The organism is Streptomyces sp. NPDC007808, assembly GCF_042868655.1.
GTDB lineage: Bacteria > Actinomycetota > Actinomycetes > Streptomycetales > Streptomycetaceae > Streptomyces.
In genome coordinates, this window is sequence record NZ_JBIAEQ010000005.1 from 340,303 (window position 1) to 396,587 (window position 56,285).

A 56,285-nucleotide genomic window follows, 5' to 3' on the forward strand; every position below is an offset into this window, starting at 1 on the left:
GGCGGTGGCAAGCGCCTCCAGGGCGCCGGAGGTCGCGAAGATGACGATCAGCAGCGCCCCGTCCATCACCTGCCCGATCGAGGCGGCGCCGAGCGCGGCGACGACCATCAGCAGATCGACGTCGAGCGTCTTGTCCTTGAGCGCCTTGAGGCCCTCCCAGCCCGGTTCCCAGCCGCCCGTGGCGTACGACAGCGCGTACAGGGGCCCCCAGGTCCAGGCCGGCGCTCCGGCCAGTTGCAGGGGCAGCGCGAGCAGGAACAGCGCGGTGGCGGCCACGGCCCAGCGGACCTCCGGCAGTGCGAGGAGCCGAGTGCGCCCGCGGGGCGCGGTCCCGGAGCGCACGGACGTGGCTTGGCCGGCCGGTGGCCGGGTGAGCGTGGAAGTCATGCCCCGCACGATACAGGAATGGATGAAGACTCATTCATGTCTTCATGTCAGCGGGTCTCCTCCTGTCCTCGACCGCCCCGTCTCGCGGGGGCGGTGCGGGCCCTCCCTCAGCCGGCTGCGCGCGCGACCCCCCACCGCCGGTCCCGGCGCGTGCCCACCACCCTGCACACCAGGTAGATCGAGAAAGAGATCGTCGTGACGTACGGGCTGATGGGGATGCCGCCGCCCAGGGCCAACAGGATGCCGCCCTCGATGGCGGTGACCGCGAAGGCCACGCTCAGCACGGGCAGCAGCACCGGCGAGGCCATGACCCGGGCGGCGGCCGCCGCGGGCGTCACGACGAGGGTGAGGACCAGCAGTGCGCCGACGATCTGCACGGACAGCGCGACCGCGAGACCGAGCACGATCATGAAGGCGAACGACAGCGCGTGGACCGGCACGCCCCGCGCCTCGGCCACCTCGGGATCGGCGCCGGCGAAGGCGAGTGGCCGCCACATGACGGCGAGCGCGACGAGCACCACGGCGGACGTGCCGAGCAGCCAGGACATCTGGGGGGTGTCGACGGCGACGATCTGCCCGGTGAGGATGCCGAACTTGTTGGCCGCCCGCCCCTTGTACAGGGCCAGGAAGAGCACGCCCAGGCCGAGGCCGAACGGCATGACGGCGCCGATCACCGAGTTGCGGTCCCGGGCACGCGAGCCGAGCAGGCCGATCGCGCCGGCGGCGATCAGCGAGCCGACGATCGAGCCCGCCACGAGGTTCACGTCCAGCAGCAGCGCAGCCGATGCGCCCGCGAACGACAGTTCGCTGATCCCGTGCACCGCGAACGGCAGGTCCCGCATGATCACGAAGACGCCCACCAGACCGCCCACCAGACCGAGCGCGCCCCCGGCGACGAGGGAGTTGCGGACGAGGGCGAGCAGTTCGCCGTAGTGGTCGAAGGTGAAGATCTGGCCCCAGATCCCCTCGGCGATGGTCATGGCCGTACTCCGTGCGGTGGTCGGGGGTGGTGGGGCGGCCGGGTCACTTCGTCGGGCACGCCGACGACGGTGATCCGGTCCCGGACGCGGACGACGTCGACTTCGGTGCCGTACAGCCGCGTCAGCGCCTCGGAGGTGAGCACCTCATCGGGGGTGCCGACCCGGAAGCCGCCGCGGGCGAGGTACAGCACGCGGTCCACCAGGCCCAGCACGGGGTTGATCTCGTGGGTCACGAAGACCACGGCGGTGCCGTGGGAGCGGCGGCGGGCGTCCACCAGCTCGGCTACGGCGCGCTGATGGTGCAGGTCGAGGGAGAGCAGCGGCTCGTCGCACAGCAGGATCCGCGGGTCGGTCGCGAGCGCCTGGCCGATGCGGACGCGCTGGCGTTCACCGCCGGAGAGCAGCCCGACGGGCACATCCGCGTACGCGGCGGCCCCGACCGAGTCGAGGATCCGCTCCACGCGGCGGCGTACGGCGCCCGTGCGCAGCCGCGGACCGAAGCCGTGCCCGTCGATGCCGAAGCGGACCAGGTCCCGGGCGCGCAGCATGGCGTGCGTGGACGGCGTTCCCTGCTGCGGGACATAGCCGATGTACCGACCGCCTTCGGCGGCCGGGCCGCCCAGGACCGTCAACGTACCGGCCGACAGCGGGCGTTGGCCGAGCAGGGCACGGACGAAGCTGGTCTTGCCCGATCCGTTGGGGCCGAGCACGGCCAGGAACTCCCCCGGCCGCACGTCGAGATCGAGGTCCTGCCAGAGCACGCGTTCGCCGTGGGCGAGGGCTGCCGCACGCAGGCTGATCACCGCGGTGTCCCCGCCGCGGTCGGGCGCGACGGAGGGCCTCACTGGGCGAGCGCGCCCGCGAGCGCGTCGACGTTGGCGGTCATCCAGCCGAGGTAGTCCTTGCCCGCGGGCAGGGTCTCGGTCACGGGGACCACGGGGATCGCCGCGGCCTTGGCGGCCCGCTCGGCCTTCTCGGTCTGCGGGCCGGAGGTCTGCGCGTTGGAGACCAGCGCCTTGACCTTCTCGCCGGTGAACAGCGCCAGGGTCTCCCGCAGGGTCCGCGGGGAGACGTCGTCGCCTTCCTCGACGGCCTCGCTGAAGGCCTCGGGGGTGGCGTTCCGCAGCCCGCAGGCGTCGATCATGTAGAGCGGGACGGGCTCGGTGACGGCCACCGCCTGGCCGCCGTGGTCGGCCCTGATCCGGGCCTCCTTCTGTTCCAGCGGCTTCAGCTTCGCCTTGAAGCCCTGGGCGTTCCGGGTGAAGGTGGCGGCGTCGGCCGGGTCGGCCGCGGCGAGGGCGGCGGCGATGCGGTCGGCGAGCCTGGCCATCGCCGGGAAGTCGTACCAGACATGCTCGTTGAGTTCCCCGCCCGCCGGGGCGGTCTTCCCCGAGACCTCGACCGCGTCGATCACCTCGGGGGACGCGCCGCCGCTCTTCAGCATCCGGTCGACGAAGTCGTCGTAGCCGCCGCCGTTCTCGATGACGACCCGCGCCTTGGACAGGGCCAACTGGTTCTGTGCGTTCGCCTCGTAGGAGTGGGGGTCCTGGTCGGGGTCGCTGATGATCGAGGTGACCCGCACCTCGGGGCCGCCTATGTGCTCGGCGATGTCCCCGTACACGTCCGTGGAGGCCACGATCGGTACCACGGCGGCCGCGGCGGGCTCGTGCGCGGTGCCGGAGCCGCCGCTCGTGTCCGACGAACTGCCGCAGGCGGCGAGGGAGACAAGGCAGGCACCGGCCATCAGCGGCGCGAGACTTCGGGACGGGTACGCGAGCATGGATCCCCTCCGGAACGGGCGAACGGTCCGCCGAGCTCCATCCGTCCCGGCGTCGGGGATCCACGCTAGATGAAAACGGATGTCAGAAGCGTCTTCCTGTCGTCCGGCAGGGCAGCCCTTACCGAGAACTCACCTTGAGCCTTCAGGCGCGGGCACCTCGTCCAGGAGCTGCGGGCCGTTGTTGCGCACGCTGTTGACGGCGGGCGAGACGGGCCGGGCGGCCAGGTGCCCGCCGGCCGGCGGGGAGAGCAGCGCACGCAGATCGCCGGTGTCCCGGTGGTGGGGGTCGAGCCAGGCGTCGTAGTGGTCCGGGGTGAGCGCGAGCGGCATCCGGGGGTGGATGCGGCCGGCCGCGTCGGTGGCCTCGGTGGTGATGATCGTGCAGGTCAGCAGCCAGGCGGCGGGGTCGTCCGCGTCCTTGACGCGCGGGTCGCGCCAGTACTCGTACAGACCGGCGAGGGCCATCACCTGCCCGTCCTGCGGGTGGATGAAGTACGGCTGCTTGCGTACCTTGCCCGACGTGCCGTCCTTGATCTCGTCCCACTCGTAGAACCCGTCGGCCGGGAGCAGGCAGCGGCGTCCGGCGAAGGCACGGCGGAAGGCGGGCTTCTCGTGCACGGTCTCCACGCGCGCGTTGATCAGCCTCGCACCGATCTTCGTGTCCTTCGCCCAGGAGGGCACCAGGCCCCACCGCAGCGGTCGCAGCCCGCGCCGCGCCGGCTCGCCCTCGCCCGCGTCGCGCGGCGTGCGCTCCAGGACCGCGTACACCTCGTCGGTGGGCGCCACGTTCCAGCTGGGCGCCAGGGTCTCCTCCGGACGCCAGTCGGAGACCCGGAACAGCCTGGCCAGGTCCTCGGGGCTGCGGGTGGAGGCATAGCGGCCGCACATACCGCCACTGTGCCACGGTCCGCCCGGCCGGTCCTCACAGGCTGGTCAGCACCTGCGGCGACGGGCAGCGCCTTTGCGGCGACAGGCTCCTGATCAACAGGTCGAGGTCCGCGAGGGGGGCGCGTCCCCTCAGCCCTCCACGCCGGTCGCGGTGTGCGCGGCGCCCACCGGCTTGGACTCGGGGGAGCCGCGCTGGCGCAGGTAGATCGACAGGACCACCATGGAGGCCACCGCGAGCAGCTCCGACTGCCAGTTCTGCAGGGTGCGGTTCCAGAAGTCGGCGGAGGCCACGTACTGGGCCCAGGTGACGGGGGCCTGGAGGTCGCGCAGCTGTTCCTCGTTGTAGGCGGCGGTGCCGGCGACGGACTGGGCCAGCCAGGAGAGCAGGAACAAGGCGCCCATCACCAGGCCGAGGGACCGGGAGTACAGCGCCTGGCGCCAGCCGCCGACCCGCGCCCAGCGCGGCGCGCTCCCCGGGGCGTACGCGCCCACGAGCTGGTCCCGGTCCGACTCCGGGCCCGCCCTGTCCAGCTCCTTGGACTCCGGTGAACCGCGCTGCAGCAGCCACACGGTGACGAAGACGTAGAGGAAGAACTGCAGATACTCCGACTGCCAGTTCTCCGTCACGTCCACGGCGAAGTCCGAGGAGGTCAGGTAGGCGCCGATGCCGATCGGCGCCATGCCGTCGCTGACGAGCCGGTTGTTGAAGTCGGCGTGGCCCGCGATCGCCTGGCCGAGCAGGGCCAGCAGGAAGCCGACGCCGAAGGCCAGGCTCAGGCCGTTCTCGCGCAGAAAGCGACGCATGTGGCTCACCCCGCCGTCATCGGTGCATCAGTCCCACCGCCGTGAAGTAGGCGAGGCCCCCGATCACCAGCAGCAGGCACAGGGTGAACATGGTCCGCATCGGTGCCCTCACCCGCCTTCGACCGTGCAGTCGTACGGCCGCTCGGGACGGGGTGTGCAGCCGGCGGCGACGACCTTCCAGCCGGACGGGAAGCGGGCCAGGAAGAGGGTGTCCCCGGACAGGAGCACCCGGGCCCGATCGCCGTAGACGTCGACGCCGCGCACGGTGGCTCCGGCCGGCAGCTGCTCCTGGAGCACCGCCCGGTCGCACGTCGTCCGCTCGGACTGCTCCAGTTCCTCCCGGGTGCGCGGAGCCAGCAGCGCGCATGCCCGTCCGCCGTCGGAGCGCCGCACCGCGTCGGTGAACCCCGTCGCGGCGGCGGACGCACCCGCGGTGCGCTCGCTCGGAGCGCCGCAGGCGGCCGCCGCGGCCAGGGCGGCCACCAGTACGCAGCGGCACCATCTGCTGATCGACATCGCGCATCGTTTCCGCTCACGTCGTTACCTCGGTGGTCGCGCACTCCGGGGTGGGGAGCACGTGATCTCCGGGCGTGGACGACCAGCATCGACGACGCGTCCACATGCCGCACGGTGACGGCGTGCGCGCGGGTGATCGGGGGGCGCGGGCCGGTGCCGCCTCAGCCGGGCGGCATGCGAAGGCCGTTGCCGGTGGGCCGGCGGCCGGTCACCGCCGCCGCGCCGAGGCACGCTGCTCGCGCGACGCGTCACCTGCCGCGTCGAAGTGACGGGCACCGCGGCCATGACACCGACGCCGGTGTCCCGGCTCCGTGGGCCGACCGTGGTATCGGCGCACTCCGACCCCCTCGCGGTTCCCCGCACCGTGACGAGTCTTGCCGGATACCCGTCGCCGAGGACGTGAAAGCCCCTGTCGTCCGCGGGTACTCGGCGGCTGCACGGCGGTGAGTGGCACCGCCCGAGTCCACGGAGGGACGTTCCCATGACTCAGCATGTCCGCGACGTCATGACGACCGACCCCGCGACCGTCGAACCGCAGACCTCGGTGCAGGCGGTGGCCCGGATGATGCGCGACGAGGACATCGGCGCCGTGCTGGTCACCGAGGGCGAGCGGCTGCGCGGGCTGGTCAGCGACCGTGACCTGGTGATACGCGCGATGGCCGAGGGCAGCGACCCGGACCGTACGACCGTGGCCGAGGCGTGCAGCGAGGACCTCGTCACGGTCGGGCCCGACGACGACCTGATCGTCGCGGTACGGGTGATGCGCGAGCACTCCGTGCGGCGGGTGCCGGTCGTCGACCGCGAGAGCCACCCGGTGGGCATCGTCTCCATCGGTGACCTCGCCATCGAGCGGGACCCCGACTCGGCCCTCGGCGACATCAGTTCCACGCCGCCCAACCGGTGAACCGCCCCCGGAACCGAGAGGAGGGTGGGCCATGACAAGCCCCGATCCCGAGCCGTCACGAACGCCGGGACTCGAACCTGGAAGCGGGGTGCCACCCGGTGAGACGCCACCGGCCGAGGCGGGCAGCACCTCCGGCATCTCCCATCCGCAGACCGAGCTGCGCAGGGGCTGGGGCCCCATGCCCCTCGTCCTGATCATGGTGGTGGTGGCGCTGGTCGCGATCGGCCTGATCGCCATGGCGGTGACGCTGATCGCCTAGATCGTGGCCGCAAAGCCCGTGGTCCGCCCGGAGGGCGGGTCCCCCGCCTCCGGTGCAGCCGGTGGCACGTCGAACACGAGGAGCCGGTCCGCTCGTCCTTGGCCCGACTCCTCGCTTTCGCGTGCCCGCGGGGGCGCCTGCGGCCGGGCCGGTGTTTCCCGCGGCGGAGCGCGGACACCCGGTGACGGTGTCCGAAGTGGGACCGCACGAACCGGACCGCGAGGTCCGGAGACAGAAAGCAGATGAACCGCCGTGACCGCGCAAGCCGAGAAGACGACCACCGTCCGCCGACCCGAGACGGGATGGGCCACCGCACGCCGCCTGCGCGGCCAGTGCCTGCGTACCTGGGTACGCGCGAGGCTCGACGGCGACGAGGGTCAGGAGCGACGCGGGGACGAATGGAACGTCGTGCGCGGCGAGGACTGACCCGAGCCCTTCCGGGGCTTTTGCCCCGCCGTCGAACCCGGCCTCGGACCGTCGGCCGCCCCGCCCTCGGTCGCCTTCACGGCCGGTCCGCGGTGTGGTGCAGGACGAGCAGCGCCACGTCGTCGGTGCGCTGCCAGTTGCTTCCCGCCCTTCCCACGAGGGTGTCGATGAGCCGGTCCAGGTCGTGGATGTCGGCTTCGGCGAGGTCTCGGGCGAGGTCGGTGATCGAGTCGTCGAGGTCCACTCCGGGTGTCTCGACGAGACCGTCGGTGTAGAAGACGAGCATGAGACCCGCCGTGAGCGGGATGTCGGTCACGGGATAGACCGCGCCGGGGTCGACGCCCAGAAGCGGCCCCGGCGGCACGTCGAGGGTGCGGGTCCCGTGGTCGGGCAGGCGCAGGAGGGGTGGGGGATGACCGGCGCTGGCCAGGGCCACCCGGCGGGCGGCGAAGTCGAGGCGGGCGTAGAGGCAGCTGGTGAACAGCTCGGTGCCGAGGTCGACGAGGAGTCGGTTGGTCGCGGCGAGTACCCGGTCCGGAGTCGCGCCGTGCGCCGCATGGGCGTGGACGGCGGTGCGGACCTGCCCCATCAGGGCGGCGGCGGCCGCGTCGTGGCCCTGGACGTCGCCGATGACGGCGGCCACCGCGGTGTCGCCGAGCCGGATGAGGTCGTAGAAGTCCCCGCCGATGTCCATGCCCCGGGTGGCCGGCAGGTAGCGGGCGGCCACCCGCAGGCCGGGGACCGGGGGGAGGGTGTGCGGGAGGAGCGCCTGCTGGAGGCTGTGGGCGAGGTCGTGTTTGGTGTCGTAGAGGCGGGCGCGGTCCAGGGCCTGGGCGATGAGGCCGGCGAGCGAGGTCAGGACCGCCCGTTCCTCGGCGGGGAAGTCATGGGGCCGGTCGTAGGAGAGGATGCAGCAGCCGACGGGCCGGCCGGAGACGATCAGCGGCAGAAAGGCCCAGGCGTGCTTGCCGCTGACCAGCAGGGCGTCCGGGTAGGCGCGCCCCATCTCCTCCTGGCTGGCGAAGAAGGCGGGGACGCCGCTGCTGAGAGCCTGCCCTGCCGGGGTGAAGGCGGTGTCGAGCGGGAGCCCGTCCAGGCGCTCGATGGCCTCCGGGGTGTATCCGCGGTATCCGGTGATCCGCAGCCGCCCGGCGTCGGCGCTGGACAGAACCAGGGAGCGGGCGCCGAAGGCGGGCATGATCTGGTCGGCGACCACGTCGACGACGTCCTGGACGCCGACGACCTCGGTCAGCGCGGCGGACAGGTGTGTGAGCTGGTAGAGCCGGGCCGCGCGGGCCTGCGCACCGGCGCTCTCGCGAGGGGCCGGTGACGGCGGGGCGTGGCGGCCACCGGTGGGCACGATACGGACGCTGATGCCGCTGTCGTCCGGATAGAGATGGAAGTCCAGCCAGTGGTCCGGCGGGCGGCACGCGGTGAAGGCGACGGGCTCACGGGTGATCACCGCGGCGCGGTAACGGTCCTCGTACGCGGGGTCGTCGAGCCAGCGCAGGGACTGCCAGGGCAGGGTGCCCAGCAGCTGTTCGGCCTCGCGGCCGAGCAACTCGCAGGCGCCGGAGTCGAGGTAGGCGAAGCGCCCCTCCAGGTCGAGGGAGCAGCTGCCGCCCGGCAGCCGCTCCACGAAGTCGTCGGCGGCCCTCGTCTGGCCCGTCGGCGCACGGCCCAGTCCGGCGGAGATCACGCGCGGTCCCTCGTGCGGGGCCCGGATCCGTCCGTCCGCGAGGACCTCCTCCAGGAGCCGGGCCAGGCGCCGGCAGCTGGAGGTGATGTTCCCCCGCTCCCGCTGGGTCATGTACGGGGGTCGGGTGGCCGGCCACATCAGCAGCAGCGCTCCCCACCTGCGCACGCCGACGACCGGTGCCGCGGCCAGTGCCAGCGGGTACGGCAGCGCCATGGCGGTCCTCGGATAGGTGCGGGCCAGCTCGTCCTGGCTGCCCGCCCACACCAGGCGGTCCTCGCGCACCGCCTCGGCCACCGGGGCCGGAGCGGTGAGCGAGATTCGCGCCCACGGCGCCGCGATCTCGGCCGGCGCCCCGCACAGCACGTCGAGGAAAAGGTGCTGCTCATCCGGTGCGAGCAGGTACAGGGCCCCGATGGACGCGCCCGTGCGGCGCACCGTCTCCGCGAACACGGCGTCCAGCGGTCCGGTGTCCGAGGCCGTATCGCCCTTGCTGGTCATGCCAGCCGCTCCCCTCGGGGCGCCGTACCCGGACGCCGCAAGCACCCGAACTCACCCATGTCAGGACGTTACGCCGATGCGGGGCGGCAGGCACGCGGTCGGGGTGGGGCCCGGGGCCGGTGCGCGGTCCCAGCGCGGGGGCTGTGCGCGGAGGATGTGCAGCCCGGTGCGCGGTCCCAGCGCAGGGGCTGTGCGCGGAGGACGTGCGCGGGGGGTCTATGCGCGGGGCGGCGGAACCCGCTCCCGGCGGGCGGCCAGGCGCGCAGCCCGGTGCGCGATCCCGGAGCGGGAGCCCCATGCGCGGGCCGGATGTGCGGTCCCAGTGCCCGGCCAGGCGCGCAGCCCCATGCGCGGCCCCGACGCGAGGGCGAGCGGCGGCACACGCTCGCTCCCGACGCGAGGGCCTGTACAGGCCGGGATGTGCGGTCCCAGCGCCCCGCCAGGCGCGCAGCCCCATGCGCAGCCCCGACGCGAGGGCGAGCGGCGGCACACGGATGTGCGGTCCCAGTGCCCGGCCAGGTACGCAGCCCCGACGCGAGGGCCTGTACGCGGGCCGGGATGTGCCGTCCCAGCGCTCAGTCAGGTGCGCGGTGTCGCGAAACGTGGCGCCCGCGGCGCGGCGGCGCGTCGCGGCGGCCTCAGTACAGGTGCCGTTCCAGCCAGTCGGCGGCGGCCCGGCGGAACAGGCGCCTGTTCTCGGCGCGCAGGAAGTCGTGGCCCTCGTCGCGCAGGGTGAGCAGTTCGGCCTCCACGCCCCGTTCACGTGCGGCGCGCACGAACTGCTGGGATTCCCCCGGCGGCACGTTGGTGTCGTGCTCCCCGTGGACGGCGAGCAGCGGGACGCGGAGCGCGTCGATGCGGCTCATCGGGGACAGGGAGCGCAGCAGGTCCCGGTCGCGTTCAGGGTGACCGTATTTGTGGGCCGCCGATTCGGCGATCCAGGGCTCGGTCCCGGCGAAGAAGGTGAGGAAGTCCGACATGCCGCAGACGGCGACTCCGGTGCGGAACAGATCCGGGTGCCACACGGCGGAGGCGAACGTCAGATAGCCGCCGTAGGAACGCCCCATGACCGCGAGCCGTGTGGGGTCGGCGGGCCCCGCGACGACCGCGTGGGCCGCGCAGTCGGCGACGTCGTCGAACGCCGCGAAGCGGCCCGCGCCGAGATCGGCGTCGACGAACGACCGGCCGTGCCCCAGGGAGCCCCGGACGTCGGGGGCGAAGATGTCCAGGCCGCGGCCGACCAGCTCGTGGTAGAGCGGGCTGAAGACGGGCCGTTCCTGTTCTTCGGGGCCGCCGTGCAGGTGGATGACACACGGAGCCGGCTCGTCCGGACCCCGCCCCGGGGCTCGGTAGTACCAGCCGCCCAGGGGCAGCCCGTCCCTCGCCGTGAGGCGCAGGGGGACGGGGCGTACGGGTGGGCGGCCCGGTGGGACGGCGTCCTCGTCCTGGGAGGACCAGGGGGTGCGCAGCAGGGAGACGCCTTCGTGGGCCCACCAGACGCCCGGCCGGCGTTGCGACCCGGACAGCGCGAGCAGCAGGCGGCCGGTGCCGGCGGGGGTGATGCGTGTGACGACCTCGTGGGGCAGCGGGACGGGCCGCAGCGGGCCGGTGCGGTCCGGGGCCCGGGCGGCCGGGAAGGTCTCGACGAGTTCGAGTTCGCTCGCTCCCTGCACGTTCCACGCCAGCGCGGCCGTACGGCCGTCGTGCGCCAGTGCCAGGAGTTCGAGGTCGCTTCCCGTGCGTTCCGCCACGACGGACACGTCGCGCGCCCCGCCGTCGGGGTCGAGGGCGACCGCGAGGAGCGCCGCGTACTCCCGGTCTGCGTTGCTGCGCAGCCACAGGGTCCGTCCGTCGGGAGAGAACCGGCCGATCCACGGGTCGCCGTCGGCGACCGGCATGGCGAAGGTGATCGCCGAGTCGGCGGTGCGCCGGACGACCGCCTCCCGCCGTCCGCGGGGTCCTCGGCGCAGCAGCGCAAGGCTGCCGTCATGGCTGATGTCGCACACGCGCAGGGAGGCGGCGTGGGTCTCCGTGGTGAGCAGGACGGGGGAGGCCAGACCGTCGGGATCGATCAGGTAGACCGACAGGCCGCCGTCGCGCCGGGTCGCCGGGGCCGCCGCGGACGAGTCACCGAGGGAGGCGACGACGACCGGTGATCCGCCCGGCTGCGTCACCGGGGCCGCGTCGTGGGTGGCTGGTCCGAGCAGGGTCGCGTGGCCGTCCCGCTCCGCCCAGTCGGAAGCGCGGCGGAGGCCGGTGGGATACCCGTCGGCCGGTTCCGGTGGTGTCGGGGCGGCCGCCGTGAAGCCGCCGTACACGGGGGCTGCCGGTGCCGCGACGGTGACGGCGACGGACGAGCCGTCGTGCGCCCAGCAGCCCAGATAGGCGGAACTGGCCGGGTCGGCGCCCGCCAGGATGCGCCGGCCGGTGCCGTCGGGCCGCACGCACAGCACCCGCGAGTGCTCACCGCCGCCCGGGGCGGTGGTGTACGCGATCCAGCGGCCGTCGGGTGACCAGGAGACCTCCTTGACGGGGTCGGGCGAGGAGTCGAGCAGCCGCACGTCGTCGCTGTGGACGGAACCCGCCCAGAGCTGGGGAACGCCGCCCCGGTCGCAGATGAAGGCCGTCTCGGTGCCGTCGGCGTCGCCCGACGGATACCAGCAGCCGTGCGCCCGCAGCCGTGTGACGGCGTCGCGCGGGCCGCCGGCCCCGGGCAGCGCCACCGGCTCCGGGGCCGCGGCGCGGGCGGCGTCGTACCGGTCCCCCGGCGGGCCGTCCTGGACCTGCGCGGAAGCCGGGTCGAACGCCCCGGAAGGAGCGAGCGGGGGCGAGGAGTCGTGCACGGTCCGCACGTTCCGGCCGTCGGTCACTTGATTCCGTGGGTCTGCAGCCATATCTCCAGCAAAGCTATCTGCCACAGGGCGTTCGCGCCCCGCCTGGTCCGGTGCTCGTCGGGTGCCGCGAGGAGTTCGGCCACGTACGACTCCTCGAACACGCCGCGTCGTGTCGCCTCGGGTGCCGCGAGCGCGGCGCGCACGCGTTCCAGGACGGGACCCGCCATGTGCCGGATGGCCGGCACCGGGAAGTAGCCCTTGGGCCGGTCGACGACTTCGCGCGGCAGGAGCTTGCGGCCCGCCTCCTTCAGCACACCCTTGCCCCCGTCGGCCAGTTTCAGCTCCGGCGGGCAGGCGGCCGCGAGTTCGACCAGTTCGTGGTCGAGGAAGGGCACCCGGGCTTCGAGCCCCCAGGACATGGTCATGTTGTCGACGCGCTTGACGGGGTCGTCCACGAGCATGACGTGCGTGTCCAGCCGCAGGGCCGCGTCCAGCGCGGTCTCGGCGCCCGGGACCGCCATGTGCTCGCGCACGAAGCGGCCGGAGACGTCGTCGGCGGGCAGCAGGTCCGGGTGCAGGATCCGGGCCAGGTCGGCGTGCGACCGGTCGAAGTACGTCTCGGCGTAGCGCTGCGGCTCGTCCTCGCGGGAGACCTCCGCGAGCTGCGGGTACCAGTGGTAGCCGGCGAAGACCTCGTCGGCTCCCTGCCCGCTCTGCACGACCTTCACCTCCTTGGACACCTGCTCGGACAGCAGGTAGAAGGCGACCACGTCGTGGCTGACCATCGGTTCGCTCATCGCGGCGACCGCGCCGTCCAGTGCCGTCGACACCCGGTCGGAGGGCACCAGCAGCTGCCGGTGGTCGGTCCCGAACTCGCGGGCCACCAGGTCCGAGTACCGGAACTCGTCGCCCTTCTCGCCGCCTTCGGTCTCGAACCCGACGCTGAACGTCATCAGGTCACGCTGGCCCTCGTCGGCCAGCAGCGCGACGATCAGGCTGGAGTCGAGGCCGCCGGAGAGCAGGACACCGACCTCCACGTCGGACACCATCCTGCGGCGCACGGCCGTGCGCAGGGCGTCCAGTACCGCGTCGCGCCATTCGTCGGCGCCCATGCCGGCGTACTCGGCCCGGCGGGTGTAGGAGGGCTGCCAGTAGCGGTGGTCCCGATGGGTGCCGTCGGGTTCGACGACCCGCACGGTGGCGGGCGGGAGCTTGCGCACCCCGTTGAGGACGGTGTGCGGTGCCGGGACCGTGGCGTGCCAGCTCAGGTAGTGGTGGAGGGCGACCGGATCGAGCGAGGTGTCCACGTCTCCGGCGGCGAGGAGCGCGGGGAGTGTCGAGGCGAACCGCAGCCGGCCCGGGGTGCGGGCCAGGTACAGGGGCTTGATGCCGAGCCGGTCCCGGGCGAGGACGACCCGGCCGGTGCGGTGCTCGACGAGGACGAAGGCGAACATGCCGCGGAAGTGCTCGACGCAGGCGGTGCCCCACTGCTGGTACGCCTTGAGCACCACCTCGGTGTCCGACGTCGACTCGAAGCGGTGCCCGAGGCCGCGCAGTTCCTCGCGCAGTTCGGGATGGTTGTAGACGCACCCGTTGAAGACGCCCGTGACCTCTCCCCGGGGGTCGGTCATCGGCTGGGCTCCGCGGTCCGTGAGGTCGATGATCTTCAGTCGCCGGTGTCCCAGCGCGACGGGGCCGTTCGTCCAGGTGCCCTCTCCGTCGGGTCCTCGGGCGGCGACCCGGTCGGTCATGCGCCCCACGGCCGCCAGGTCTGCTCGCCCGCCGTCGAAGCGGACCTCCCCGCTCAAGCCACACATGATGTCTCGCCTCCCTTCTGCGCACCGGCGACTACGTGCGAGGGCACGGGCGTAGGGGCGCGGCCCCCGGGAGGGACCTGGGGGGTGGTACGAGACATCACGAAACCCTTCCCTGTGACGAAACCTTTCTTCGGACAACCGTTCCACTCACGGGGGCGGCGACTGCCCGTGCCGGCGCGACGTGCCGATCGACGACCGGGGGTCGGCGAGCGAGGAGGAACACCCCGGGACTACGGCCGAGGTGAACCTGCGTCCCGGCGACACCGTCCTGCGGTGCCCGTGGCCGCCACGCTCGCCCCCGACGCGTTCTCCGCGCGTCTCGGCGATCAGCATGTCGACGCAGCGCAGCAGATCCTCGCGCTGGGCCGCGCGGCGCATGCGCTGGGCGGCGCTTCCGTCCGCGAGGGCCGCCTCGGTCAGCGCCCGGACGGTCTGCCAGTCCCCCTGGGCCTCCAGCGCGGGCCGCAGTCGCGTGAGCAGCTTCCGCACGACCCGGGGCGCCGGTGCCTCCTGGTGGGTCTCGGGGTCCACCAGCGCGCCCTCCAGACCCGACCGGGCCGCACGCCATGTGGCACCCCGCAGCCACTCGTGCCGGCCCCCGCACGCCCGGGCGGCACCCTGGTCCAGCCGTTCGAGGGCCGTGGCCACCAGAGCACGGTAGAGCCCGGCGATGAGCACGACCGTCTCCGGGCGCGGGCAGGCGTCGCACACGCGCAGTTCCAGCGTCGGCAGATGGGCCGAGGGGCGGACGTCGTAGTAGATCATCCCGGCGTCGCTGATGACCCCGGACCGCACGAACTCCTCCACCGCCGCGTCGTACTCGGCCGCACCGGCGTAGCAGCCGACCGGCCCCGCGGTGGGCCAGCGCTGCCACAGCAGGGTCCGCCAGCTCGCGTACCCCGTGTCCGCGCCCTGCCAGAAGGGCGAACTGGCGGAGACGGCCAGGAGGACCGGCAGCCAGGGCGATACCTCGCACATGACGCGGACGGCGGTGTCGCGGTCGGGCACGTCCACGTGGACCTGGGCGCCGCAGATGAGCTGCTCGTCGGCGACCTTGCGGTACTCCTCGGCCATGTGGCGGTAGCGGGCATCGGCGGTGAGGTGCGCCGGGTCCGCGGGGGCCAGCGGGGCCGTACCGGCGGCCACGACGGCCAGCCCCAGGGAGGAGGCGGCCGCGTCCAGTCGCCGTCTCATGCCGATGAGGTCGTCGTACAGCGCGTGCAGGGACGTGTGCACCGCGCTGTTGGACTCCACGGTGCACTGATGCAGTTCGGTCTGGAAGGTCCGGCCGGCGGCCCGGCGCAGGATCGCGTCGGCCCGCGGCACGAGCAGCCCGCTCTCGACCTCGACGATGTGGAACTCCTCCTCCACTCCGATGCGCATGGTCACGTTCACTCCTCGGAATCAGAGCGCCTGCCGCGGGGAGGTGGTGACCCGGCCCCGGGCGGAGGGGCGGCATGTGGTGTGCTCTGAGTTCCCCACTCTCGGCCAGGTAAGCCCGCGTCGCACGTCCGGGATGCGGTTTGCGCAGATGAGCGAGGTGTGCGCCGCCCCGACGGGCGCGCCCCGCCGCCGCGACCCGACCGCCCGGACCCTGGGACCGTGAGCCGGCGACCCCGTCACGACCGCGAGCCGGCGACCCCCTCACGGCATGGTGCTCTGGACGCCTATCAGGTCGGTCACGGCCCGCAGGCCCCCCTCGGCGAGGGCCGCGCGCTGACGGTCCGCTCCGGTGCCGTTCTGCAGCAGCCGGTGGATCAGGGACGTGACCTGACGTGTGTCCCCCGACGCCTCCAGGGCGTGACCGACGTGCCGCTGAAACTCGTACAGCACGTCCCCGGCCCGCTGCAGAGTGCCGGCGGGGTCGACGAGGGTGTCGCCGAGGCCGTGCCGGGCGGCGTGCCACAGGGCGGCGTGGAGCAGCTCCGGCGGGCGGTCCCGCACGGGCGCCCCGGCGTCCGCCTCGGTCAGGGCGGTCTCCACCAGGGCCCGGACGCTCCCGGCGAGCATGACCGCCTCGTCCACGCCGAGCTGTACGTCCATGCAGCGCACCTCGACGACGGGCTCCGCGGCCGACAGCCGGGCCTGCCAGTACAGCTGGCCGGTGTCGGCGATCAGACCGGCGTCCAGCAGTCCGCGCACCCGCCGCCCGTAGTCCTCGGCATCGCGGAAGGACGGGGGTATGCCGCTGACCGGCCAACGGCTGGAGATCACCGTGCGCCAGCTCGCGAAGCCGGTGTCGTGGCCGTCCCAGAGCGGGGAGTTCGCGGACATCGCGGTCAGCGTCGGCAGCCAGACCCGGATCCGGTTCAGGACCTGCACACCGGCCTCGCGGTCGGGGACGGCGACGTGCACGTGCATGCCGTTGACCAGCTGTTCCGCCACCAGCTGCGGGGCCTGGGCGACCATGGCCCGGTACCGGGCCTCGTCGGTGACGGCCACCGGCCGGCCGTGCCGCAGGGGCGAGGTGCCGCAGGCCGCCAGCCGGCAGCCGTGCTCCTCCGCGGCCACTCCCACGGCGTGCCGCAGACGCAGCAGGTGCCCTCCGACCTCCTCCAGCGTGTGGCACGGCGGGACGGCCACCTCGACCTGGGCCTGGAGCAGCTCGTGCTGCACCTCCTGGTCCGCCACCAGACGGGCCACGTCCGCCGAGGCGCACACCTTGTCCGCCTGGGGCACCGGCAGGCCCGTGACCGGGTCGAGCAGCAGGTACACCTCTTCCACGCCGACCGTCGTCATCGACCACCTTCTGTTCCGCCCGGCTGCCGGTCGGATCCCGACACGCCCGGTGGGCGCGCTTCCCGCAGCGATGGTCACCTCGGCACGGGGCACTCAGGGGATACCCGAGTGCCGCGACCACCGCCCGGTCAAACCAGGACATAACAGCCCATGCGGGCTGCAGACCGGTTCGGGAGGCGTCCCTGTGCGATCGCCACGACCCGTACCGGTGCGCGGGAGCGGTCCGGGCCGATGGTCCCGCGGGTACCTGCCGCCGGTCGCCGTCGAAGCGGACAGGGCCGTCGGCGAGCGCGGCGACCGCGGGTCGCCGCCGCGAGGGCGGCGCCGCGCGCCTCGAACTGCCGAGCCACTCGGCGCCTCCCACCGGTTACGGACGCCGCCACGGCATGCATGCCGCCGTTTCCCGCCCACGGCCTGCGAGGCCCCGTCGTGTTCTTCGCGGTCCCGCAAGAGGGCCGCCGACGGCCGCCGCCCGGGCCCGGCATGCTCCGCGAGAAGTTCGGCACCGCCTGGCCGTCGTGGACCAGTCGGCCTCGCTCGACGCCGCCCCGCAGACGGTGGCCCACGACACGGGACACCAGGTCGCCCACCTACCGGGCCCGGCGATGCGGCGGATCGGGACCTCCACCCGGGCGAGGCCGGGACCGAGGCTCGCGATGCGGCCGTCATCGCGGACATCGCCCGCACCATCTCCGGCCGGCAGTCTCTTTCCGGCTCGCGCGGATCATCACGATTTGACAGAGGTCTCGGCACACTCGGTGACCGACTGCTTAGCATGCGGCTTCCTGGAAGTGCGCTCCATCAGCACCCGCCGATCGCCGGCCGATGGAGCCATCCCTGCGAAACCTGCGCAGCGCAAGACATGGCGACCCGCCATGGTGTTCTCGCACGCCCTGTCCGTCTGGAGGGTCCATGCACACAGGTTCCATCCATGGCGCGGTCCGCCCCCGCGCCGCCACCGCCACCCCCGACGACCCCGCCGACCCCGCCGACCCCGCCGGTCCGCGACCTGGCGTCGCCGCCGGTCCCCCTCGTGGCGCCGCGGTCGTCGCATCGCCGCCGCCTCCGCCCGACTCCGCCGACGAGCTCTCGCCGCACCAGCTCTTCGACCACGCCTGCCGACATCTCCTCGGGCGCGGCCAGGCGTTCAGCGGCACCGTGGTGGACCGGATCCGCGCCGAGGTGCCGTACTACGCCGACCCGGTGCTCGCGCCGCCCGATCTGCCGCTGTCCGTGCACAAGGGCGTACGCATCACCCTGGAGGCCGCCCTCGACCCGGGCCGGATCGTGAACGTCGAGCGCTACACACGTGAGCTCGGCATCCGCCGGGCCGAGGAGAGCCGCCCCCTCGACGAGGTGCTGCACGCCTTCCGAGTGGCCGGATCGGAGGTCTGGAGCGGGATCGTCGGCGCCGCCGAGCGGGACGGCTTCGGCGAGCGGCGCCACCTCGTGCGGGTGGCCGAGCTGGTGTGGAAGATCAACGACCGCGACTGCGTCCTGCTGGCCGACGCCTACCGCCAGGTCGCCAAGGGTGCGGCCAGCCGCCACGACGAGCGCGTGCGCCTGATCCTCGCCGCCGTACTGGAGAGCCGCGACGACCCGGCCTTCATCCGGGACGCGGCGTCGATCCTCGACCTGCCGCCCGACGGACGCTTCGCGGTCGCGGAGATACGGGCCACGCCCCCCTTCGGCCGTGCGCCCGACGCCGTCCCCGAGGTCCGCGGCATGCGCATCCTGCGCCACACCGGGGGCCGGCGCGAGGTGCTCGTCGCCCATCTCGGCGACCGCCCGCTCGACGCGCTCGTCTCCGCCCTCGATCCCGGCCCCGGCCCCGGCACGCGCATCGGCGTCAGCCCCGTCGTTCAGGGTCTGGAGAACCTGCCCCGGGCGCGGGACATGGCCGGACTCGCGCTGCGCACCTGCCGGGGAGACGGCGAGATCGCCCGGCTCGATGCCCGTCTGCCCGACGGACTGCTCGTCGCACGTCCCGACCTGTCCGCCGAACTCGCCCTGCGGGTGCTCCGGCCGGTGTGCGAACTGGAGCCGGCCGACCGCGAAACTCTGATGGACACGCTCGGGGTGTGGATCGAGAAGGGTGGTTCGGCGGTCCAGGCGGCCCGGCACATGCTGTGCCACCGCAACACGGTGCTGAACCGCCTGCGCCGCTTCGAGCAGCTCACAGGGCTCGAACTGTCCCGTCCCCGCGACCTCGTACAGCTCACGCTCGCGTTCGACGCTCTCCAACTGCTCGGCCCCGCGGCCGTTCTCGGCTGCGCGGACACCTGGGATCGCGACGTGGACGGCTGAGGCCGCGGGCGCCGAGGGGTGCCCGCCGCGCGCATGCGTCAGCCGGGGGGTACCCGCCGCGCGCATGAGCCGAGGGGTACCCGCCGCGTGCATGCGTTCGGTGCGCCGGGGCGGCACTCCGACCGGCTGGATGGGCATCGGCACAGTCACCGCCGTCCGGCGTTGGGAGCGGACAACGGCGTGCCCTGAGCGCATGGACTGACTGGTCGGTATGTGCTCTGGTGAGCCCGCATCAGGGGCAATGCCGTCAGGGGCAATGCCCGCGCACGGCATCGCCCAGGCAGGCGATGCGCGCGTATCCCTGCCCGCCAGGAGAGCTCCATGGCCCACCAGCACACCCACCCGCACACCCCACGGCTCCACCAAAGACCCCGGCCCCACCCGCCCGGCAGATCCTTCCTGCTCGTCAACGGACTGAGCTTCGCCGTCCACCTCCTGCTCGCCTGCACCGCGCAGGACCTGCTGGGCACGCGCGTCGTCGGACAGATCACCTTCGGCGTCATCGCGCTCCTCGCCCAGGTGCTGCTCCTGCTGTGGACCGCGGCGCGCTACGACCGCGCCCTGCACGGCCGAGCCCACGACGAGACGCCGGACGGCGACACCTCGGACGACAGGACGCCGTACGGCGCCGCCCCGTACGGCGAGACCCGGTACGGCGGGGTTTCGTACGGCCCGCGGGAGGAGCGCTGATGCTTCCCCCGACGCTGCTCGCCGCGGGGACACCCGGCACCCTCGACCTGGACTCGGACACCCGCGCCTGGGTCCTCGTGGGCTTTCTGACGTTCATCGTCCCGATGCTGCTCATCTGTGTGCTCAACGGCCCCGAGCGCGACCGGGTCAACGACTTCTACACCGCGGGCCGCAGGCTGCGCCCCGTGCAGGGCGCCATCGTCCTGTCCGGCGTCTACCTCTCCGCGGCGACCGTTCTCGGTACGACGGGATCCGTGGCGGTCTTCGGCTTCGACGGCCTGTTCATCGCCCTGTGCACCGTGCTGTCGCTCGGCGTCCTGCTCCTGCTGTCCGGCCCGCTGCGCGAGCGCGGAAGCTACACCCTCGGTGACACCTTCGCCCTGCGCGCCCCGGGGCCCGCCGTGCGGATCGCGGCCGCCGTCGTCACACTGAGCGCCTGTATCCCGTATCTGATCGTCCAGCTCTCCGGCGCGGGCCGGACCACCGCGATGCTGCTCGGTCTCTCCGGGCCGGGCGCCGAACAGACCGCCATCGTCATGATCGGCACGCTCGTCGTCTGCGCCACGGCCTTCGCCGGGATGCGGGGCATGATCGCCCTGCAGATCTTCAAGACCGTGATCCTGCTCGCCATGGCGCTCGCCGTGGCGGCGGTGCTGCTCCACCGCTTCGACTGGAGCGCCGACTCCCTCCTCGACGCCGCCGCTCAGGGCAGCGGCCGACCCGAGGGCTATATGCGTCCGGGCCTGCGCTTCGCCGCCGGCGGCCCGGTCGAGAGCACGCTCGACTTCCTCGGCCTGATGATCACCGTGGTGCTCGGCGTGGCGTGCCTGCCCCATGTCGCCACCCAGCTCAACACCGCGCCCGACCCGGCCGCCGCCCGACGCACGGTCCGCCACACGATCGCCATCGTCGGCGTCGTCTGCCTCGTCACCACCGTGATCGGCTTCGGTGCCGCAGCGGTGATCGGCGCCCCGAAGATCCTCGCGGCCGATCCCGGCGGCACCAGCAGCCTGCTGATGCTCACCGGCGATCTGGCGGGAGGATCGGCGGCGCAGACGGGCGAGGCATGGCTCGTGGTGCTGGTCGTCTGCGCGGTGTTCCTCACGACGCTCGCGGTCGTCGCGAGCGTGACCCTGGCGGCGGCCGGCGCGGTGGCCCACGATCTCGTCACCAACGTCGTGCGCCGCGGGCGCACCACCGAGGGGCGGGAGGTGGCCGCGGCCCGTATCGCGTCCGCCCTGGTCGGGGTGCTGAGCATCTGCTGCGCGGTACGGGTCCAGGGCTGGAACATGGGCTTCCTGTCCACGCTCTCCCTGGCGGTGGCGGCCTCCTGCCTGCTCCCGGCGCTGGTCTACGCGCTGTTCTGGCGCGGTTTCACACGCCGGGGGCTGCTGTGGACGCTGTACGGCGGCCTGGGCTCCGCCATCGGACTGCAGGTGTGCAGCCCCGTCTTCTCGGGCAACCCGATGGCGCTGATGCCCGAGTGGCACATCGACTGGTTCCCGCTCCAGACGGTCGTCCTGGTGTCGCTGCCCTTCGCGTTCCTGCTCGGCTGGCTGGGCAGCATGACGGGACAGCGGCGTACGGCGCCGGTGGCACAGGCGCCGGCCAGGCATGACGCACTGACTCACTGACTCACTGACCCACTGCCCCTCTGACCCTCTGACTCTCTGACGCACTGACGCACTGACGCATGAAGGTGGCGGCCGGTGGAGCGCCCTTGCAACGCTCCACCGGCCCCCACCCACGACGTGTCCGTGTCACCGCCCCGACCTGCACTTACACTGAGCCCGTAAGGGACGTTCGTGACATACCGGAACCGTCGTGCGCTATCAGCGGATGCTCGTGCCGGCCCTCGCCCTGACCCTCGTGTCGGTGCCCGCGATCTCCGTTCGGGCACAGGGTGAGGAAGTCCCGCGCGGACCGACGTTCACCGCGCGCGCTCTGCAGGCGCTGATCGACGGTATCCAGTTCGGAGTGATCATCGCGATCACCTCGGTCGGACTCTCGCTGATCTTCGGCACCATCCACCTGATCAACTTCGCGCACGGTGAGTTCGTCACGATCGGCGCCGCCTTCGCGTTCTTCCTCAACGCCTCCGCGGCCGGCCCGGGCTGGCACCTGATCCCGGCCGCCCTCGCCGCGGTGGTCTTCGGCGCCCTGCTGGGCGGAGCGGTCGACCGCGGCATCTGGCGCCCGCTGCGGGCCCGGGGTACCGGGCTGATCAACATGTTCATCGTCACCATCGGGCTCTCGCTGGTGCTGCGCCACGTCGTCCTCGTGCTGTACGGGACCCGGCCCGCCTCCTACGCGCAGTACGACATCCAGAGCACGATCGACCTGGGCCCGGCCGGCATCACCCCACGGGACCTCACGGTCACCCTGCTCGCCGTGCTGGTGCTGCTCGGCGTCGCCGCACTGCTGCAGAAGACGCGGATCGGCACGGCCGTCCGGGCCGTCTCCGCCAACCGTGACCTCGCGGAGGCGTCGGGCATCGACGTGCAGCGGGTGGTGCTGTTCGTGTGGATGCTCGCCGGCGGACTGGCCGCCCTCGGTGGGGTCTTCTTCGGCCTGGTGGAGATCGTCACCTGGGACATGGGCTTCAAGCTCCTGCTGCTCATGTTCGCGGGGATCATCCTGGGCGGCCTCGGCTCCGCCTACGGTGCGATGGTCGGCAGCCTCGTCATCGGCGTCGTCGCTCAGATGTCCACCCTGTGGTTCCCGGTCGACCTGCAGTACGCCTGGGCGCTGCTCGTCCTCATCCTCGTCCTCCTCGTCCGGCCGCAGGGCATCCTCGGCCGGGCCGAACGCGTCGGGTGAGGGGGCGTGCCATGGACTTCTCGGCCATCGTCTCCGACGCGCTGCGCTCGGGAATCGGTCCCATCGCCGCCGTGTACGCCCTCGCCGCGATGGGGCTGAACCTGCACTTCGGTTACACGGGGCTGCTGAACTTCGGCCAGGTCGGATTCATGCTGGTCGGCGGCTACGGACTCGCCATCACGGTGTCGACCTACGACGGCCCGATGTGGCTCGGCGTCCTCGGCGGCATCGCCTGCGCGATCGTGCTGGCCCTGCTCCTCGGTCTGCCCACCCTGCGGCTGCGCGCCGACTACCTCGCGATCACCACGATCGCGGCAGGGGAGACGCTACGGCTGTTCTACCGCTCCAACTGGGCCGAGCCGGTCACCGGCGGCGTGTTCGGGCTGCAGAGGTTCGCCAACGACTTCTACGAACTCAGCCCCATCGAGCCCGGCACCTACGGCGTGTGGCTCGTGCGGTTCAGCTCCCGCGACCTCTGGGTGATGGTCGTCGGATGGGCGCTGGTGCTCGTGACCGGATGTCTGCTGGCCCTGCTGATCCACAGCCCGTGGGGCCGTGTCATCCGGTCGGTCCGTGAGGACGAGATCGCCGCGCGCAGCCTGGGCAAGAACGTCTACGCGTACAAGATGCAGAGCCTCGTGCTCGGCGGTGTCATCGGGGCGGTCGCGGGCATGATGCAGGCGATCCAGGTGCAGTCCGTGAACCCGGACAACTACGACCCGGGCGTCACGTTCTTCCTGTACACGCTGCTCGTCCTCGGAGGTGCCGGGCGCATCCTCGGGCCGGTCGTCGGCTCGATCCTGTTCTGGTTCGTCCTCAGCTTCCTCGACAGCGCGCTCCGCCAGGCCATCGACGCGGAGTACATCTCGCCGGACGTCATCAGTACGTCGGAGGTCGGCGCCGTGCGCTTCGCCCTGGTCGGGGTCGCCCTGATCCTGCTGGTCGCTTTCCGGCCGCAGGGCATCCTCGGCAGCCGGAAGGAGATGCTGCTCAGTGGCCGCTGACCCCGCCGTGTCCCGTACGGGCCGGCTCCCCGCGATCGCTCCGGAGCCGGGGGTGCGCAAGCCCGACCCGCTGCTCGTCCTGGACCAGGTGACCCGTACGTTCGGGGGTCTCGTCGCCGTACGGGTCGAGCACCTGGAGGTGCAGCGCGGAACCATCACGGCGCTCATCGGGCCCAACGGCGCCGGCAAGACCACGTTGTTCAACGTGGTGAGCGGGTTCGACCGGGCGGACGGCGGCCGGTGGTCGTTCGACGGGCAGCCGCTCGCCGGCTCCCCCGCGTACCGGGTGGCGCGGCGGGGACTGGTCCGTACGTTCCAGCTCTCCCGGGCGCTCGCCCGGCTCACGGTGCTGGAGAACCTGCTGCTCGCCGCGCCCGGGCAACGCGGCGAGCGGGTGCTGCCCGCCCTGCTGCGGCCGCTGTGGCGCGGGCAGGAGCGGGAGACGGTGCGCCGGGCCGACGAACTGCTGGACCGGTTCCGGCTCGGGCCCCTGCGCGACGATCACGCCGGCACGCTCTCCGGTGGCCAGCGCAAACTGCTGGAACTGGCCCGCGCGCTGATGGCCCGGCCCGTCATGCTCCTGCTCGACGAGCCGATGGCCGGGGTGAACCCCGCACTGACCCAGTCGCTGCTCGGGCACATCACGCGGCTGCGCGACGAGGGGCTGACGGTGTGCTTCGTCGAGCACGACATGGACGTGGTCATGGGCATCAGCGACTGGGTGGCCGTCATGGCCGACGGCCGCCTGGTGGCCGAGGGCCCACCGCACACCATCGGCCGGAACGCCGCCGTCGTGGACGCCTACCTCGGCAAGCGGCACGACGAGCCGGAGGCGACCGGAGACAAGGGCGAGGAGGGATAGCGATGTCCACCGACGAGCATGTACCGGTACTGGCGGCCGACGACATCGTCGCCGGTTACATCCCTGGGGTCGACGTGTTGCGCGGATGCAGCGTCGAAGTGCGGCCGGCCGAGGTGGTCGGCGTGATCGGCCCCAACGGCGCCGGCAAGTCGACGCTGGTCAAGGCCGTCTTCGGGTTGCTGCGGGTGCGCGGCGGGACCGTGCGGCTGCGCGGTGAGGACGTGACCGGCCGGCCCGCGCACGAGCTGGTCCGGCGGGGCGTGGGCTACGTGCCGCAGCTGCAGAACGTGTTCCCCACGCTCACCGTCGAGGAGAACCTGCGGATGGGCGTGTATCTGCGGCCCAAGAACCACGCGCGCCGGGTCGCGGCCGTCGAGGAGCTGTTCCCGGTGCTGGCCGACCGTCGCAAGCAGAAGGCCGGCGCGATGTCCGGTGGCGAACGCCAGATGCTCGCGATGGCCCGCGCCCTGATGATGGAGCCGCACCTGCTTCTGCTCGACGAGCCGTCGGCCGGCTTGTCACCGCTCCATCAGGACCATGTCTTCGAGCGGTGCCGAATGATCAACAGCGCGGGCGTCGCCGTGCTCATGGTGGAGCAGAACGCCCGCAGGTGCCTGCAGTTCTGCGATCGCGGGTACGTCCTGGACCAGGGCCGCAACGCGCACACCGGCACCGGGACGGCCCTGCTGCACGACGAGAAGGTGATCGAGCTCTACCTCGGCACGCTCGCCCGCGTCCGTTGACTCCCGTCGTCGTTCCTCCCTGTCACTCCTCGGCCGTGCTGGTCTCGGTACGCAGCGTCTCCAGCCGTCCCTCGTCGTTGTAGCCGTAGACCTCGATCGACGCCTGTCCCGGTTCGCCCTTGTCGGTGAAGTCGAGCGGGCCGCTCACACCGTCGTAGTCGATGTCCCTGCCGTCGGCGATCAGCTCCTTGCAGGCGGCGAACGAGTTGCACTTGTCGCCGTCCTCGGTGATCCCGTTCATCTCCTTCACATATTCGCCGGGGTCGTCGGACTCGGCCTTCTCCGCGGCCAGCGCGATCGTCGTCACGCAGTCGAACACCTGCGGTGCGAACTGCAGCTCCTTCAGGTCCGGCGCGAACTCCTTGAGTTCCTTCACGTACTGCTCGTTCGACGCCGAGGCCGGCGCGGTCCCCTTCATGCCGGAGAGCCTCTCCGGCTGGCCGGGGGCGACCAGCGAGGGCAGTTCCTCGCTGCGCAGTCCGTCGGCGCCGTAGACGCCGATCCGGTCGGGCCCGAGTCCGGACTCGATCATGCCCTGGAGGATTTGGGTGCCTTCCTCGAACGCGATCACCACGGCGGCGTCCGGCCTGGAGTTCTCCACCTGCTGGACGACCTGGTCGAAGTTGCTCGCCTTCGGGTCGTAGGTCTCGGCGAGCGCCACGGTCGCACCGCGTTCCTCCAGCGTCTTGCGGGTGGCCTCCATCAGGCCGCGCCCGTAGTCGTCCGCCCGCGCGACCATGGCCACCCGGTCGTGGCCGTCGTCACGGACGACATCCGCCAGGATGGGGCCCTGCAACGCGTCGCTCGGGACGGTACGGAAGTAGAAGCCGTCGTCCTCGTAGTCCGTGAAGGTGGGAGCGGTGTTCGACCCCGAGCACTGCACGACGCCCGCTCCGGTCACCCGGTCGATGAACGCAAGCGACATGCCGGACGCCGCGGCGCCGACGATCGCGTCCACGCCTGCCGCGAGGACCCGGTCCGCCGACTGGGCGGCGACGGCCTCCTGACCCGCCTCGTCACTGGCGACCGCGTTCGGCACCGACTTGCCCAGGACCCCGCCGGCGTCGTTGATCTTCTGTATCGCGAACTTCAGCGACTCGATCTGGGGTGGGCCGAGGTAGGCCAGTTGTCCCGTCTCCGGCAGGACATAGCCGAACTGGAGCTCACCATCACCGGGGTCGGCCCGGGCGGTGCCCGTCGCACCGCAGACGGCTATCACAAGAGCAGCCGCGCTCGCGAAGATCGCGGACCGCCGTATCGACACTTTCATCTCCGCCTCCGCTCCGCACAGGCGGCGGTGGTCGACTGGCCGGCCGTCCGCCTGCCGTCTGCACATGAGGTTGCAACTCACCGACAGCCCAAAAAGTGCAAACACAAACATTTGCTATTGTTCGCACATTTCTCCGTCTGGCTCGGCGCCGGTCTCGCCCCGACCGCGAAGTCCCCGGGGGCCTCGATCTACGGCGGACACGCGCCCGGAGGCGGCAACCGGCACCGCACGCCACTCCTCGCTCGACGAAGGACATGACGGCCCCCGAGGCACGCGCTCAGTGCCTGCCGAGTTGCTCGGCCAGGCGGCGGGCCTGGGTGAGGAGGGTGCCGTAGGTCGCCAGGGCGTCGGGATCCTCCGGTGCCGCACCGGACAGCCGTTGCCGCAGGTCGTCCAGGGCGCGGAGCAGGTCATCGACCTCGTCGTGCAGCTCCTGGTCGGCCTGCTGGTCATGACCGTCCGCGTCGAACCGGCTCCGGGTGTAGAGCCGGATGGCGCGGGCGCTGTTGTGCAGGAACTCGGCGTAGGGCTTGCTGACCCGCGGGCTCGGCCGCAGTTCCGCGCGGTCCTCGTCGCACGCCTCCAGCACGGCCCGGGTGACACCCGCGGTGTGGACGGCCACATAGTCGAGAACGGTGATCGCGTCGTCGTAGTCCTGACCGGGAGGCACGCCGACGCGGCTCCGGCGGCGGGGGATGACACGCAGGCTCTCCCGGCTCCAGCCGAGCGCGGCGCGGGCCTGGTCGACCAGGCGGTACAGGCGCAGCGCGCGCTCGTGCAGCGAACCGGCCGTGTGGGCGTCCCACTCCTCGGCGGCCAGCCGGTCCGCGACCGCGTCCAGGATCTCCTGCGCCTCTCCGGCCGCGTCCTCCAGCGCGGCGCGGGTGCTGCGCAGATACACCGGGGGCCTGATCAGTGCGTTGACGGCGATGCCCACCACCGCGCCGAACAGCGCCTCGGCGAGCCGGGCCGCCGAGGCCGCGACGGTGACCGGCCCCATGGTCAGGACGAAGAGGGCGCCCGTGGCCGCGTAGACGCCCTGGCTGCCCAGGCGCTGCCAGCTGCCCAGCAGCACGACGACCGGCAGCACCAGGCCCATCGCCGCCATGGGGGAACCCAGCATCAGGGCGACGCCGGTGGCCACCACGGTCCCCGTGGCGATCGCGGCCAGTTGCTGCAGTCCGCGCGCGATCGACCGGTACACCGTCGCATCCACCAGCACGATCGCCACCCACGGCGCGACGAACGCCATCGGCGCCTTCAGCCACCACCCGGCCACCGCCCATGCGAGGCACGCTGCCAGGGCCGCCTTGCACGACTGCATCACCAGATCCCGTTCGCGCCCCGGCTCCGCCCAGGCCCGCCGGACTGCCTCACGGACCGCCCTGCCCGAGCGCCATGAACTCCGCGCTGCTCCTCGTATCGCCTGCATGCCAAGCCAAGTGCCACCTCAGCGCCGATGAATTCCACTCATCAGCCGACCGTCGGGACGGGCGGCCTGCCCGCCGGGGACGATGCCTTCCCGCAGAACTCCGCCTCGATGACATTCACGTAGAGTGAGCCGTCCCTCAGCCAGTCGCCGTTGACGTGGAACGTCAACCGGTGCTCGCCGTCGGGCGTGCCGACCATCGCGGACAGCGAGCCGTTGGTACGGCCGCTCTTGCCCACCACCTTCACTCCGCAGGACAACCGGGCGATCTCCACTCCGAGCCCGAACCCGAACCCCTCCCCCGCCGGCACCTCGTGAAGCATCTCCTTCATCTGTGCCGCGGGGAGCAACTCACCCTTCATCAGGGCGCGTTGGAAGCGGTTGAGGTCACCGAGGGTGGAGATGACGTCGCCTGCCGCACCCAGCCAGGTCATGTTCTGCTCGGTGGCGTCGTACACCGGGGCGTCGGGGGCCTCCTGGTGGAGCCGGGAGTAGCCGATGGGGTGCGGTTTCGGCATCTTCGGTGATGTGCCGGGGAAGAAGGTGCCGCGCAGCTTCAGCGGCCGCACGATACGGCGGGTGATCTCCTGTGCGTACGAGCGGCCCGTCGCCTTCTCGATGACGAGCCCGGCGATCACATAGGTGGTGTTCGAGTACGACGGTGCCCGCTCCGGGTCGGGCAGCGGCGGATGCCGCAGCGCGGTCGCCACCAGGTCCTCGGGAGTGTGGGTGTCGTACCGGTGGTCCAAGAAACCCGGGCCGGCGGCGTCATGGATGAAGGCGGGGTCGTCGGTGTGGTTCGCGATGCCGCTGGTGTGGTCGAGGAGTCGGCGGAGCGTGATCCGGCGCCCGTCGTAGCCGTTGCCCCGCACCAGGCCGGGCAGCCATGTCTCGACCGTGTCGTCCAAGCTCAGCCTTCCTTCCGCCTCAAGTTGAAGCAGCACGGTCGCCACGAACGTCTTGGTGATGCTGGCGCCGCGGAAGTGATCGCCGGGCGAGCGCTCCCGACCCGTGTCGGTGTCGGCGTGACCGGCGGCGGCGAACCAAGACCCCCTGCGGTCCACGACCTCGACGGCAGCCCCCGGGAGCCCGCCCTCGGCGACCAGGTCGCGCAGGGCGGTACGGGTCGCCTCGTGGTCGTGCCGCGGCTGAGCCGCGTGTGCGGACGGGACGAGTGCCGTGGCCGCCAGGGCCAGCGCCGGCGCCAGTGCGTGTGAGACGCCGCGTGCGATCCGCTGCTTCATGGAGTTCCGCCTCTCGGTCATCGAGGAGGCGGGAGCCCCCCCGGCGCGGGAGACGCCAACTCGACGGCCGGGGTTGATCGTTGGGCGGTGTACCGGCCCGCGGCGGATGGCACTCGCGGAACGGTCCGCCCCGCGCGCCGGCCCGCCGGCGCTTCGGAGGGCCGGCGCGGGGTACCCAGGATGCGACGACCCGAGAGAGAAGGGGCCGAGGAACCGGGAGGCCACGGTGCTGTCACATTCACTCGATCACGGAGTGCTCGTCATCACGGTGCACCAGAACCCCGGTACCGGCGGTCGGGCCACGCTGCTCACCAAGATCAGCGACCTGGTGCACGCGTACCGGCCGGCCCCCGTGGTGGTCGTCCTCGACGAACCGGCCCCGGACGGCGCCGCGATCGGCGTTGCCCTGCGCGTCCACCGGCTCTGCAGCCACCTGGGCGTTCTGATGTCCGTGGCCACGAGCAGCGCCCCCGCACGCCGTGCACTGGAGGCGAACGCCGACACCAGTGGGACACGCCTGGTCATCCACGCCCGCACGGACACCGCCGTCAGCGCGGCGTTCACCGCGGCGGCGTGAGCGGCGCGCACACGCCTGCGCGCGAACTCGGCCTGCGCGCGAACTCGGCCGGGCGGTGCGGGCGGTGGGCGTGACCGGCCTCCCGGAGACGGTTCACGGGGAGGGCGAGCCGACTGCCGGTGACCTTCAGCCGGTTCGGCGCCCCGGCACGCGCACCCGCACCGCGGCCGGTGGCCCGCCGTCACCACCCGCCGGCCAGCGGAGCACCGACCGTCCTCCTGCCCTGGACGAACCACCCGCCGGTCAGCGGAGCACCACCGTCCTTCTGCCCTGGACGAACACCCGTCCCTCGCAGTGCCAGCGCACCGCCCGGGCCAGGGCCGCCGACTCCGCGTCGCGGCCGATCGCGGCCAGGTCGTCGGGGGTGTGGCTGTGGTCGACGCCGATGACCTCCTGGGCGATGATCGGACCCTCGTCGAGGTCGGCGGTGACGTAGTGGGCCGTCGCGCCGACGAGTTTGACGCCGCGTTCGTGGGCCTGGTGGTAGGGCTTGGCGCCCTTGAAGCTCGGCAGGAACGAGTGATGGATGTTGATCACGCGGCCGGCCAGCCGGGTGCACAGGCCGTCGGACAGCACCTGCATGTAGCGCGCGAGCACCACCAGGTCGACGTCGAAGGAGTCGACGAGTTCGAGGAGCCTGGCTTCGGCCTCGGTCTTCGTCGTGGCGGTGACCGGCACATGGAAGAACGGGATGCCGTGCCAGGTGACCAGTGCCTCGTGGTCGCGGTGGTTGGAGACGACCGCGACCACGTCGATGGGCAGGTCGCCGCTGCGGGTGCGGAAGAGCAGGTCGTTGAGGCAGTGGTCGTAGCGGGACACCATGATCAGTACGCGGCGCCTGGTGCCGACCGGTTCGATGTGCCACCGCATGGCGAACGGGGCGGCCACGGCGGCGAAGTCACGGCGCAGGGCGGCCGTGTCGTCGTCGGTGGTGAACCGGACCCGCATGAAGAAGTGGCCGTCGCGGCGGTCGCCGAACTGCTGGTTGTCGATGATGTCGCTGCCGTGTTCCAGCAGGAACCGCGAGACGGCATGGACGATGCCGGGCGCCTCGGGGCAGTCCAGGGTGAGCACGTGCTCGGCCGACGTCTCCATCAGGGCACCTCCGGTCCGCTGAACTCGCCCATCGCGTCGATGAGCCAGCGCCCTAGGTAGTCGGCGAACGAGGAGCGTGGGAACAGGCGGTACGTCGGCGCGTCGTCGACCTGCCACAGGAGTACCGCGACGGGGCCGACCGTGGTCGACACCGCCCGGCCGGGTCCGAAGGCCCTGGGGTGCAGGTCCAGCGGGCAGCCCTTCTCCAGCACCTGCCGGGCGGACGGGCCGCGAAGCTCCAGCGTGGTGCGGTTCGCTGACACGTCGACGACCGAGCCCGGAGCGTCGCCGAGGGCCTGCGTCAACTCCGCGGTCCCTTCCTCGTGGGACAGTACGAGCCACTCGTCGGGGCCGAGCCAGACGACTGTGCGGGCACCGGAGGCGGTGGTGTCGCCGCAGGCACGCGGCAACGGCGCACCCAGCACCTTCTCCACCCGTCCCGCCGCTTCGGAGCCGGGAGCGACCCGCAGGTTCACCATGGTGAGGAACGGGCGTTCGGTGAGCGAGACGCCGCGGGCACCGGTGACGGTGGCGGCGCGCATCCGTTCCGCCAGATGGGCCAGCGGGCTTGTGCGCAGCGTGGCGATACCTGGGTCAGCCATCTCGCTTGGTCCCTTCCGGGTCGTAGAGGACGCAGTCGGCCACCTCGACGGGCACCAGGTCCTCGCCCACCGGGGCGAGCAGGGTCTCGCCGATCCTGGCCCGCCCGCCGGTGACGAGGGCGAGGGCGAAGGGACGGCCGAGGGCCGGGCTGTGGTAGCTGGAGGTGACGTGGCCGAGCATCGGCACCGGGGTGGCCTCGACGCACACGTCGCGTGCGACGACCTGCGTCCCTTCGGGCAGTCGGGTCGTGCGGTCGACCGGCAGCAGAGCCACCAGCTGTTTGCGGTCGGCGCGGGAGGTGTCGGCGCGGGAGAAGGACCGTCTGCCGATGAAGTCCTTCCGTGTGGAGACCGCCCAGGACATGCCGGCGTCCTGCGGGGTGACGGTGCCGTCGGTGTCCTGGCCGACGATGATGTAGCCCTTCTCGGCCCGCAGCACGTGCATGGTCTCGGTGCCGTACGGGGTGATGCCGTACGGCTGTCCGGCCTCATGCACCTGTTCCCAGACGGACAGGCCGTACCACGCGCAGACGTTGATCTCGTAGGCGAGTTCACCGGAGAAGGAGATCCGGCAGATACGGGCCGGGATGCCGGAGGCCAGCGTGGTCTCACGGAAGGCCATGAAGGGGAACGCCTCGGCGGACAGGTCGACGTCCGGTGCGAGCCGGGCGACGACCTGGCGTGAGCGGGGGCCGACCACGGCGATCGTCGCCCACTGCTCGGTCACCGAGGTGCAGTGGACGTCGAGTTCGGGCCACTCCGTCTGGAGCCACTCCTCCAGCCAGTCCAGGACGCCCGCGGCGCCGCCGGTCGTGGTGGTCATGAAGTAGCGGTCGTCGTCGAGGCGGAGGGTCACACCGTCGTCGAAGATCATGCCGTCGGGCCTGCACATCACGCCGTAGCGGGCCATGCCGGGCTTGAGCTGCTTGAAGGCGTTGGTGTAGACGCGGTTGAGGAACTCCCCGGCGTCCGCGCCCCGTATCTCGATCTTGCCCAGGGTGGAGGCGTCCATGAAGGCCACCGCCTCGCGGGCGGCGCGGCACTCACGTGCCACGGCGCTCTCCATGTCCTCCCCGGGCCGCGGGTAGTACCAGGGGCGCTTCCACTGCCCCACGTCCTCGAACCGCGCCCCGTGTGCCACGTGCCAGCTGTGGATGGAGGTGGTCCGCTCCGGGTCGAACAGCTCACCGCGCTCGCGTCCGGCCAGCGCGGCGAAGGCGACCGGCGTGTACGGCGCCCGGTAGGCCGTGGTGCCGATCTCTCCCGGCGAGCCGCCGAGGATCTCGGCGATGACACCGATCGCGTTGACGCCGGACGTCTTGCCCTGGTCGCTCGCCGTGCCGAGCGAGGTGTAGCGCTTGACGTGCTCGACGCCGCGCATGCCGGCTCCGGTGGAACGCAGGACGTCGGCCACCGTGACATCGCGTTGGAGGTCGACGAAGTGGGTGTCCCAGCCGCCGTCAGGGCCCGGCACCAGCCACAGGGCGCGCGCGTCCGCACGTACCTTCCTGTCCGGGACCGTGGGCACCGGCACCGGGAACCCGGCCTTGGTCGCGGCGACCGCGCCTGCCCGCGCCCCTTCCGCCAGACAGCCGTCGAGGTCGTACGTCCCGCGCGCGGCACCCACCACCTGCTGGTCCCGTACCGCCCCGTCGGGTACGAAGGCGACCAGGTCCGTGTCCCAGCGCAGCTTGCCCTGACGTTGGCTGTGCAGGTGCACCACCGGGCTCCAGCCGCCGGACACGGCGAGCAGGTCGCAGTCGAACGACCCAGCCGTGTCCAGGAGTCGGCCGTCGGCGTCGATCCCCGCGACGGTGACCGAGGTGATCCGCCCCTCCCCCGCCGTGTCGACGACCGCGCTGCCCGTGAGGACCCGCACGCCGGTCGCGGCGGCGGTCTCGGCGGCCCGCGCGGACAGCTCGGCGCGGGCGTCCACGACCGCGGCCACCACGACGCCCGCCGCGTGCAGGTCGGCCACCGTGTCGTAGGCACTGTCGTCGGTCGTGCCGACCACGGCCCGTGAACCCGGGGCGACCGCGTACCTGTTGAGGTACTCGCGTACGGCCCCGGCGAGCATCACCCCGGGCCGGTCGTTGCCGGCGAAGACCAGCGGACGCTCGTGCGCGCCGGTCGCCAGGACCACCTGTCGGGCGCGGATGTGCCACAGCCGCTGCCGCGAGACGCCGTCGGGGGCGTCGGCTCCGAGGTGGTCGGTGCGGCGTTGCAGCGCCAGTACGTAGTTGTCGTCGTACGACCCGAAGGCCGTGGTGCGCGGGAGTACGACGGCTTCCGGGGCGGCGTCGAGGGCCGCGCGGGCTTCGGCGGCCCACCGCGCGTCGCAGGGCAGCGGACCACCGGGCTCGGGCCGCTCGTCGACGAGGAGCACGCGGGCACCGGAACGGGCGGCAGCGGCGGCGGCCGAGAGCCCGGCGGGTCCGGCGCCGACGACCAGGACGTCGGTGTGGACGTACTTCTTGTCATGGACGGCGGGGTCGGGGGTGGGGTCGAGCCTGCCCATGCCGGACAGCGTGGTGGCGGACAGCCCGTCGTGGAGTTCCACGGTCGTGGCCGGCAGCATGCCCTCCGAGCACGAACCGTCCAGCTGCACCAGGGCGTTGGGCTCCTCGACCCCCGCGGCGACGATGCCGCGCGGGCGTCCGCGGTAGAGCGAGGGCGCGACCTCGACGAGGCCGTTCGCCAGCATCGCCGAGGCGAGGGTGTCCCCGGGGTGGCCGGTCAGTGCCCGTCCGTCCACGGTGAAGCGCAGCACGGTGCCGCGGTCGATGCGGCCGCCCCGCGGGAGCCGGAAGTGCTGGTCGGTCATCGGTTGCCTCCGGGGCGGGGCTCGTCGGGCCGGTAGGAGGCGAGCACCTGGTGGGTGGCGGTGTCGCGCAGGACGTTGAACCAGCGGCGGCAGCCGGTGCTGTGCACCCACCGCTCGGCGAAGGGGCCCTTGGGGTTGTCCCGGTAGAAGACGTACTCGGCCCACTGCTGGTCGGTGAGGTCCGCGGGGTTCTCGGGATAGGGGACGTGGGCCTGTCCGCCGTAGTGGTACTCGGTCTCGTCGCGAGGGCCGCACCACGGGCAGGTGATGAGAAGCACGGGGTCCTCCTCAGTGGGCCACGGCTGCTGCGCCGTGTTCGTCGATCAATGCGCCCGTCGTGAAGCGTTCGAGGGCGAAGGGGGCGTTCAGGGGGTGCGGCTCGCCGTGGGCGAGGGTGTGCGCGAAGGTCCAGCCGGCGGCCGGGGTGGCCTTGAACCCGCCGGTGCCCCAGCCGCAGTTGACGTACAGGCCCTCCATCGGGGTGCCGCCGATGATCGGGGAGGCGTCCGGGGTGACGTCGACGATTCCACCCCAGGTGCGCAGCACGTGCGCCCGTGCGAAGACCGGGAAGAGTTCGACGGCCGCGGCCATCTGCCGTTCGATCACGTGGAAGGAGCCGCGCTGCCCGTAGCCGTTGTACGAGTCCACACCCGCGCCCATCACCAGCTCGCCCTTGTGCGCCTGGGAGACGTACACATGCACGTGGTTCGACATGACCACCGTCGGGTGCACGGGCTCGTGGAGTTCGGAGACGAGAGCCTGGAGGGGGTGGGACTGCACGGGCAGCCTCACCCCCGCCAGTTCGGCGAGCACACTGCTGTGACCGGCCGCCGCGAGACCCACCCGCCCGGCGTGGATCCGGCCGCGGTTCGTCTCGACGCCCACCACCCGGTCGCCGTCCTTGAGGAACCCGGTGACCTCGCAGCCCTGGATCAGGTCGACGCCCCGCTCGTCGGCCCGGCGGGCCAGGGCCCAGGCCACGTGGTCGTGTTTGGCGATGCCGGCGCGGGGCTGGAAGGTGGCGCCGAGCACCGGATAGCGGGTGCGGGGCGAGACGTTGAGGATGGGGCAGACCTTGGCGACCTCGTCCGGTTCGAGCCACTGGGCGTCGACTCCGTTGAGGCGGTTGGCGCTCACGCGGCGCATGCCCTCGCGGACGTCCTGGAGGGTGTGCGCGAGGTTGAGGACACCGCGCTGGCTGAACAGGAAGTCGTAGTCGAGCTCCTCGGGGAGTTGCTCCCACAGCTTGAGGGCGTGCTCGTAGATCGCCGCGCTCTCGTCCCAGAGGTAGTTGGAGCGGATGATCGTGGTGTTGCGGGCCATGTTTCCGCCGGCCAGCCAGCCCTTCTCCAGGACGGCGACGTTCGTGATGCCGTGGTTCCTGGCGAGGTAGTAGGCGGTGGCCAGGCCGTGGCCACCCGCGCCCACGATGACGACGTCGTACGAGGAGCGCGGCTCGGGATTGCGCCACAGGAAGTCCGGGTGCTCCGGCAGCGGCTCGGCGGTCATGCGGCAGCTCCGTTCGCGTGGGCCAAGTGGCGGTAGAGGGGGAAGGCGGCGGCGAGTCGCCCCACCCGGGCGCGCAGCGCGTCCTCGCTCTGTTCGCCCTTCAGGGTCTCGGCGATGACATCGGCGACCTCACGGAACTCCGCCGCTCCGAAGCCCCGGGTCGCCAGGGCCGGGGTGCCGATCCGCAGCCCCGAGGACACCATCGGCGGGCGCGGGTCGAACGGCACGGCGTTGCGGTTGACGGTGATGCCGGCGCGGTGCAGCCGGTCCTCCGCCTGCTGCCCGTCCAACGCGGAGGCGCGCAGGTCGACGAGGACCAGGTGGACCTCGGTGCCGCCGGTGAGGACGGTGATGCCGGCCTCCGCGACATCGTCGGCCAGCAGCCGCCCGGCGAGGATCCGGGCGCCGTGCAGCGTTCGCTGCTGACGCTCCCTGAACTCCTGTCCCGCCGCCACCTTGAAGGCCACCGCCTTCGCCGCGATCACGTGTTCCAGCGGCCCGCCCTGCTGCCCCGGGAAGACCGCGGAATTGATCTTCTTGGCCAGGTCGGCACGGCTGAGGATCACCCCGCCGCGCGGGCCGCCGAGAGTCTTGTGCGTGGTGGTCGTGACGACGTCGGCGTACGGCACCGGGTTCGGGTGCAGGCCCGCCGCCACAAGGCCGGCGAAGTGCGCCATGTCCACCAGGAGATACGCGCCCACCGCGTCGGCGATCCGCCGGAACGCGGCGAAGTCCAGCTGTCGGGGGTAGGCGGACCATCCGGCGACGATCATCTTCGGTCGGTGCGCCAGGGCGAGCCGCTCGACCTCATCCATGTCGATACGCATGTCGGACTCGCGCACGTGGTAGGGCACGACGTCGTACAGCTTGCCGGAGAAGTTGATCCGCATGCCGTGGGTCAGGTGGCCGCCGTGCGCCAGGTCGAGGCCGAGGATCGTGTCGCCGGGCTGGAGCAGGGCGAACATGGCGGCCGCGTTGGCCTGGGCGCCCGAGTGGGGCTGCACGTTCGCGGCCTCGGCGCCGAACAGTTCCCGTACCCGGGCGATGGCCAGCTTCTCGATGACGTCGACGTGTGCGCAGCCGCCGTAGTAGCGGCGTCCCGGGTAGCCCTCGGCGTACTTGTTGGTCAGGACCGAGCCCTGGGCCTCCATGACGGCGGCCGGCGCGAAGTTCTCCGAGGCGATCATCTCCAGCGTGGACTGCTGGCGGTGCAGTTCGGCGGCCACGGCGTCGGCGACCTCCGGGTCGAGTTCGCCGAGCGGGAGGGAGAGAGGCGAGGTCAGCGTGGTGGTCGACGGGGTCGTTGCCATCTGTGCACCGTCCTGGGAGCCATCTAATGCGCAACTGATATATCAGACTGTGCGGTACGGTATGGGAGCTCGCCGACGAGGTCAAGGGGGCATTCATGCAGCAGGCGGCGACCGCGCCGGTCAGCGAGGAGCCGACCCTCGCCGAACGCGCCTACCGCGCCATCCGGGACCGGCTGGTCATGCTGGAGATCCGTCCGGGCGCGCCGATCAACGAGGAGCAGCTGGGGCAGTCCCTCGGGGTGGGACGCACACCGGTGCGCGAGGCCCTCAAGCGGCTCCAGTACGAGCGGCTGATCGCCACCTATCCCCGGCGCGGCACCTTCGCCACCGAGGTCAACATCACCGACCTCGCCCATATCTCCGAGGTGCGGCAGGAGCTGGAGCCGCTGGCCGCCGCCCAGGCCGCGCGGCGCGCCACGGCTGCCGACCGGGCGGCTCTCACCGCCCTGCGCAGGGAGCTGGCGAGCGCGGACTCCCGCCGGCAGGACTCCACCGGGCTGATGCATCTGGACCTCCAGGTGCACCGCGCCATCTACGCCGCCGCGCACAATCCGTACCTGGAGGACACCCTGGTCCGCCACGACAACCTCGCCACCCGGATCTGGTGCCTGTTCCTCGACCGCCTGTCCGACATGGCCGGCCACGTCGAGGAGCACGGTCCGCTGATCGACGCGATCGTCGCGGGTGAGCCCGAGACGGCGGCGCGGCTGGCCCGCAGCCATGTGGAGGACTTCGAACGGGCCGTTCGCGCGGCGATCTGAGCGGCCGTCAGTGCGGGCTCTCCCCCGCGCCCCGTCTCGCGCGCCCTCGGATCCGGGGCAGGCACGTGCTGCCGGCGGTGTCAGCCCGTGCTGAGCGGTGCGGTGGTCTCGGCCTCGACCTGGTGGTCGGCCCAGACGTAGCTTGCGGGCAGCAGGTCGGTGATGAGGACGGTTCGCACGCGGTCGCCCTCACCGACGATGACCTTGAGGGCGGGGAAGTAGTCCAGAAGGACCTGACGGCACCGGCCGCACGGCGGAACGACCCCGCGGTCGCGGTCGCCGACGGCGACGATCGTGTCGAGCTCATAGGCCCCCTGGGCGGCCGCCGCACCGATGAGGACCAGCTCGGCGCAGGGGCCTCCCGTGAAGTGGTAGGCGTTCACCGCGGTGACGATCCGGCCGTCCTTCACGCGGGCCGCGGCTGCCATGGTGTGGTCGTCGCCCCTGCAGCGCGTGCGAGCGACGTCAGCCGCGGCCCGGATGAGTTCGTGGTCCACGTCCATGTGCTGGGTCCGCGTGGTCATCTTCTCCGCCTTCGTCGGGTGTCAGACGACGTTGACCCGCGTGACGAGGGGACGCAAGTGAATATCGGCGTAGCCCTTGCGACCGGCCATGGCCGGGATCAGGCCGTCGATGGCTCTCGTGGCTCGGCGAGCGAGTTCTGGCGGCTTCCGACGCGCGGAGGACGACCGCAGGCCGGTTGATCTCGGCCGACGGCCGGCCCCGTCAGTGCACGTGCGGTCCGCCGGTCGGCCGCGGTTTGCCCCGCGGTACGAGGCCCAGGGCGACGAGGGCGCCGACGGCGGCCACGGTCGCACAGAGGGTGAACGCGTCGGCGAAGCCGTCCACCGCGCCTCGCTCGAAGCCGGATGCCGCGACGGTGGAGACGACGGCGACGCCGATCGAACCACCCACCTCGTGGAAGGTGTTGACGACTCCGGAGGCAAGCCCCGCCTCGCGGTGTTCCACCATGGCCAGGGCGGTCGTCGTGGCGGTGACGAAGACCGCTCCGAGGCCCAGGGAGGCGATCACGAACCCTGGCAGGAACCCGGCGTACACGCTGCCGGTCTCCGACAGTCCGGTCAGCGGCAGGGTTCCGGCGGCAGCGACGGCCATGCCGGCGACGGCGGTCGGGCGGCTGCCGATCCGGCCGACGAGCCGGGAGCCCAGGTGGGCGCCGACACCGGTGGCCACGGCGACGGGCAGGAACACCAGCCCGGTCCGCAGCGGGCTGAAGCCGCGCAGGTGCTGAAGATAGACGGACCCGAGGAAGAAGTACGCGATCAGCAGGGCCGTGGCGATCAGCATCAGGAAGGCACCGGCGAGCACCGGCCGCCGCGTGAACATCCGCAGGTCCATCAGCGGGGCTCGGGCCGCTCGCTCGACGGCCGCGAAGGCCGCGTACGCCGCCGCCGCACCGAAGAGCGGCAGCAGGGTCGAGATGTCCGCCCAGCCGGCGTCGCCCGCCTCGACCAGACCGTAGATCAGGGCGGCGGTGCCCGCGGTGACGAGCAGTGCGCCGGGGACGTCGAGCCGTGCCGGCTGCGGCGCTCGGGCCGGGACGAGGAAAGGCAGGGCGATCAGCAGCAACAGCCCGACGGGCACGTTGAGGTAGAACGCCCACTGCCAGCCGGGGCCGTCGGTCAGAGCTCCTCCGAGGAGCACGCCCACCGCCGAGCCGGTGCCGCCGATCGCCGCCCAGGCACCGAGCGCCTTGTTGCGTTCGGCACCGTGGAAGGTGGTGGTGACGAGGGACAGCGCAGCCGGTGAAAGCAGGGCTGCGCCGACACCTTGGCCGATGCGGCCGCCGAGCAGTGTCGAGGCGTCGCCGGCCAGACCGGTGACCAGCGAGGCGGCGGTGAAGAGCGCAAGCCCGGCGAGCAGGGTGCGACGGGCGCCGAGGGCGTCGGCGAGTCGGCCACCGAGCAGCATCAGCCCGCCGAAGCACAGGGTGTAGGCGGTGACCGCCCAGGTCAGCGTCTCCCGGCCGAGGTCCAGGTCGGCCGCCATGGCGGGCAGGGCGACATTCACGACGGTGACGTCGAGGATCAGCATGAACTGGGCGAGGCAGATCAGTGCGAGGGCTGCCCAGCGGCGCGGGTCGGCGGGCGGGTGTCGGTCGACGGGCGGGTGCCGGTCGGCGGGCGAGTGCCCGTCGACGGTCGAGTGCCCGTCGACGGTCGAGTGCCCGTCGACGGTCGAGTGCCGGTCGACGGTCGAGTGCCGGTCTACGGTCGAGTGCCGGTCTACGGGCGGGTGTCGGTCGTGTTCGGCCGGGTGCGGAGCACCGGCTGCGGAGTGGGTCATGACGAGTCCTTTTGGTGCGTCGTTCCGGTCGGGGCCGCGCTGCGCGCGGCGCGAGGAGCGCGGCCCTGTTCGACCTCGCTCAATCTGAACCGTACCGTTCAGTTCACATGAACTCAACCGTACAGTTCAGGTGGGTGCTAGGGTCGAGGTCATGAGCGTGGACAGCGTCAAGCAGCCCCCCAGCGGACCCCGGGCACAGCTCAAGCGGCAGGCCATCGTGCGGGCCGCGCGCGACCTGTTCCTGCGGGAGGGTTTCGGCGTGGGCATGGACACCATCGCCGCCGAGGCAGGCGTGTCGAAGGTGACCGTCTACAACCATTTCGGCAGCAAGGAAGCCCTGTTCACCGCGGTGATCACAAGCGCGCTCGACGAGCCGCTCGCCGGGGAGTCCTCGGTCGCACTGGAGCACCTGGCCGAAGCCGAGGACCTGCGGGCCGCTCTCGTCGAAGCGGCCCGCACCTGGGTCCACGCCGTCCGCAGCAACCATGAGGTCACCGCCCTGCGCAACCTCGTCGCCGCCGAACTCCACCGGTTCCCCGAGCTGGGGGAGGCCTGGAGGCACCGCGGCACGGAGAGCCACCACCCCGCGGTCGCGGGTGCCCTGCGCACCCTCGCCGAGCAGGGCCGACTGGAGATCCCCGACCTCCAGGTGGCGATCATCCAGTTCTACGGCCTTCTGGTCTTCCCGCACATGGTCTTCAGCTCCTACGGCACGCACATCGACGAGGACCTGACCGACCGTCTCGTCACCGGCGGCGTCGACATGTTCTTGCGGCACTACGGTCCGCAGAGCACGTAACGGCCCATCCGCGGCGAGAGCACCGGAGCGCCCCTACGACAGGCCCAGCACGCGCATCGCCAGACCGGCCGCCGGCTTGGGACCGAAGGATGTGGACTTCCTGGGCAACAACACTCCGGCAGCGGCCAGTTCCCACACCGTGTCCTGACCGACCTCGGGCAGCAGGAGCGCGCTGCCGCCGCCCGGAGCGGACACGGCAGCCGTGGCCTGACGTACGCCATGGAGGTACGTCACGGCGCCGGGCAGGTCGGGGACGGACCAGGCATGGCGGAGCAGCAGGAGGTCGCTGACGCCGGCGGGGAGCTGCGCCCACTGGCTGGGATGATCCGCGAGGGCTTCGCTGAGGGCCCCGGGGTCAGGGTCGGTGATGCTCCAGGCCTCTCCCCCGCCGGTCAGTACGAGTTCGCCGGGCGCGGGCGGACGCGGTCCTGCGGGGAGCGGGAGGACTCGGGCCACTTCGGCCGCGGCGCGTGCGGCCTTCTCCGGTTCCAGTGCCGGCAGCACTCGGTGGATCGCGGAGAGCCGCAGAGGGTACGTCGCGATATCGACCAGCAGGGCGAGACTGCCGGCCCACCAGCCTGCCGCGTCTCCGCCCAACTGGAGGCAAGCGGCGTGGCGGTGGTGCCCGTCGGCGATCAGTGCCTGCCTGACGGACAGCCCACGGGCGAGGAGTGCGAGTTCCGCCGGGTCGTCGCATACCCACAGCGTGTGGGTGATCGGCCCGATCCGTGCGACCGCGCCCGGCGTCCGACGGGTGACGTGGTCCACGAGCCGGGCAGCCGCCGGCTCCATGCCTCGGTGCGCCAGCAGCAGGGGTTCCAGTTGGGCGCGGAGCCCTGACATATGGGCGGCACGCTGATGGACGACATGGGCCGACACGTCTTCGTGCGGCAGCAGTTGCCCCGCCCGGCGTGGCAGCGACAAGTCGCCGATCAGACCGCGTTGGAGGATCCGCGCACCGCGCTGTTGCTGGTAGACGTACAGGGCGGGCCGCTCGTCCCGGCGCAGCACACCGCGTCGCAGCCAGCGCCCCAGATCCCGGGCGGCGCCCTGCGGCGCGTCCGCGTACAGCAGGCGGGCCACGTGGTGAGGGTGGCGCCGAAGCGCACGGACCCGGGCCGGGTCGAGGTCGTCGTAGGGCGGAGCGAGCATCTCGGACAAGTCGGCTGCGCGGTGCGCGTCGTAGCGCACCGCGCGGAAGGGCCGGAGCCGCAACGGGGTCGGTTCGGGAAGGGATTCGGTCAGGGAAACGAAGGGGGCGGGCATCGAAGGCTCCCGGTTCAGGCAGGTCGAGCAGGGGCGGGGCACGCTGCGGTGCCCCGCCCCCGGGCCGGTGGGCCGGTGGGTCAGACCGTGGCGGTCAGCGGCTCGGATGCGGGCGGTGCCGCCAGCCGGCCGGTTCGGTGCAGGCCGTACAGGGCGGCCGCGCAGGCCAGGCCGAGCGCGCACAACGTGAGCCACGGCAGCGCGGGCATGCCGGCCGCGCGGGCGGCGTCGAGCGCGGCGCCTGTGCCCAGGTTCCCGACGGTGATGCCGATACCGCAGATGGTGTTGTACAGCCCGTAGTGGGTGGCGACGAGCCGGTCACCGCTGAGACGGACGATGGTGTCCATCTCGAACGGGTAGGCGATCATCGTGCCGACGGCCAGCAGCAACGCGGCGAGCGTCGGGGGCACGGCCGCGAGCAGCCACAGCCCGATCCGGGACTGCGGTACGGGTACGGCGGTGGCAGCCAGGAGCGGAACGAAGGCGAGGCCCATCGCCGTCAGCCCCCGCACGAGCGCCTGTCCGGGCTCGTACCGCGCCTTGCACCACGCCGTCACCCGTGTCTGGCCGAGGATCGTGCTCAGCCCGGACACGGCGAACAGCACCGCCACCGCGGCCGTGCCGAACTCCCCGTCGCCGCCGAGCCGACGGACCTCCAGGGGCAGCGCCAGGTAGACCTGGAAGGACAGGACGTACGACCCGATCATGGCGACGGAGAACAACACGAACGGCCGGTTGGCGAGGATGCCGCGCCACTGGGCGAGCACGCCCTGACCGCCGTCGCTCTCCTGCCGCCCGGCGTCCTCGGCCCGCCGGGCGGGCAGCGCGCGGATCTGTACGACGCTCAGCAGCGCGAAGATCCCGGCCGCCACCAGGCAGGTCACGCGGAAATCGACCCCGGTCAGCACCATGCCCACCAGCGGGCCAAGCAGGATGCCGGCCTGGTAGAACACGTTGAACAGGGCGAACGCCTCGACCCTGCGCTCCCCCGCGTCGGCCGCGAGGTAGGCCCGTACCGCCGGATTGAACAGCGCACCGGCGAGCCCGGTGGCCGCGGACGCGGCCAGCAGCGCGGGCAGTGAATCCACCAGCCCGAGCGTGGCGAAACCGAGCGTACGCAGCACACACCCCGCGACGATCATCGGCTTGTAGCCGAGCCGGTCCGCGAGCGTCCCGCCGACCAGGAACATGCCCTGCTGACTGAAGTTGCGCACACCGAGGACGAGTCCGACGATCCACCCGGCGAGTCCCAGCGTTCCGGACAGATGGGCGGCCAGGTACGGCATCAGCATGTAGAAGCCGAGGTTGATGGTGAACTGGTTCACCATCAACAGCTGGACACTGCGTTCGTACGAGCGGACCTGGGTGAACAGCCCCCTCACCGGCCCTCCTCGCAGGACTCGGGCCCGGCAGCCGGCGCGACCTCGGCGGCGTCGCGCTCCGCACCTCGCAGAGCGAGGGGATCGACCACGGTGGTGCACCGGGTCCAGCGCGTGACCTCCTTCTCGTCCAGGCGGCCGATCAGCTCCGGTTCGGGCGCCGGCGGCGAGTCCAGCAGGCCGTGGGCGGCGCAGTAGTCGTCGTCGTAGACCGTTCCCAGGTAGCGCTGCGGACCGTCGGGGAAGATCGCGACGATCCGTGCGTCCGCGGGCATCGTCCGGGCCAGCCAGCCGGCCACCAGCGCGACCGCGCCCACACTCCAGCCACCGGTGGCGTAATGGGAGGCGGCCAGTCGGCGGCACGTCCACACCGCCTCGGCCGGGGCCACCCAGTGCACTTCCGAGAAGCTCCCGTAGGCGACGTTTCGGGGATAGATGCTGGAGCCCAGCCCGCGCATCAGCCGCGGCCGGGCGGGCTGGCCGAAGATCGTCGAACCGGTGGTGTCCACTCCCACGACGGTCAGCTCCGGGTAGAGCTGCCGCAGCACCCGGGAGACGCCCGCGGAGTGGCCGCCGGTGCCGACACTGCACACCAGCACGTCGATGTGGCCCATCTCGGAGCCGAGTTCGAGGGCCAGCGGCGTGTAGGCGGCGACGTTGTCCGGGTTGTTGTACTGGTCCGGGCACCAGGCATCCGGATGCTGCTCCAGCAGCCGCTGCACGCGTTCACGGCGCGCCTGCTGCCAACCGCCCGTCGGATGCGGCTCCGAGACGACGTTGACCTGGGCTCCGTACGCGGTCAGCAACCGGGTCATGGACGACTCCAGGCCCGGATCGGTGACCAGGGTGACCGGATGGCCGTACACCATCCCGGCCAGAGCCAGCCCCAGACCCAGGGTCCCGCTGGTGGACTCGATGATCCGTCCGCCGGGCCTCAGGTCACCGCGCGCGCGGGCCCGCTCCACCATGTGCAGCGCCGGACGGTCCTTGATGCCGCCGGGGTTGAACCCCTCAAGCTTCGCCCAGAAACCACGTCCGGCAGGGGCCAGCGGCTCCGAGACCCGCAGCAGTGGGGTGTTGCCCACCAGGCCGGACAGGGCGGCGGACCCGCCCGGGGCGACCGCGGGCTTGGTCGATGACTGCATGTCTGTGTGCTCACTCTCGCTCGATGAATACCGGGTGCGGGTTCATCTCGCGTGTCATGGCCCTGAAGCAGACCGGGGGTCCGCGCTCAGGCATGGGCACGCGGCAGCCGAGAAGTCGGTCGGCTGCGAGCGAGTGGCCTAGATCCGCCACCGCGACGTGACGACGAGCGCCACACGGCCGTTGCGTGCGCGGCGACGTCTACGGCGTTCATGCCGTACGAGGGGTCGTCCCAGCGACAGGGACACGGCGAGGAGCACGACGACGGCCGGCGCGCCGAGCGGAAGATCCTCACCGGACTGAGCCGCGGTACGCACGATCACGTCCGCCACACAGTCCTCGGCCCCGTGGGGAGCGTGGGGTCCATGAGGTTCCTCGCCCGGAGCCGTCGCCGAGAATCCGGCCGTGTCCGGCACCGGCGCGTGCGTCTCCTCGGACGCGCAGTGCATCACGGCGCACAGAATGAGCGCCATCACGAAGGTGCCGCGGATCGCCGAGACCAATCGGCGCCACGACGGTGAACCGCGTGTCGCCCAGGGGGCGTTCGCAGACGTACGGGAAGGTGTCGGCACAGGTCCTCCGCGCTGCCGCCGCGTCTCCGGCAAGGGCGGAGCGAGGCGCAGACATGGGTGGGGGGCAGGACGGCTTCGACGAACGTGACGGCCCATCATGAACACGGGACACGACACTCGTCGCGCACCACCAGCCGAACCGGTGACAGCCGGCAGGCCGGTTGGAGGAGTCCGTACCTCCTAGACCTGCTGCACCACGCAGACCGCTCTCAGCGCGGCGGGAGACGCACCGTCCATGGGCCTACCAGCGGCCGGCCCACGCACGGTCGAGCCACCGTGGGAACTGGTCGATTCGCGGACCGACGCCGCACAGCAGGGCGACACCGGGGCAGGACTCTGCTGAGGCTGTCCGGGTGCGCAGTGCTCGCCGGGGTGGGACGTCCCATGGCCGCCATGATGATCGTCGGCGTCGGCGTCGGCGGCGAACAGCCGCGCAGGCTCGTCCGCTGCGTGACGAACGCCATCGGCCTGCACTGCGGCGGGGATGGCTGCGCTGGTCGAAAGGTGCCCCTGGACACTCTCCACGTGAATGCCGTGTGTCACGAGGAAGCCGGACAGCAGCACGGCCATGGCCAGCACGCGCAGCAACGGACCCGCACCGGAGCGGGTCCTGACGATGCGCCAGGGCGACCAAGCCGTAACCATGCCGTGATCCTAGCGGCTCGACGGCAGTGATCGAACACCAGCTCCGAAACCCTGGTCGAACCCGTCATGCGAATGGCTTGTTCGCTGCGGCGAGTGCGCCCGGCCGCCTCCAGGAGGAGCCTCCTCACGCACGGTCGCCGTCACGACAGCGGTGACGGCGAGCCTGTCGAGCGTCCGCCTTTCGGCGAAGGTCGAACGGCAGTGTCCGACTGTGCGGCGTGGCGGACCCGTTGGTACTTCTCACTGATCCGTGGAAGCCGTTGTCCCGCTGATCGTCGACGGTGTGCTCCCTCGGGCCGAGGACGCGTTGCTCCCCGGGCCAAGACCATCGGGCCGACCGTGGTGGCGACGAACGAGTCGGCGCCCGCAACGGCTGAAAGTGTCGAAGGTGGGGGGTGTCGCATGAGCGACTCCTGGCGGTTGAGCGCGCCGTGACCGGCGCGCTCAACCATTGGAACCGCTCCCACTGGTGCGAAGGACGGTAGCGCCGAGTGGCGTGGTTGCCCAGGGGACTGCTGAACTTTCCTGGAACTGAACCGCTTTGAGCCTTCGAGTCTTCAAGCGTCTTGACCGCCGCTACCCGCATCTCCATGATGGGAGCGCTCCCGCTGGCCAAGAGAGGGCGCTCTTCTCTCTCCCCCCACGTCCATTGCGGAGGAGCCGCATGCAACCATCACGCCACCAAGCCCGCCGCGGGGTACGCGCCCTGTCCGGTGCGCTGCTCACCTCCCTCGTCGCCCTGGCAGCGCTTCTCACCGGCGCTTCGACGTCGCACGCCGACACAACGATCTGCGAGCAATTCGGCTCCACGACCATCCAGGGCCGGTACGTCGTGCAGAACAACCGCTGGGGGACCAGTCAGCCCCAGTGCATCACCGTCACGGACTCGGGCTTCAGAGTTGCCCAAGCCGACGGTTCGGTCCCGACGAACGGTGCCCCGAAGTCCTACCCGTCCGTGTACAACGGCTGCCACTACACCAACTGCTCCCCCGGCACGAAGCTCCCGGCGCGACTGAGCACCATCGCCGACGCGCCCACGAGCATCTCCTACAGCTACGTGGGCGGCGACGCCGCGTACAACGCCTCGTACGACATCTGGCTGGACCCGACACCCCGCACCGACGGCGTGAACCGGACCGAGATCATGATCTGGTTCAACAAGGTGGGCCCGATCCAGCCCATCGGCTCCCAGGTCGGCACCGCCACCGTGGGCGGACGCATCTGGCAGGTGTGGTCGGGCAGCAACGGCTCCAACGACGTGCTGTCCTTCGTCGCGCCGTCCGCGATCGACAACTGGAGCTTCGACGCCATGGACTTCGTCCGGCAAGCCGTCTCCCGCGGACTCGCCCGGAACGACTGGTACCTGACGAGCGTTCAGGCAGGCTTCGAGCCCTGGAGGAACGGCGCCGGACTGGCGGTGAACTCCTTCTCCTCGACCGTCAACCTCGGCGGCGGCTCCCCCGGCGGTCCCGGCACTCCCAGCGGACCCGCGGCATGCAAGGTGGCCTACAGCACGAGCGTGTGGCAGGGCGGCTTCACCGCCGATGTCACCTTGACCAATACGGGTTCCTCGCCGGTCAACGGCTGGAATCTCGCGTTCACGCTGCCCGCTGGGCAGACGATCACCAGCGCGTGGAACGCCGGGATCTCTCCGTCGTCGGGGGCGGTCAAGGCCGGCAACCTGGCGTACAACGCGTCCCTTGCACCCGGTGACCAGGTTTCCTTCGGCTTCCAGGCCTCCTACAGCGGCAGTTTCGCCAAGCCGTCCGCCTTCAGCCTGAACGGCACTTCCTGCACCCCGGCTTGACGTCCTCAGGGTGATTAACCCGACCGGGACACCGGCCGGCCGCCCCACTGCCGCGCGCACACGGGACCAGAGTCACGTATGCCCACGCGGAACCCGCCCTCCAGGCTCGTGCCTGAGGGGCGGGTCCCGCCTTTCTCACGAAGCATCCGTATCGGGCTGGTCGAGTGCATCCCACCCACGCACGCCATGGACGTGAGCGGTCTTCGGGTAGGAGGTCTCGGAGTGGAAGCGAGGACCGATCTCGAAGAGGTCGATCATCAGGAAGAGCGGGTAGGCGGGAGACTGAGGCATCCGTTTCAGGATGACGCCCTCGCAACCGATGATCGTGCCCGACGGCCCCCACACAGCCGTCCAGGTGTGGGGTTTCGAGGCGTCGAGAGGAAGGACGACTTCCGTCACGTCGGTGGTGAGCCGCCCGTCCGAATGCGCTTTCATCCCGCACCGGGCGCGGCTCTTCCTCTCGCCGACAGCGTCGGCGTCGATCTCGAAGACACAGATCTCACCGCTGTCCCCCTCCGACAGATGCTCCGTCCCCACAAGCCATGCCGCGAGCATGCACCCCTCGTCCACGCTCGCGCTCACCGTCACCTCCACCCGTCCGGCGGTGGGTGCCCACAGCAGCCGCTCGGGGGTCTCCGTACGGACGACGAGTCCGTCGGAACGGTGGCGATGCGTGCCCCGGTGCGAGCCCGCTGGGCCGGAGAAGACCCCGGTCTGCACGTTGGACACGCGAAGCGGAGCGTCTTCCTCTCGCCAGTCCGGCTGGTCGGCGTCAATACGCAGCCGCAATCCGGAATCGTCGATGTCGTAGCGTGCCCGAGACCGCTCGGGTGACGTCCAGTGGGGCAGATAGTGATCGACCCAGCGATCTTTCCTGAGCTGCGCAGCGGTGAAGTCGTCCTCGAAATCAGGCTCATGAGCCGGAGCATCAGGCAGACGCAGACTGTCAGCACCCATGACACGATCGTCTCAGACTGCGGCTCCCCGCCGAATCGGTGCTGCTCACCGGTGTCCGCGGAACGAGTTCGGTCACGGTCAGGGGCCCACCTGACAGCGCCGCAGCTGCGAATCGCCTGAACGCGACGACGTGCAGAGCGCAATCGCTCATGAACGAGGCGAACCAGACGTCCTCTTGACCCACGGAACTCAGGTCACGCCTGGAAGCCGTGTGCCCGGTTCCGCCGCCACGTAAGATCGGATGATCTCGTGGGGGAGGTGGTCATGGGCAGGCGACGCCCCGGTACGCCAACACTGGAAGAGGTGGCCGCTCGCGCGGGGGTGGGGCGGGGCACGGTCTCCCGTGTCATCAACAACGCGGCCGGCGTGAAGGAATCGACGCGCGAAGCCGTGCAGCGAGCCATCCAGGAATTGGGGTACGTGCCCAATCTCGCGGCCCGCTCCCTGGCCGGACGGCGCACCGATGCCGTCGCTCTCGTTCTGACGGAGCCCGACTGGAGGGTGTTCGCCGAGCCGTTCTTCTCGGAGATCGTGGGCTCACTCGGGGACGCGCTGACGGACACCGGGATGCAACTGATGCTGACCCTGGTCCGCTCGGACACCGAGCGCAAACGCTTTCTGGAGTACGCCCGCGGCGGCCGCGTCGACGGAGTCCTGCTGTTGTCCGTGCACGCGGGAGACCGGCTGCCGGACATGCTCGCCGAGGCACGGTTGCCGACCGTGATGCTGGGGCGCCGCTCCGGCGACGAATACGTCAGCTACGTCGACGCCGACAACGTGGGCGGTGCCCGCAGCGCCGTCTCCCATCTGCTGGCACGGGGCCGCAGAGCGATCGCCACCATCGCGGGGCCGTTGGACATGTACGTCGCCCAGTGCCGGCTGCGTGGCTATCAGGATGCTCTGGCGCTGGCCGGCCTGACGTACGAGGAGTCCTTGGTCGCGGAGGGTGACTTCACGGAGGAGAGCGGGCGCCGCGCCATGGCGGAACTGCTCGCACGGCATCCGGAGATCGACGGCGTACTCGCCGCGTCGGACACCACGGCGGTGGGGGCTCTGCATGCACTGCGTGCGGCAGGGCGGCGGGTACCGGAGGACGTCGCAGTGATCGGTTTCGACGACTTTCCACTGGCTCAGCGCACCGAGCCACGCCTGACCACGGTGCGTCAGCCACTGGAGGACATGGGGCGGGCCATGATCCGGCTGCTGCTGGAGGACATGGAGGAGCCGTCGGTGGCCTACCGCCACGTCATCCTCCGTACGGAGCTACAGGTCCGTGATTCCGCCTGAAGAGCGTCGGCGCCCGCCTGGTGACCCGAACGGAGACATCTGTCAAGAGTTTTGGGAGCGCTCCCGATCGCTGCGTCGTGCTGGGTCGTGCTGTGTCGCAGGCTATGGCGGGCGAGTCCTCACGGCAGTTCCCACGCTTGCAGCCAACCGCCGCTGGTGGAGACGAACACCATGCGGCTCTCAACGGCGGGTTGTCCGCGGCCTTCTTCGCTCCACCGCGCCGGCAGCTGGGCCGTACTCCGGCGGGTGCGCGGATCCCACGCGTGCAGTACACCAGTAAGGTCACTGGCCCAGATCCGATCGCCCGCCATGAACGGCGTGGTGGAAAAGGCGCCGCCTGCACTCTTGCGCCACAGCTCTCTTCCAGAGAGCGGATCGAGGGCTACAAGCCGCCCTGGGTCGAATGCGGCGATGCAGACGGCGTCGCGGGCGACCAAGGGGGCCGTACTGATGCGTCGGGCGACCTGAGTGTCAAACAACGGGCGTCCCTTTTTGCCCGTCCCAGGCCAGCGCCCGGCCGCACCCCGTAGTCAGATGAACCGTCGTGCGATGGTAAGGGCCCAGCGCCCCGAAGCCGGGATGCCGGGCCCTTACCGAGGTGCGATCAGGCGGGGCGGATGTTCTCAGCCTGCGGGCCCTTCTGGCCCTGCGTGACGTCGAACTCGACCTTCTGGCCCTCCTGCAGCTCGCGGTAGCCCTGGCTGGCGATGTTGGAGTAGTGGGCGAAGACGTCGGGGCCGCCGCCCTCCTGCTCGATGAAGCCGAAGCCCTTCTCGCTGTTGAACCACTTCACTGTGCCCTTGGCCATGACTGTCTCCTTCGAGGGAAACCGGGCACGCATCCTGCGCGACCGGGAGGTGATAGCCCTGGTCCGGAGAGGCGCTGAACAGCAAGAACGCCCGTGAGGCGATCACGGGCGAACGAAACTTCGGAACCACGACTGCTGATCACAACGCTATAACGGCATGACGGAAGCCGCTAGCGCAAACGCGCCAGCATCCGGCCGGAACGAAGGGCTGGATCGCCCGTGAGACTCGGCCGATGGTGATCAAGCTGTTTCGCGCCCTTCTTCTGCACAGGGCTGCGGCTAGGCGTGGCCTCTCCCCGCCGCCGACTGTTCTCCGGGTGGGCCCCACCGATCATGCGTGACCGGCCCCTCCCCCCACGACGTCACCTTCGACTTCCCGGAACCGGCTCGATACCGCGGACGAGCCGCCCCCGCGCGACCTCGTCGTCGAGTTCGATGGGGCACCACATCGGCTTCCTGCATGGCGGGCGAGGGCGGCAAGCGCTTCTGACACCGCCATCTGTCTGCCCGGCGAAGGAAGCTGCCTCGGGTCCCTCTCAGCCCACTTGCTCCTGAGCGCCGAGGACACCCGAGTCTCGACTACTGCGAGTGGACCAGTTCCGAGGCCCGCCGGGAGGCAGCGAACGCCGGAAACCACGACACGGTGCACGAGATCCTCTCCAGCACCGGGCGAACGGTTCGGCCACGGAACGTGGTACCGCTTTCACCGCTCCCTGTCCCCGGTCGCCGGCGTGATCCGATGGTGTCGAGGCACGCTGCGGGTGCCCCGCTCCGTCGGGAACTGGAGATCGCACAGGCAGTGGATCACCCTGTCCCGCTCTCCGGGTACCGTCAGGGTATGAGTCATCCGCACCCCGAGCTGAAAGCCGCCCCGCCCCTTCCCGAAGGAGGGCTGCGGGTCGTCGCCTTGGGCGGCCTAGGTGAGATCGGCCGCAACATGACCGTCTTCGAGCACGCGGGCAAGTTGCTCATCGTCGACTGCGGCGTGCTGTTCCCCGAGGAGACCCAGCCCGGCGTGGACGTGATCCTGCCGGACTTCACCTCGATCCGGGACCGGCTGGACGACATCGTGGCCGTGGTCCTCACCCACGGCCACGAGGACCACATCGGCGGCGTGCCGTACCTGCTGCGCGAGCGGTCCGACATTCCCCTTGTCGGCTCCAAGCTGACGCTGGCATTCCTGGAGGCCAAGCTCAAAGAACACGGCATCCGGCCGCGCACGGTGCGGGTGCGGGAGGGCGACCGGCGCGGCTTCGGGCCCTTCGACTGCGAATTCGTGGCGGTCAACCACTCCATCCCCGACAGCCTCGCGGTCGCGATCCGCACCCAGGCCGGGATGGTGCTGCACACCGGCGACTTCAAGATGGACCAGTTCCCTCTCGACGACCGCATCACCGATCTGCGCGCCTTCGCCCGCCTCGGCGAGGAGGGCGTGGACCTGTTCCTCACCGACTCCACCAACGCCGAAGTACCCGGCTTCACCACCTCCGAGCGAGAGCTGAACCCGGCGATCGAGCAGGTGATGCGCACCGCGCCGCGCCGGGTCATCGTCTCCAGCTTCGCCAGCCACGTGCACCGCATCCAGCAGGTCCTGGACGCCGCCCACCAGCACGGCCGCAAGGTCGCCTTCGTCGGCCGGTCGATGGTCCGCAACATGGGCATCGCCCGCGACCTGGGCTATCTCAAGGTGCCGTCCGGCCTGGTCGTCAGCACGAAGGAGCTGGAGAAGCTGCCGGACCACAAGGTCACCCTGGTGTGCACCGGCTCCCAGGGCGAACCGATGGCCGCGCTGTCACGGATGGCCAACCGCGACCACATGATCCGCATCGGCAAGGGCGACACCGTCCTGCTCGCCAGTTCCCTGATTCCCGGCAACGAGAACGCCATCTACCGGGTGATCAACGGACTCACCCGGTGGGGCGCCCACGTGGTCCACAAGGGCAACGCCAAGGTGCACGTCTCCGGGCACGCCAGCGCCGGCGAACTCGTCTACTGCTACAACATCGTCAAACCCCGCAACGTCATGCCGGTGCACGGGGAATGGCGCCACCTCCGGGCCAACGGCGACCTCGCCATCCGTACCGGTGTCGACCCCGAACGGGTCGTCATCGCCGAGGACGGCGTCGTCGTCGACCTGGTCGACGGGCGGGCGTCCATCACCGGCAAGGTCCCCGCCGGCAACGTCTACGTGGACGGCATGGAAGTCGGCGGCGCCACCGAAGCGTCCCTCAAGGACCGCCTCACCCTCGCCGCCGAAGGCGTGGTCACCGTGGTGGCGATCGTCGACGCAGACACCGGCGCCCTCGCCGAGGCCCCCGACTTCCTGGCCCGCGGCTTCGTCCACGACGACACCACCTTCGAGCCGGTCATCCCCGTCATCGAGAAGACCCTGGCCACCGCGGCCGAGGAAGGCGTCGGGGACGCGCGCCAACTCGAACAGCTCCTCGCCCGCGCCGTGGCGAACTGGGCGTTCCGCACCCACCGTCGCAAGCCGCTCATCATCCCCGTCATCATCGACGCCTGAGCCGCGGCCCGGCAGCACGGTCCGCGGTTGCGGTGGCAGCCCCGCGAGCATCGAGGTCGGGCACGCCCGGACCGGACGGTGGCGAAGCCGCCGGGCTCAACGAGGCGGATCGCCTCGCCGTGGGCGGCCGGCAGGTCCGCGAGGGAGGCAGTGTTGCGGGCGACGGCCCTGTCGCCGCGCTCCAGGGCCGCCTGCGCAAACTCGCGGCCGAAGCCGCGGGAGGAACCGGTGACATGGCGGCGGTGCATCCCGCTCAGATGTTGCACAAGATCGGACAGCGTCCACTCGGGGCAGGCCGGCACCTGCACGTCGTGGCTGGGCACGAAGGCGACCGCTGCCCGGAACGCGACCGTCTGTGCGTCGTTCAGCCGCAGCAAGACGGGCAACGAATGTCCTTGCCACCCGGAGGTCTACTTCTACCGTCACCCCGGACAACCGCAGTCGATGTTCACAGCGGTACAGGGGCACGCAAGGCGCGCGACACCCGCCGCGCACCTCGGACAAGGCAGTGCCCTCATCCCTGAATTCCAGTTCGGCGGCGCCACCGACCCGAGCCAACCGCATCTGGGCCATTCCCCCAGGCGAGTCCCCGGCTACGCCCGCCCGCGACGCGCGCACGGGCATGCGCACGTCGCGGGCCACTGCACGGGACGCGCGAGTGGATAGCGCGAGTGCCGGTGAAGCGGTTAGATCGCGGGACTCATCGACTCAGCCGCCGCTCTTGCGCCTGAACGACCGCTGGCTCGCAGCCGGGCCGTGCGCCGAACGCACCTTCGATGCATCGGACTTGGCGGCAACATCAGCGGCATCCGCCTGCGCACCGCGCTTGCGCGCAAGGGCTTCGCGGAACTTGCGCTTGAGGTCGTAGTTGCCCTCGCTGTCCGGCTCCAGAGGGGACGTCTCGGGGGCAGCCGGCTCCGAACCTTCCGTAGATACGGGCTCTGCGGTCATGGTGATCTCCTGGGTTCGGGGTGTGGGCAAGCACAGCTTGTCATGCCGGGCGCAGTGCGAGGCACCGGCAACATCATCCTTCTCCGTTTCGGCGGGCATCCCTCCCGCGGTCAAAGGCGTTGACTTCGCAGGTGAGGCACACAGGACGGCTTCGGGCCGGGCCGAGGGTCGTCGATCCCGTGGCCAGGCTGCCAGGGCAACGGCCCTCAGCCGTTGCGACGCACGAGGGCGGCCCTGCGGGCCTCGGCGAGCTTGCGGGCCTCGCCCGCCTTTCGGGACTTGCCGCCGGCGCCGCGGGAGGTGCCCTTGCTGGTGCCGAGGCCGCGGAAGGGAGCGTTGGTGTTCTTGGGTCGGGGGACGGCGGGCCCGCCGTCGAGCGGGATCCCGGAGGGAGTCTTGGCGCCGGTGATCCGGCTCAGCTCAGCCTCGCCCGAGCGCACCTTGGTGACGGTCGGCTCGATGCCGGCCCCGGCCATCATGCGGCTCGTCTCACGGCGCTGGCCCGCCAGCACGAGCGTGACCACGCTGCCGGACTCACCGGCGCGGGCGGTGCGGCCCGCCCGGTGCACATAGTCCTTGGCATCGGTGGGCGGGTCGACGTTGACCACGAGATCGAGGTCGTCGACGTGCAGGCCACGGGCCGCGACATTGGTCGCCACCAGAACGGTGATCTGGCCGTTCTTGAACTGCGCCAGCGTCCGTGTGCGCTGTGGCTGGGACTTGCCGCTGTGCAGGGCCCCGGCGTGCACCCCGCTGGCCCGCAGATGCCGGGTGAGCTGGTCGACGGCGTGCTTGGTGTCGAGGAACAGCAGTACGCGGCCGTCGCGGGCGGCGATTTCCGTGGTGACGGCGTAGCGGTCAGGGCCGTGGACGACCAGGACGTGGTGCTCCATCGTCGTGACCGTGCCCGCGGCCGGGTCGACCGAGTGGACGACGGGGTCGTGGAGGTAGCGGCGGACCAGTTGATCGACGTCGCGATCGAGAGTGGCCGAGAAAAGCATCCGCTGACCGTCGGGGTGCACCTGGTCGAGCACGTCGGCAACCTGCGGCAGGAATCCCAAGTCGCACATCTGGTCGGCCTCGTCCAGCACGGTGATTCTCACCCGTCCCAGGCGGCAGGCGTTGCGCTCGATCAGGTCGTGCAGGCGTCCGGGGGTGGCGACGACCACCTCGGCTCCCTGGCGCAGCGCGGTGACCTGCCGGCCGATCGACGTTCCGCCGACGACCGTGGCGATCCGCAGCCGCAGTGCCTCGGCGTACGGCGCCAGCGCCTGGGTGACCTGTTGGGCCAGCTCCCGGGTGGGCACCAGGATCAGAGCGAGGGGCTGCTTCGGTTCGGCACGCCGCCCGGCCGTCCGTGCGAGCAGCGGCAGGCCGAAGGCGAGCGTCTTGCCTGATCCGGTGCGCCCGCGTCCCAGGATGTCGCGCCCCTCCAGGGCGTCGGGCAGTGTGGCGGCCTGGATCGGAAAGGGTTCGCGCACCCCGAGTTCGCTCAGTGTCCGCAGCACCTCCGTCGGCAGGTCCAGACCGGCGAAGGTGACGGCCGGGAGCAGCGCCGGGGTCGTTGCCCCGGGCTGGGCGGGACTGCCGTGAGCGATGCCGGAGTCATTGGGATGCTTCATGAACAGCCTTCCGTAAAGGAACGTACCGAGGAAGGCTCGGCAGGTTTGAACAGCCCACGCACAAGCCGAACGGACAGACAGAATCGCCCACCACGACGACCACGCAAACGCGTGAGACTAACACATGGCATACCTCGCGCCGTTGATACCGATCGCCCCTGCTGCGGGTGCAGGTCAGCAAGCCGGACGCGGGAGACGCGGCGGCACAGCAGAAGGCGCTGCTGTCATCAAGTCCGCGCTCTGGAACATGCCGGGTGTTCCGATCACGGCGCTGAAGGGTCCCGTGCTGGCGGATGCGGGCGAGCCGGTCCTGACCGCGCCCGCACGCGAGCCCGGCATGCCGGTGCTTGCCGGCTTGCGTATCGAGGCGAGTCATGAGGCGATCACGCTGACCGCGACTGACCGGTACCGGCTCTCCACCCGAACCCTGGTGCCGACTGAACCACCGAGGTAGGCGTGGGCCGACACGGTCAACGGCGATGAGATGCGGGCCGCGGTCGCCGAGATCCGCCGCTGCGGGCTGGTGCGACTGCCGCGGGATCGGGCCCACGTGGCCGACCGGGAGGACCGGCGTTGCCGTTTGCTGGTCGAGGAGTTCCCGACTGCTTCACCGCTGCTCTCTCGCTCACCATCTGGCAGA

49 protein-coding genes and 1 pseudogene (1 of these 50 running past the window's edge) are annotated in these 56,285 nt (G+C 71.5%); 18 read left to right on the forward strand and 32 right to left on the reverse strand.

The features are described 5' to 3' along the window. The 7 genes from ACFYNL_RS20680 to ACFYNL_RS20710 all read right to left on the reverse strand — a co-directional run. A protein-coding gene (locus ACFYNL_RS20680; RefSeq protein WP_388805429.1) for a heavy metal translocating P-type ATPase crosses the window boundary here: on the reverse strand, positions 1–387 show its start. Its footprint begins 1,602 nt before the window's first position; 387 of the gene's 1,989 nt are visible here — the first part of the coding sequence; the start codon lies at positions 385–387; its stop codon lies beyond the left edge, outside the window. Between the two features lie 107 nt (positions 388–494). Beyond that, positions 495–1,367: a metal ABC transporter permease gene (locus ACFYNL_RS20685; protein ID WP_388805432.1), complete on the reverse strand. Its 873-nt coding sequence runs from the start codon at positions 1,365–1,367 to the stop codon at positions 495–497. After that, entirely contained in the window at positions 1,364–2,212 is an 849-nt protein-coding gene (locus ACFYNL_RS20690) for a metal ABC transporter ATP-binding protein (protein ID WP_388805435.1), read from the reverse strand. Before ACFYNL_RS20690 ends, ACFYNL_RS20685 begins: the two co-directional genes overlap by 4 nt. Continuing rightward, positions 2,209–3,147: a metal ABC transporter solute-binding protein, Zn/Mn family gene (locus tag ACFYNL_RS20695; RefSeq protein ID WP_388805438.1), complete on the reverse strand. Its 939-nt coding sequence runs from the start codon at positions 3,145–3,147 to the stop codon at positions 2,209–2,211. The genes ACFYNL_RS20690 and ACFYNL_RS20695 overlap by 4 nt, the downstream gene beginning before the upstream one ends. A gap of 129 nt (positions 3,148–3,276) precedes the next feature. Then, positions 3,277–4,035 (reverse strand): SOS response-associated peptidase, encoded by a 759-nt coding sequence (locus ACFYNL_RS20700; RefSeq protein WP_388805442.1) that lies wholly within the window; start codon positions 4,033–4,035, stop codon positions 3,277–3,279. Positions 4,036–4,164: 129 nt separating this feature from the next. Continuing rightward, a complete protein-coding gene (locus ACFYNL_RS20705; protein WP_388805445.1) occupies positions 4,165–4,839 on the reverse strand; it encodes a DUF6766 family protein in 675 nt (224 codons plus the stop codon). A 108-nt stretch (positions 4,840–4,947) separates the two neighbouring features. Further along, positions 4,948–5,355 (reverse strand): hypothetical protein, encoded by a 408-nt coding sequence (locus ACFYNL_RS20710; protein WP_388805448.1) that lies wholly within the window; start codon positions 5,353–5,355, stop codon positions 4,948–4,950. A gap of 481 nt (positions 5,356–5,836) precedes the next feature. On the opposite strand from ACFYNL_RS20710, the gene ACFYNL_RS20715 reads away from it, so the two are divergent. From ACFYNL_RS20715 to ACFYNL_RS20725, 3 genes are all read left to right on the forward strand, one after another. Then, on the forward strand, positions 5,837–6,259 hold the full coding sequence (locus tag ACFYNL_RS20715; RefSeq protein WP_388805451.1) for a CBS domain-containing protein: 423 nt from the start codon (positions 5,837–5,839) through the stop codon (positions 6,257–6,259). Between the two features lie 31 nt (positions 6,260–6,290). After that, positions 6,291–6,518, forward strand: coding sequence for a DUF6480 family protein (locus ACFYNL_RS20720; protein ID WP_388805454.1), 228 nt, complete (start codon positions 6,291–6,293; stop codon positions 6,516–6,518). A 252-nt stretch (positions 6,519–6,770) separates the two neighbouring features. Continuing rightward, positions 6,771–6,944 carry a hypothetical protein gene (locus ACFYNL_RS20725; protein ID WP_388805457.1) on the forward strand — a complete coding sequence of 58 codons (174 nt, stop codon included), beginning with the start codon at positions 6,771–6,773 and terminating at the stop codon, positions 6,942–6,944. Between the two features lie 76 nt (positions 6,945–7,020). Here the strand turns inward: ACFYNL_RS20725 and ACFYNL_RS20730 are convergent, their stop codons facing one another. The 5 genes from ACFYNL_RS20730 to ACFYNL_RS20750 all read right to left on the reverse strand — a co-directional run bounded on the left by ACFYNL_RS20730 (position 7,021) and on the right by ACFYNL_RS20750 (position 16,531). Continuing rightward, positions 7,021–9,141: a SpoIIE family protein phosphatase gene (locus ACFYNL_RS20730; protein ID WP_388805460.1), complete on the reverse strand. Its 2,121-nt coding sequence runs from the start codon at positions 9,139–9,141 to the stop codon at positions 7,021–7,023. A gap of 638 nt (positions 9,142–9,779) precedes the next feature. Continuing rightward, complete coding sequence (locus ACFYNL_RS20735; RefSeq protein ID WP_388805462.1) at positions 9,780–12,035, reverse strand: S9 family peptidase; 2,256 nt, start codon at positions 12,033–12,035, stop codon at positions 9,780–9,782. Continuing rightward, positions 12,008–13,792, reverse strand: a complete 1,785-nt coding sequence (locus tag ACFYNL_RS20740) for an N-acetylglutaminylglutamine amidotransferase (RefSeq protein WP_388805465.1) — start codon at positions 13,790–13,792, stop codon at positions 12,008–12,010. Before ACFYNL_RS20740 ends, ACFYNL_RS20735 begins: the two co-directional genes overlap by 28 nt. A gap of 147 nt (positions 13,793–13,939) precedes the next feature. After that, positions 13,940–15,175 (reverse strand): glutamate--cysteine ligase, encoded by a 1,236-nt coding sequence (locus tag ACFYNL_RS20745; protein ID WP_388806237.1) that lies wholly within the window; start codon positions 15,173–15,175, stop codon positions 13,940–13,942. A 261-nt stretch (positions 15,176–15,436) separates the two neighbouring features. Then, the gene (locus ACFYNL_RS20750) at positions 15,437–16,531 is read right to left on the reverse strand and encodes a glutamate--cysteine ligase (RefSeq protein ID WP_388805468.1); all 1,095 of its coding nucleotides are present in this window, start codon (positions 16,529–16,531) and stop codon (positions 15,437–15,439) included. Positions 16,532–17,017: 486 nt separating this feature from the next. Between ACFYNL_RS20750 and ACFYNL_RS20755 the strand changes: the two are divergent. From ACFYNL_RS20755 to ACFYNL_RS20790, 8 genes and pseudogenes are all read left to right on the forward strand, one after another. Then, positions 17,018–17,222, forward strand: a pseudogene (locus ACFYNL_RS20755) (transposase); the annotation flags it as partial. Between the two features lie 221 nt (positions 17,223–17,443). Then, complete coding sequence (locus ACFYNL_RS20760; protein WP_388805471.1) at positions 17,444–18,838, forward strand: PucR family transcriptional regulator; 1,395 nt, start codon at positions 17,444–17,446, stop codon at positions 18,836–18,838. A gap of 321 nt (positions 18,839–19,159) precedes the next feature. Continuing rightward, a complete protein-coding gene (locus ACFYNL_RS20765) occupies positions 19,160–19,528 on the forward strand; it encodes a hypothetical protein (protein ID WP_388805474.1) in 369 nt (122 codons plus the stop codon). Beyond that, positions 19,528–21,162, forward strand: coding sequence for a cation acetate symporter (locus tag ACFYNL_RS20770; protein WP_388805476.1), 1,635 nt, complete (start codon positions 19,528–19,530; stop codon positions 21,160–21,162). The genes ACFYNL_RS20765 and ACFYNL_RS20770 overlap by 1 nt, the downstream gene beginning before the upstream one ends. A gap of 190 nt (positions 21,163–21,352) precedes the next feature. After that, a complete protein-coding gene (locus tag ACFYNL_RS20775; protein ID WP_388805479.1) occupies positions 21,353–22,348 on the forward strand; it encodes a branched-chain amino acid ABC transporter permease in 996 nt (331 codons plus the stop codon). Positions 22,349–22,359: 11 nt separating this feature from the next. Beyond that, positions 22,360–23,352, forward strand: coding sequence for a branched-chain amino acid ABC transporter permease (locus ACFYNL_RS20780; protein ID WP_388805482.1), 993 nt, complete (start codon positions 22,360–22,362; stop codon positions 23,350–23,352). Further along, positions 23,342–24,214 carry an ABC transporter ATP-binding protein gene (locus ACFYNL_RS20785; protein WP_388805485.1) on the forward strand — a complete coding sequence of 291 codons (873 nt, stop codon included), beginning with the start codon at positions 23,342–23,344 and terminating at the stop codon, positions 24,212–24,214. Before ACFYNL_RS20780 ends, ACFYNL_RS20785 begins: the two co-directional genes overlap by 11 nt. 2 nt (positions 24,215–24,216) lie before the next feature. Beyond that, positions 24,217–24,957, forward strand: coding sequence for an ABC transporter ATP-binding protein (locus tag ACFYNL_RS20790; RefSeq protein ID WP_388805488.1), 741 nt, complete (start codon positions 24,217–24,219; stop codon positions 24,955–24,957). 22 nt (positions 24,958–24,979) lie between these two features. Here the strand turns inward: ACFYNL_RS20790 and ACFYNL_RS20795 are convergent, their stop codons facing one another. The 3 genes from ACFYNL_RS20795 to ACFYNL_RS20805 form a co-directional block, all read right to left on the reverse strand. Continuing rightward, on the reverse strand, positions 24,980–26,227 hold the full coding sequence (locus tag ACFYNL_RS20795) for an ABC transporter substrate-binding protein (RefSeq protein WP_388805491.1): 1,248 nt from the start codon (positions 26,225–26,227) through the stop codon (positions 24,980–24,982). Between the two features lie 277 nt (positions 26,228–26,504). Further along, the gene (locus ACFYNL_RS20800) at positions 26,505–27,551 is read right to left on the reverse strand and encodes an aromatic acid exporter family protein (protein WP_388805493.1); all 1,047 of its coding nucleotides are present in this window, start codon (positions 27,549–27,551) and stop codon (positions 26,505–26,507) included. A gap of 149 nt (positions 27,552–27,700) precedes the next feature. Then, positions 27,701–28,900, reverse strand: a complete 1,200-nt coding sequence (locus ACFYNL_RS20805; protein WP_388805496.1) for a serine hydrolase domain-containing protein — start codon at positions 28,898–28,900, stop codon at positions 27,701–27,703. 226 nt (positions 28,901–29,126) lie between these two features. Here ACFYNL_RS20805 and ACFYNL_RS20810 point away from each other — a divergent pair, with 226 nt between their 5' ends. Further along, entirely contained in the window at positions 29,127–29,477 is a 351-nt protein-coding gene (locus tag ACFYNL_RS20810; RefSeq protein ID WP_388805499.1) for a hypothetical protein, read from the forward strand. 243 nt (positions 29,478–29,720) lie between these two features. On the opposite strand, the gene purU is transcribed toward ACFYNL_RS20810, so the two are convergent. Genes purU through glyA form a run of 6 tightly spaced genes read right to left on the reverse strand, consistent with a single transcriptional unit; the run spans position 29,721 to position 36,817 of the window. Then, positions 29,721–30,572: a formyltetrahydrofolate deformylase gene (gene purU / locus ACFYNL_RS20815; protein ID WP_388805502.1), complete on the reverse strand. Its 852-nt coding sequence runs from the start codon at positions 30,570–30,572 to the stop codon at positions 29,721–29,723. After that, a complete protein-coding gene (locus ACFYNL_RS20820) occupies positions 30,572–31,174 on the reverse strand; it encodes a sarcosine oxidase subunit gamma (RefSeq protein ID WP_388805505.1) in 603 nt (200 codons plus the stop codon). Before ACFYNL_RS20820 ends, purU begins: the two co-directional genes overlap by 1 nt. Then, positions 31,167–33,998 (reverse strand): sarcosine oxidase subunit alpha family protein, encoded by a 2,832-nt coding sequence (locus ACFYNL_RS20825; protein WP_388805508.1) that lies wholly within the window; start codon positions 33,996–33,998, stop codon positions 31,167–31,169. The genes ACFYNL_RS20820 and ACFYNL_RS20825 overlap by 8 nt, the downstream gene beginning before the upstream one ends. Beyond that, positions 33,995–34,276 carry a sarcosine oxidase subunit delta gene (locus ACFYNL_RS20830; RefSeq protein ID WP_388805511.1) on the reverse strand — a complete coding sequence of 94 codons (282 nt, stop codon included), beginning with the start codon at positions 34,274–34,276 and terminating at the stop codon, positions 33,995–33,997. Before ACFYNL_RS20830 ends, ACFYNL_RS20825 begins: the two co-directional genes overlap by 4 nt. A 10-nt stretch (positions 34,277–34,286) precedes the next feature. Further along, complete coding sequence (locus ACFYNL_RS20835) at positions 34,287–35,507, reverse strand: sarcosine oxidase subunit beta family protein (protein WP_388805514.1); 1,221 nt, start codon at positions 35,505–35,507, stop codon at positions 34,287–34,289. Beyond that, positions 35,504–36,817: a serine hydroxymethyltransferase gene (glyA, locus tag ACFYNL_RS20840; RefSeq protein WP_388805517.1), complete on the reverse strand. Its 1,314-nt coding sequence runs from the start codon at positions 36,815–36,817 to the stop codon at positions 35,504–35,506. Before glyA ends, ACFYNL_RS20835 begins: the two co-directional genes overlap by 4 nt. Before the next feature lie 95 nt (positions 36,818–36,912). Between glyA and ACFYNL_RS20845 the strand changes: the two genes are divergently transcribed. After that, entirely contained in the window at positions 36,913–37,578 is a 666-nt protein-coding gene (locus ACFYNL_RS20845; protein WP_388805521.1) for a GntR family transcriptional regulator, read from the forward strand. 80 nt (positions 37,579–37,658) lie between these two features. Here ACFYNL_RS20845 and ACFYNL_RS20850 read toward each other — a convergent pair whose 3' ends face one another. Together ACFYNL_RS20850 and ACFYNL_RS20855 are read right to left on the reverse strand one after the other, a co-directional pair. After that, entirely contained in the window at positions 37,659–38,102 is a 444-nt protein-coding gene (locus ACFYNL_RS20850) for a cytidine deaminase family protein (protein ID WP_388805524.1), read from the reverse strand. Between the two features lie 202 nt (positions 38,103–38,304). Next, a complete protein-coding gene (locus ACFYNL_RS20855) occupies positions 38,305–39,885 on the reverse strand; it encodes an MFS transporter (protein ID WP_388805527.1) in 1,581 nt (526 codons plus the stop codon). 151 nt (positions 39,886–40,036) lie between these two features. Here ACFYNL_RS20855 and ACFYNL_RS20860 point away from each other — a divergent pair, with 151 nt between their 5' ends. Further along, on the forward strand, positions 40,037–40,684 hold the full coding sequence (locus ACFYNL_RS20860; RefSeq protein ID WP_388805529.1) for a TetR/AcrR family transcriptional regulator: 648 nt from the start codon (positions 40,037–40,039) through the stop codon (positions 40,682–40,684). 33 nt (positions 40,685–40,717) lie between these two features. Here the strand turns inward: ACFYNL_RS20860 and ACFYNL_RS20865 are convergent, their stop codons facing one another. The 4 genes from ACFYNL_RS20865 to ACFYNL_RS20880 form a co-directional block, all read right to left on the reverse strand. Further along, positions 40,718–41,950, reverse strand: coding sequence for a DUF1015 family protein (locus ACFYNL_RS20865; protein WP_388805532.1), 1,233 nt, complete (start codon positions 41,948–41,950; stop codon positions 40,718–40,720). An 80-nt stretch (positions 41,951–42,030) separates the two neighbouring features. Then, on the reverse strand, positions 42,031–43,332 hold the full coding sequence (locus tag ACFYNL_RS20870; protein WP_388805535.1) for an MFS transporter: 1,302 nt from the start codon (positions 43,330–43,332) through the stop codon (positions 42,031–42,033). Next, positions 43,329–44,474: a PLP-dependent cysteine synthase family protein gene (locus ACFYNL_RS20875; RefSeq protein WP_388805538.1), complete on the reverse strand. Its 1,146-nt coding sequence runs from the start codon at positions 44,472–44,474 to the stop codon at positions 43,329–43,331. Before ACFYNL_RS20875 ends, ACFYNL_RS20870 begins: the two co-directional genes overlap by 4 nt. Positions 44,475–44,612: 138 nt before the next feature. Further along, positions 44,613–44,945, reverse strand: coding sequence for a hypothetical protein (locus tag ACFYNL_RS20880; protein WP_388805541.1), 333 nt, complete (start codon positions 44,943–44,945; stop codon positions 44,613–44,615). A 1,408-nt stretch (positions 44,946–46,353) separates the two neighbouring features. Here ACFYNL_RS20880 and ACFYNL_RS20885 point away from each other — a divergent pair. After that, positions 46,354–47,496 (forward strand): cellulose binding domain-containing protein, encoded by a 1,143-nt coding sequence (locus ACFYNL_RS20885; protein ID WP_388805544.1) that lies wholly within the window; start codon positions 46,354–46,356, stop codon positions 47,494–47,496. Between the two features lie 135 nt (positions 47,497–47,631). Here ACFYNL_RS20885 and ACFYNL_RS20890 read toward each other — a convergent pair whose 3' ends face one another. Continuing rightward, positions 47,632–48,453, reverse strand: a complete 822-nt coding sequence (locus ACFYNL_RS20890) for a hypothetical protein (protein WP_388805547.1) — start codon at positions 48,451–48,453, stop codon at positions 47,632–47,634. Between the two features lie 264 nt (positions 48,454–48,717). Between ACFYNL_RS20890 and ACFYNL_RS20895 the strand changes: the two genes are divergently transcribed. Beyond that, on the forward strand, positions 48,718–49,740 hold the full coding sequence (locus ACFYNL_RS20895; RefSeq protein ID WP_388805550.1) for a LacI family DNA-binding transcriptional regulator: 1,023 nt from the start codon (positions 48,718–48,720) through the stop codon (positions 49,738–49,740). A gap of 119 nt (positions 49,741–49,859) precedes the next feature. Here ACFYNL_RS20895 and ACFYNL_RS20900 read toward each other — a convergent pair whose 3' ends face one another. Both ACFYNL_RS20900 and ACFYNL_RS20905 read right to left on the reverse strand, forming a co-directional pair. Then, complete coding sequence (locus tag ACFYNL_RS20900; protein WP_388805553.1) at positions 49,860–50,219, reverse strand: PQQ-binding-like beta-propeller repeat protein; 360 nt, start codon at positions 50,217–50,219, stop codon at positions 49,860–49,862. A gap of 125 nt (positions 50,220–50,344) precedes the next feature. Continuing rightward, positions 50,345–50,548 (reverse strand): cold-shock protein, encoded by a 204-nt coding sequence (locus ACFYNL_RS20905; protein ID WP_014670069.1) that lies wholly within the window; start codon positions 50,546–50,548, stop codon positions 50,345–50,347. A gap of 838 nt (positions 50,549–51,386) precedes the next feature. Here ACFYNL_RS20905 and ACFYNL_RS20910 point away from each other — a divergent pair. Continuing rightward, complete coding sequence (locus ACFYNL_RS20910; protein ID WP_388805556.1) at positions 51,387–53,072, forward strand: ribonuclease J; 1,686 nt, start codon at positions 51,387–51,389, stop codon at positions 53,070–53,072. A 708-nt stretch (positions 53,073–53,780) separates the two neighbouring features. Here ACFYNL_RS20910 and ACFYNL_RS20915 read toward each other — a convergent pair. After that, positions 53,781–54,023, reverse strand: coding sequence for a DUF5302 domain-containing protein (locus tag ACFYNL_RS20915; RefSeq protein WP_388806239.1), 243 nt, complete (start codon positions 54,021–54,023; stop codon positions 53,781–53,783). Positions 54,024–54,229: 206 nt separating this feature from the next. Further along, positions 54,230–55,645 carry a DEAD/DEAH box helicase gene (locus ACFYNL_RS20920; protein ID WP_388805559.1) on the reverse strand — a complete coding sequence of 472 codons (1,416 nt, stop codon included), beginning with the start codon at positions 55,643–55,645 and terminating at the stop codon, positions 54,230–54,232. A 124-nt stretch (positions 55,646–55,769) separates the two neighbouring features. Between ACFYNL_RS20920 and ACFYNL_RS20925 the strand changes: the two genes are divergently transcribed. Further along, positions 55,770–56,099, forward strand: coding sequence for a hypothetical protein (locus ACFYNL_RS20925; protein ID WP_388805562.1), 330 nt, complete (start codon positions 55,770–55,772; stop codon positions 56,097–56,099). Positions 56,100–56,285: the final 186 nt, after the last annotated feature.

Excerpts from the sequence above, each read along its gene's own strand:
- ACFYNL_RS20685 (WP_388805432.1), bottom strand. The coding sequence starts at position 1,367 with ATGACCATCGCCGAGGGGATCTGGGGCCAGATCTTCACCTTCGACCAC.
- ACFYNL_RS20695 (WP_388805438.1), bottom strand. The coding sequence starts at position 3,147 with ATGCTCGCGTACCCGTCCCGAAGTCTCGCGCCGCTGATGGCCGGTGCC.
- ACFYNL_RS20700 (WP_388805442.1), bottom strand. The coding sequence starts at position 4,035 with ATGTGCGGCCGCTATGCCTCCACCCGCAGCCCCGAGGACCTGGCCAGG.
- ACFYNL_RS20705 (WP_388805445.1), bottom strand. The coding sequence starts at position 4,839 with ATGCGTCGCTTTCTGCGCGAGAACGGCCTGAGCCTGGCCTTCGGCGTC.
- ACFYNL_RS20710 (WP_388805448.1), bottom strand. The coding sequence starts at position 5,355 with ATGTCGATCAGCAGATGGTGCCGCTGCGTACTGGTGGCCGCCCTGGCC.
- ACFYNL_RS20715 (WP_388805451.1), top strand. The coding sequence starts at position 5,837 with ATGACTCAGCATGTCCGCGACGTCATGACGACCGACCCCGCGACCGTC.
- ACFYNL_RS20720 (WP_388805454.1), top strand. The coding sequence starts at position 6,291 with ATGACAAGCCCCGATCCCGAGCCGTCACGAACGCCGGGACTCGAACCT.
- ACFYNL_RS20730 (WP_388805460.1), bottom strand. The coding sequence starts at position 9,141 with ATGACCAGCAAGGGCGATACGGCCTCGGACACCGGACCGCTGGACGCC.
- ACFYNL_RS20735 (WP_388805462.1), bottom strand. The coding sequence starts at position 12,035 with ATGGCTGCAGACCCACGGAATCAAGTGACCGACGGCCGGAACGTGCGG.
- ACFYNL_RS20740 (WP_388805465.1), bottom strand. The coding sequence starts at position 13,792 with ATGTGTGGCTTGAGCGGGGAGGTCCGCTTCGACGGCGGGCGAGCAGAC.
- ACFYNL_RS20745 (WP_388806237.1), bottom strand. The coding sequence starts at position 15,175 with ATGCGCATCGGAGTGGAGGAGGAGTTCCACATCGTCGAGGTCGAGAGC.
- ACFYNL_RS20750 (WP_388805468.1), bottom strand. The coding sequence starts at position 16,531 with ATGACGACGGTCGGCGTGGAAGAGGTGTACCTGCTGCTCGACCCGGTC.
- ACFYNL_RS20760 (WP_388805471.1), top strand. The coding sequence starts at position 17,444 with ATGCACACAGGTTCCATCCATGGCGCGGTCCGCCCCCGCGCCGCCACC.
- ACFYNL_RS20765 (WP_388805474.1), top strand. The coding sequence starts at position 19,160 with ATGGCCCACCAGCACACCCACCCGCACACCCCACGGCTCCACCAAAGA.
- ACFYNL_RS20770 (WP_388805476.1), top strand. The coding sequence starts at position 19,528 with ATGCTTCCCCCGACGCTGCTCGCCGCGGGGACACCCGGCACCCTCGAC.
- ACFYNL_RS20780 (WP_388805482.1), top strand. The coding sequence starts at position 22,360 with ATGGACTTCTCGGCCATCGTCTCCGACGCGCTGCGCTCGGGAATCGGT.
- ACFYNL_RS20790 (WP_388805488.1), top strand. The coding sequence starts at position 24,217 with ATGTCCACCGACGAGCATGTACCGGTACTGGCGGCCGACGACATCGTC.
- ACFYNL_RS20795 (WP_388805491.1), bottom strand. The coding sequence starts at position 26,227 with ATGAAAGTGTCGATACGGCGGTCCGCGATCTTCGCGAGCGCGGCTGCT.
- ACFYNL_RS20800 (WP_388805493.1), bottom strand. The coding sequence starts at position 27,551 with ATGCAGTCGTGCAAGGCGGCCCTGGCAGCGTGCCTCGCATGGGCGGTG.
- ACFYNL_RS20805 (WP_388805496.1), bottom strand. The coding sequence starts at position 28,900 with ATGAAGCAGCGGATCGCACGCGGCGTCTCACACGCACTGGCGCCGGCG.
- purU (WP_388805502.1), bottom strand. The coding sequence starts at position 30,572 with ATGGAGACGTCGGCCGAGCACGTGCTCACCCTGGACTGCCCCGAGGCG.
- ACFYNL_RS20820 (WP_388805505.1), bottom strand. The coding sequence starts at position 31,174 with ATGGCTGACCCAGGTATCGCCACGCTGCGCACAAGCCCGCTGGCCCAT.
- ACFYNL_RS20825 (WP_388805508.1), bottom strand. The coding sequence starts at position 33,998 with ATGACCGACCAGCACTTCCGGCTCCCGCGGGGCGGCCGCATCGACCGC.
- ACFYNL_RS20835 (WP_388805514.1), bottom strand. The coding sequence starts at position 35,507 with ATGACCGCCGAGCCGCTGCCGGAGCACCCGGACTTCCTGTGGCGCAAT.
- glyA (WP_388805517.1), bottom strand. The coding sequence starts at position 36,817 with ATGGCAACGACCCCGTCGACCACCACGCTGACCTCGCCTCTCTCCCTC.
- ACFYNL_RS20845 (WP_388805521.1), top strand. The coding sequence starts at position 36,913 with ATGCAGCAGGCGGCGACCGCGCCGGTCAGCGAGGAGCCGACCCTCGCC.
- ACFYNL_RS20850 (WP_388805524.1), bottom strand. The coding sequence starts at position 38,102 with ATGACCACGCGGACCCAGCACATGGACGTGGACCACGAACTCATCCGG.
- ACFYNL_RS20855 (WP_388805527.1), bottom strand. The coding sequence starts at position 39,885 with ATGACCCACTCCGCAGCCGGTGCTCCGCACCCGGCCGAACACGACCGA.
- ACFYNL_RS20860 (WP_388805529.1), top strand. The coding sequence starts at position 40,037 with ATGAGCGTGGACAGCGTCAAGCAGCCCCCCAGCGGACCCCGGGCACAG.
- ACFYNL_RS20865 (WP_388805532.1), bottom strand. The coding sequence starts at position 41,950 with ATGCCCGCCCCCTTCGTTTCCCTGACCGAATCCCTTCCCGAACCGACC.
- ACFYNL_RS20875 (WP_388805538.1), bottom strand. The coding sequence starts at position 44,474 with ATGCAGTCATCGACCAAGCCCGCGGTCGCCCCGGGCGGGTCCGCCGCC.
- ACFYNL_RS20880 (WP_388805541.1), bottom strand. The coding sequence starts at position 44,945 with ATGGCGCTCATTCTGTGCGCCGTGATGCACTGCGCGTCCGAGGAGACG.
- ACFYNL_RS20885 (WP_388805544.1), top strand. The coding sequence starts at position 46,354 with ATGCAACCATCACGCCACCAAGCCCGCCGCGGGGTACGCGCCCTGTCC.
- ACFYNL_RS20890 (WP_388805547.1), bottom strand. The coding sequence starts at position 48,453 with ATGGGTGCTGACAGTCTGCGTCTGCCTGATGCTCCGGCTCATGAGCCT.
- ACFYNL_RS20895 (WP_388805550.1), top strand. The coding sequence starts at position 48,718 with ATGGGCAGGCGACGCCCCGGTACGCCAACACTGGAAGAGGTGGCCGCT.
- ACFYNL_RS20905 (WP_014670069.1), bottom strand. The coding sequence starts at position 50,548 with ATGGCCAAGGGCACAGTGAAGTGGTTCAACAGCGAGAAGGGCTTCGGC.
- ACFYNL_RS20910 (WP_388805556.1), top strand. The coding sequence starts at position 51,387 with ATGAGTCATCCGCACCCCGAGCTGAAAGCCGCCCCGCCCCTTCCCGAA.
- ACFYNL_RS20915 (WP_388806239.1), bottom strand. The coding sequence starts at position 54,023 with ATGACCGCAGAGCCCGTATCTACGGAAGGTTCGGAGCCGGCTGCCCCC.
- ACFYNL_RS20920 (WP_388805559.1), bottom strand. The coding sequence starts at position 55,645 with ATGAAGCATCCCAATGACTCCGGCATCGCTCACGGCAGTCCCGCCCAG.
- ACFYNL_RS20925 (WP_388805562.1), top strand. The coding sequence starts at position 55,770 with ATGGCATACCTCGCGCCGTTGATACCGATCGCCCCTGCTGCGGGTGCA.